The sequence below is a fragment of the Piscirickettsia litoralis genome (genome assembly GCF_001720395.1).
GTDB classification, from domain to species: domain Bacteria; phylum Pseudomonadota; class Gammaproteobacteria; order Piscirickettsiales; family Piscirickettsiaceae; genus Piscirickettsia; species Piscirickettsia litoralis.
On record NZ_MDTU01000003.1, the window covers coordinates 1 to 54478 of the forward strand.

General features: G+C 39.7%; 67 protein-coding genes (1 of these 67 cut by a window edge). 35 read left to right on the forward strand and 32 right to left on the reverse strand.

Annotated features, from left to right (window positions below):
• Positions 1-1083 (forward strand): IS1634 family transposase (locus tag BGC07_RS16270; RefSeq protein ID WP_077217008.1); only part of this gene is annotated, 1083 nt, incomplete at its 5' end.
• A 134-nt stretch (positions 1084-1217) separates the two neighbouring features.
• Here the strand turns inward: BGC07_RS16270 and BGC07_RS16275 are convergent.
• Positions 1218-2192, reverse strand: coding sequence for an IS30 family transposase (locus tag BGC07_RS16275; protein ID WP_069314123.1), 975 nt, complete (start codon positions 2190-2192; stop codon positions 1218-1220).
• 361 nt (positions 2193-2553) lie between these two features.
• Here BGC07_RS16275 and BGC07_RS16280 point away from each other — a divergent pair, with 361 nt between their 5' ends.
• Both BGC07_RS16280 and BGC07_RS16285 read left to right on the forward strand, forming a co-directional pair.
• Complete coding sequence (locus tag BGC07_RS16280; protein ID WP_139121809.1) at positions 2554-2910, forward strand: hypothetical protein; 357 nt, start codon at positions 2554-2556, stop codon at positions 2908-2910.
• Positions 2900-3301 carry a flagellar basal body-associated FliL family protein gene (locus BGC07_RS16285; RefSeq protein ID WP_069314125.1) on the forward strand — a complete coding sequence of 134 codons (402 nt, stop codon included), beginning with the start codon at positions 2900-2902 and terminating at the stop codon, positions 3299-3301. Before BGC07_RS16280 ends, BGC07_RS16285 begins: the two co-directional genes overlap by 11 nt.
• 165 nt (positions 3302-3466) lie before the next feature.
• Here the strand turns inward: BGC07_RS16285 and BGC07_RS16290 are convergent, their stop codons facing one another.
• Positions 3467-3817, reverse strand: a complete 351-nt coding sequence (locus BGC07_RS16290; protein WP_069314126.1) for a MerR family transcriptional regulator — start codon at positions 3815-3817, stop codon at positions 3467-3469.
• Between the two features lie 173 nt (positions 3818-3990).
• On the opposite strand from BGC07_RS16290, the gene BGC07_RS16295 reads away from it, so the two are divergent.
• On the forward strand, positions 3991-4290 hold the full coding sequence (locus BGC07_RS16295) for a DUF2274 domain-containing protein (RefSeq protein ID WP_069314127.1): 300 nt from the start codon (positions 3991-3993) through the stop codon (positions 4288-4290).
• A gap of 25 nt (positions 4291-4315) precedes the next feature.
• Here BGC07_RS16295 and BGC07_RS16300 read toward each other — a convergent pair whose 3' ends face one another.
• From BGC07_RS16300 to BGC07_RS16330, 6 genes are all read right to left on the reverse strand, one after another.
• Entirely contained in the window at positions 4316-5293 is a 978-nt protein-coding gene (locus tag BGC07_RS16300) for a ParB/RepB/Spo0J family partition protein (protein WP_069314128.1), read from the reverse strand.
• A gap of 11 nt (positions 5294-5304) precedes the next feature.
• Positions 5305-5697: a conjugative transfer protein MobI(A/C) gene (mobI, locus tag BGC07_RS16305; protein ID WP_268801728.1), complete on the reverse strand. Its 393-nt coding sequence runs from the start codon at positions 5695-5697 to the stop codon at positions 5305-5307.
• Between the two features lie 514 nt (positions 5698-6211).
• Positions 6212-6796, reverse strand: a complete 585-nt coding sequence (locus tag BGC07_RS16310) for a FlhC family transcriptional regulator (protein WP_069314130.1) — start codon at positions 6794-6796, stop codon at positions 6212-6214.
• 5 nt (positions 6797-6801) lie between these two features.
• Complete coding sequence (locus BGC07_RS16315; RefSeq protein ID WP_069314131.1) at positions 6802-7092, reverse strand: hypothetical protein; 291 nt, start codon at positions 7090-7092, stop codon at positions 6802-6804.
• A 422-nt stretch (positions 7093-7514) separates the two neighbouring features.
• Entirely contained in the window at positions 7515-7706 is a 192-nt protein-coding gene (locus BGC07_RS16325) for a hypothetical protein (protein ID WP_069314133.1), read from the reverse strand.
• Between the two features lie 20 nt (positions 7707-7726).
• Entirely contained in the window at positions 7727-9130 is a 1404-nt protein-coding gene (locus BGC07_RS16330; RefSeq protein WP_069314134.1) for a hypothetical protein, read from the reverse strand.
• Positions 9131-9635: 505 nt separating this feature from the next.
• Here BGC07_RS16330 and BGC07_RS16335 point away from each other — a divergent pair.
• The 9 genes from BGC07_RS16335 to BGC07_RS16375 all read left to right on the forward strand — a co-directional run bounded on the left by BGC07_RS16335 (position 9636) and on the right by BGC07_RS16375 (position 19582).
• The gene (locus BGC07_RS16335) at positions 9636-10322 is read left to right on the forward strand and encodes a hypothetical protein (protein ID WP_069314135.1); all 687 of its coding nucleotides are present in this window, start codon (positions 9636-9638) and stop codon (positions 10320-10322) included.
• Positions 10323-10326: 4 nt separating this feature from the next.
• Positions 10327-10932, forward strand: coding sequence for a hypothetical protein (locus BGC07_RS16340; protein WP_069314136.1), 606 nt, complete (start codon positions 10327-10329; stop codon positions 10930-10932).
• Complete coding sequence (locus BGC07_RS16345) at positions 10910-11317, forward strand: acyl-CoA thioesterase (RefSeq protein ID WP_069314137.1); 408 nt, start codon at positions 10910-10912, stop codon at positions 11315-11317. Before BGC07_RS16340 ends, BGC07_RS16345 begins: the two co-directional genes overlap by 23 nt.
• A gap of 427 nt (positions 11318-11744) precedes the next feature.
• A complete protein-coding gene (locus tag BGC07_RS24050) occupies positions 11745-11954 on the forward strand; it encodes a type II toxin-antitoxin system Phd/YefM family antitoxin (RefSeq protein ID WP_069314138.1) in 210 nt (69 codons plus the stop codon).
• Positions 11944-12804, forward strand: a complete 861-nt coding sequence (locus tag BGC07_RS16355) for a ParA family protein (protein WP_069314139.1) — start codon at positions 11944-11946, stop codon at positions 12802-12804. The genes BGC07_RS24050 and BGC07_RS16355 overlap by 11 nt, the downstream gene beginning before the upstream one ends.
• Positions 12801-13655: a ParB/RepB/Spo0J family partition protein gene (locus tag BGC07_RS16360; RefSeq protein WP_069314140.1), complete on the forward strand. Its 855-nt coding sequence runs from the start codon at positions 12801-12803 to the stop codon at positions 13653-13655. Before BGC07_RS16355 ends, BGC07_RS16360 begins: the two co-directional genes overlap by 4 nt.
• Positions 13656-13806: 151 nt before the next feature.
• Positions 13807-14811 (forward strand): conjugal transfer protein TraF, encoded by a 1005-nt coding sequence (gene traF, locus BGC07_RS16365; RefSeq protein WP_069314141.1) that lies wholly within the window; start codon positions 13807-13809, stop codon positions 14809-14811.
• A 3-nt stretch (positions 14812-14814) separates the two neighbouring features.
• Positions 14815-16212 (forward strand): conjugal transfer protein TraH, encoded by a 1398-nt coding sequence (locus tag BGC07_RS16370; RefSeq protein ID WP_069314142.1) that lies wholly within the window; start codon positions 14815-14817, stop codon positions 16210-16212.
• A gap of 4 nt (positions 16213-16216) precedes the next feature.
• Positions 16217-19582 carry a conjugal transfer protein TraG N-terminal domain-containing protein gene (locus BGC07_RS16375; RefSeq protein ID WP_069314143.1) on the forward strand — a complete coding sequence of 1122 codons (3366 nt, stop codon included), beginning with the start codon at positions 16217-16219 and terminating at the stop codon, positions 19580-19582.
• Between the two features lie 21 nt (positions 19583-19603).
• Here the strand turns inward: BGC07_RS16375 and BGC07_RS16380 are convergent, their stop codons facing one another.
• Positions 19604-19993 (reverse strand): hypothetical protein, encoded by a 390-nt coding sequence (locus BGC07_RS16380; protein WP_069314144.1) that lies wholly within the window; start codon positions 19991-19993, stop codon positions 19604-19606.
• Between the two features lie 254 nt (positions 19994-20247).
• On the opposite strand from BGC07_RS16380, the gene BGC07_RS16385 reads away from it, so the two are divergent.
• A complete protein-coding gene (locus BGC07_RS16385; RefSeq protein ID WP_069314145.1) occupies positions 20248-20589 on the forward strand; it encodes a hypothetical protein in 342 nt (113 codons plus the stop codon).
• A gap of 6 nt (positions 20590-20595) precedes the next feature.
• Here BGC07_RS16385 and BGC07_RS16390 read toward each other — a convergent pair whose 3' ends face one another.
• Positions 20596-21114, reverse strand: coding sequence for a hypothetical protein (locus BGC07_RS16390; protein ID WP_069314146.1), 519 nt, complete (start codon positions 21112-21114; stop codon positions 20596-20598).
• Between the two features lie 395 nt (positions 21115-21509).
• Between BGC07_RS16390 and BGC07_RS16395 the strand changes: the two genes are divergently transcribed.
• From BGC07_RS16395 to BGC07_RS16445, 11 genes are all read left to right on the forward strand, one after another.
• Positions 21510-21854 (forward strand): hypothetical protein, encoded by a 345-nt coding sequence (locus BGC07_RS16395; protein WP_069314147.1) that lies wholly within the window; start codon positions 21510-21512, stop codon positions 21852-21854.
• A 64-nt stretch (positions 21855-21918) separates the two neighbouring features.
• Positions 21919-22386 (forward strand): hypothetical protein, encoded by a 468-nt coding sequence (locus BGC07_RS21285; RefSeq protein ID WP_069314148.1) that lies wholly within the window; start codon positions 21919-21921, stop codon positions 22384-22386.
• 7 nt (positions 22387-22393) lie between these two features.
• Positions 22394-22666, forward strand: a complete 273-nt coding sequence (locus BGC07_RS16405; protein ID WP_069314149.1) for a hypothetical protein — start codon at positions 22394-22396, stop codon at positions 22664-22666.
• A 123-nt stretch (positions 22667-22789) separates the two neighbouring features.
• Entirely contained in the window at positions 22790-23740 is a 951-nt protein-coding gene (locus BGC07_RS16410; RefSeq protein ID WP_069314150.1) for a DUF2971 domain-containing protein, read from the forward strand.
• A gap of 36 nt (positions 23741-23776) precedes the next feature.
• Positions 23777-24340: a hypothetical protein gene (locus tag BGC07_RS16415; RefSeq protein ID WP_069314151.1), complete on the forward strand. Its 564-nt coding sequence runs from the start codon at positions 23777-23779 to the stop codon at positions 24338-24340.
• Positions 24341-24767: 427 nt separating this feature from the next.
• Entirely contained in the window at positions 24768-26159 is a 1392-nt protein-coding gene (locus tag BGC07_RS16420) for a DUF6880 family protein (RefSeq protein WP_069314152.1), read from the forward strand.
• 47 nt (positions 26160-26206) lie between these two features.
• Positions 26207-26887: a hypothetical protein gene (locus tag BGC07_RS16425; protein WP_139121810.1), complete on the forward strand. Its 681-nt coding sequence runs from the start codon at positions 26207-26209 to the stop codon at positions 26885-26887.
• Entirely contained in the window at positions 26884-27933 is a 1050-nt protein-coding gene (locus BGC07_RS16430) for a coiled-coil domain-containing protein (protein WP_069314154.1), read from the forward strand. Before BGC07_RS16425 ends, BGC07_RS16430 begins: the two co-directional genes overlap by 4 nt.
• 11 nt (positions 27934-27944) lie before the next feature.
• Positions 27945-28217 carry a hypothetical protein gene (locus BGC07_RS20270; RefSeq protein ID WP_069314155.1) on the forward strand — a complete coding sequence of 91 codons (273 nt, stop codon included), beginning with the start codon at positions 27945-27947 and terminating at the stop codon, positions 28215-28217.
• Between the two features lie 10 nt (positions 28218-28227).
• Complete coding sequence (locus tag BGC07_RS16440) at positions 28228-28908, forward strand: tyrosine-type recombinase/integrase (RefSeq protein WP_069314156.1); 681 nt, start codon at positions 28228-28230, stop codon at positions 28906-28908.
• 15 nt (positions 28909-28923) lie between these two features.
• A complete protein-coding gene (locus BGC07_RS16445; RefSeq protein ID WP_069314227.1) occupies positions 28924-30213 on the forward strand; it encodes a HEPN/Toprim-associated domain-containing protein in 1290 nt (429 codons plus the stop codon).
• Positions 30214-30360: 147 nt separating this feature from the next.
• On the opposite strand, the gene BGC07_RS16450 is transcribed toward BGC07_RS16445, so the two are convergent.
• A complete protein-coding gene (locus BGC07_RS16450) occupies positions 30361-31050 on the reverse strand; it encodes a replication protein P (protein ID WP_069314157.1) in 690 nt (229 codons plus the stop codon).
• An 85-nt stretch (positions 31051-31135) separates the two neighbouring features.
• Here BGC07_RS16450 and BGC07_RS16455 point away from each other — a divergent pair, with 85 nt between their 5' ends.
• Complete coding sequence (locus BGC07_RS16455; protein WP_069314158.1) at positions 31136-31369, forward strand: DUF6356 family protein; 234 nt, start codon at positions 31136-31138, stop codon at positions 31367-31369.
• Here BGC07_RS16455 and BGC07_RS16460 read toward each other — a convergent pair.
• From BGC07_RS16460 to BGC07_RS16515, 11 genes are all read right to left on the reverse strand, one after another.
• Positions 31366-31545, reverse strand: coding sequence for a hypothetical protein (locus BGC07_RS16460; RefSeq protein WP_069314159.1), 180 nt, complete (start codon positions 31543-31545; stop codon positions 31366-31368). The genes BGC07_RS16455 and BGC07_RS16460 overlap by 4 nt on opposite strands.
• Before the next feature lie 521 nt (positions 31546-32066).
• Positions 32067-32321: a hypothetical protein gene (locus BGC07_RS16470; protein ID WP_069314161.1), complete on the reverse strand. Its 255-nt coding sequence runs from the start codon at positions 32319-32321 to the stop codon at positions 32067-32069.
• A 67-nt stretch (positions 32322-32388) separates the two neighbouring features.
• A complete protein-coding gene (locus BGC07_RS16475; RefSeq protein ID WP_158006996.1) occupies positions 32389-33744 on the reverse strand; it encodes a DUF7146 domain-containing protein in 1356 nt (451 codons plus the stop codon).
• 124 nt (positions 33745-33868) lie between these two features.
• On the reverse strand, positions 33869-34162 hold the full coding sequence (locus BGC07_RS16480) for a hypothetical protein (RefSeq protein WP_139121811.1): 294 nt from the start codon (positions 34160-34162) through the stop codon (positions 33869-33871).
• 7 nt (positions 34163-34169) lie between these two features.
• The gene (locus tag BGC07_RS16485) at positions 34170-35801 is read right to left on the reverse strand and encodes a cobaltochelatase CobT-related protein (RefSeq protein WP_069314164.1); all 1632 of its coding nucleotides are present in this window, start codon (positions 35799-35801) and stop codon (positions 34170-34172) included.
• 72 nt (positions 35802-35873) lie between these two features.
• On the reverse strand, positions 35874-36821 hold the full coding sequence (locus BGC07_RS16490) for a DUF3150 domain-containing protein (protein ID WP_069314165.1): 948 nt from the start codon (positions 36819-36821) through the stop codon (positions 35874-35876).
• A gap of 66 nt (positions 36822-36887) precedes the next feature.
• Entirely contained in the window at positions 36888-37856 is a 969-nt protein-coding gene (locus BGC07_RS16495) for a YqaJ viral recombinase family nuclease (RefSeq protein ID WP_069314166.1), read from the reverse strand.
• Positions 37843-38823 carry a phage recombination protein Bet gene (bet, locus tag BGC07_RS16500; protein ID WP_069314167.1) on the reverse strand — a complete coding sequence of 327 codons (981 nt, stop codon included), beginning with the start codon at positions 38821-38823 and terminating at the stop codon, positions 37843-37845. The genes BGC07_RS16495 and bet overlap by 14 nt, the downstream gene beginning before the upstream one ends.
• 73 nt (positions 38824-38896) lie before the next feature.
• The gene (locus BGC07_RS16505; RefSeq protein WP_069314168.1) at positions 38897-39166 is read right to left on the reverse strand and encodes a hypothetical protein; all 270 of its coding nucleotides are present in this window, start codon (positions 39164-39166) and stop codon (positions 38897-38899) included.
• Complete coding sequence (locus BGC07_RS16510) at positions 39163-40140, reverse strand: AAA family ATPase (RefSeq protein WP_077217013.1); 978 nt, start codon at positions 40138-40140, stop codon at positions 39163-39165. The genes BGC07_RS16505 and BGC07_RS16510 overlap by 4 nt, the downstream gene beginning before the upstream one ends.
• Before the next feature lie 85 nt (positions 40141-40225).
• Positions 40226-40576, reverse strand: coding sequence for a hypothetical protein (locus BGC07_RS16515; protein WP_069314169.1), 351 nt, complete (start codon positions 40574-40576; stop codon positions 40226-40228).
• A gap of 452 nt (positions 40577-41028) precedes the next feature.
• Here BGC07_RS16515 and BGC07_RS16520 point away from each other — a divergent pair, with 452 nt between their 5' ends.
• The 4 genes from BGC07_RS16520 (at position 41029) to BGC07_RS16535 (ending at position 43723) form a co-directional block, all read left to right on the forward strand.
• Positions 41029-41634 carry a hypothetical protein gene (locus BGC07_RS16520; protein ID WP_069314170.1) on the forward strand — a complete coding sequence of 202 codons (606 nt, stop codon included), beginning with the start codon at positions 41029-41031 and terminating at the stop codon, positions 41632-41634.
• 11 nt (positions 41635-41645) lie between these two features.
• Entirely contained in the window at positions 41646-42680 is a 1035-nt protein-coding gene (locus BGC07_RS16525; protein WP_069314171.1) for a TraG/VirB4 family ATPase, read from the forward strand.
• 63 nt (positions 42681-42743) lie between these two features.
• A complete protein-coding gene (locus tag BGC07_RS16530) occupies positions 42744-42947 on the forward strand; it encodes a type II toxin-antitoxin system Phd/YefM family antitoxin (protein WP_077217014.1) in 204 nt (67 codons plus the stop codon).
• Between the two features lie 32 nt (positions 42948-42979).
• The gene (locus BGC07_RS16535; RefSeq protein ID WP_069314172.1) at positions 42980-43723 is read left to right on the forward strand and encodes a hypothetical protein; all 744 of its coding nucleotides are present in this window, start codon (positions 42980-42982) and stop codon (positions 43721-43723) included.
• 183 nt (positions 43724-43906) lie between these two features.
• On the opposite strand, the gene BGC07_RS16540 is transcribed toward BGC07_RS16535, so the two are convergent.
• The 6 genes from BGC07_RS16540 to BGC07_RS16565 form a co-directional block, all read right to left on the reverse strand.
• A complete protein-coding gene (locus BGC07_RS16540; protein WP_139121812.1) occupies positions 43907-44287 on the reverse strand; it encodes a hypothetical protein in 381 nt (126 codons plus the stop codon).
• A gap of 111 nt (positions 44288-44398) precedes the next feature.
• Positions 44399-44647, reverse strand: coding sequence for a hypothetical protein (locus BGC07_RS16545; RefSeq protein ID WP_069314174.1), 249 nt, complete (start codon positions 44645-44647; stop codon positions 44399-44401).
• Positions 44644-44871, reverse strand: coding sequence for a hypothetical protein (locus BGC07_RS16550; protein ID WP_069314175.1), 228 nt, complete (start codon positions 44869-44871; stop codon positions 44644-44646). Before BGC07_RS16550 ends, BGC07_RS16545 begins: the two co-directional genes overlap by 4 nt.
• On the reverse strand, positions 44864-45064 hold the full coding sequence (locus tag BGC07_RS16555; protein WP_069314176.1) for a hypothetical protein: 201 nt from the start codon (positions 45062-45064) through the stop codon (positions 44864-44866). The genes BGC07_RS16550 and BGC07_RS16555 overlap by 8 nt, the downstream gene beginning before the upstream one ends.
• Positions 45065-45072: 8 nt before the next feature.
• Positions 45073-45294 (reverse strand): hypothetical protein, encoded by a 222-nt coding sequence (locus BGC07_RS16560; RefSeq protein ID WP_069314177.1) that lies wholly within the window; start codon positions 45292-45294, stop codon positions 45073-45075.
• 27 nt (positions 45295-45321) lie between these two features.
• Positions 45322-45543: a hypothetical protein gene (locus BGC07_RS16565; RefSeq protein WP_069314178.1), complete on the reverse strand. Its 222-nt coding sequence runs from the start codon at positions 45541-45543 to the stop codon at positions 45322-45324.
• Between the two features lie 227 nt (positions 45544-45770).
• Here BGC07_RS16565 and BGC07_RS16570 point away from each other — a divergent pair, with 227 nt between their 5' ends.
• Both BGC07_RS16570 and trfA read left to right on the forward strand, forming a co-directional pair.
• Positions 45771-45962 (forward strand): helix-turn-helix domain-containing protein, encoded by a 192-nt coding sequence (locus BGC07_RS16570; protein WP_069314179.1) that lies wholly within the window; start codon positions 45771-45773, stop codon positions 45960-45962.
• The gene (trfA, locus tag BGC07_RS16575; protein WP_069314180.1) at positions 45955-46854 is read left to right on the forward strand and encodes a plasmid replication initiator TrfA; all 900 of its coding nucleotides are present in this window, start codon (positions 45955-45957) and stop codon (positions 46852-46854) included. The genes BGC07_RS16570 and trfA overlap by 8 nt, the downstream gene beginning before the upstream one ends.
• A gap of 638 nt (positions 46855-47492) precedes the next feature.
• Here trfA and BGC07_RS16580 read toward each other — a convergent pair.
• Complete coding sequence (locus BGC07_RS16580) at positions 47493-48269, reverse strand: Rha family transcriptional regulator (protein WP_069314181.1); 777 nt, start codon at positions 48267-48269, stop codon at positions 47493-47495.
• A gap of 126 nt (positions 48270-48395) precedes the next feature.
• Between BGC07_RS16580 and BGC07_RS16585 the strand changes: the two genes are divergently transcribed.
• The 3 genes from BGC07_RS16585 (at position 48396) to BGC07_RS16595 (ending at position 49900) form a co-directional block, all read left to right on the forward strand.
• The gene (locus BGC07_RS16585) at positions 48396-48593 is read left to right on the forward strand and encodes a hypothetical protein (RefSeq protein WP_069314230.1); all 198 of its coding nucleotides are present in this window, start codon (positions 48396-48398) and stop codon (positions 48591-48593) included.
• A gap of 6 nt (positions 48594-48599) precedes the next feature.
• On the forward strand, positions 48600-48971 hold the full coding sequence (locus tag BGC07_RS16590; RefSeq protein WP_069314182.1) for a hypothetical protein: 372 nt from the start codon (positions 48600-48602) through the stop codon (positions 48969-48971).
• A gap of 77 nt (positions 48972-49048) precedes the next feature.
• Complete coding sequence (locus tag BGC07_RS16595; protein WP_069314183.1) at positions 49049-49900, forward strand: hypothetical protein; 852 nt, start codon at positions 49049-49051, stop codon at positions 49898-49900.
• Between the two features lie 23 nt (positions 49901-49923).
• Here BGC07_RS16595 and traN read toward each other — a convergent pair whose 3' ends face one another.
• The 3 genes in view from traN to BGC07_RS16610 are tightly spaced (at most 9 nt apart) and all read right to left on the reverse strand, a layout consistent with a single transcriptional unit that may run on beyond the window.
• Positions 49924-52662, reverse strand: a complete 2739-nt coding sequence (gene traN / locus BGC07_RS16600; protein ID WP_069314184.1) for a conjugal transfer mating pair stabilization protein TraN — start codon at positions 52660-52662, stop codon at positions 49924-49926.
• 9 nt (positions 52663-52671) lie between these two features.
• The gene (locus BGC07_RS16605) at positions 52672-53676 is read right to left on the reverse strand and encodes a TraU family protein (protein ID WP_069314185.1); all 1005 of its coding nucleotides are present in this window, start codon (positions 53674-53676) and stop codon (positions 52672-52674) included.
• Positions 53669-54478, reverse strand: partial view of a TrbC family F-type conjugative pilus assembly protein gene (locus BGC07_RS16610; RefSeq protein WP_069314186.1) — the 3' portion only. Its footprint extends 426 nt past the window's final position; 810 of the gene's 1236 nt are visible here — the last part of the coding sequence; its start codon lies off the right edge, out of view — the gene reads right to left on this strand; the stop codon is at positions 53669-53671. The genes BGC07_RS16605 and BGC07_RS16610 overlap by 8 nt, the downstream gene beginning before the upstream one ends.

The window sequence follows — 54478 nt, forward strand, 5'->3', positions numbered from 1 at the left end:
ATCCTCACGCTAATGCAGCCATTGAGTGGCAACATCAATGATAGTAAAGGTTTCAGAGATACTATTGATGCCCACATTGAACAACTAAAGCAAGGTTCCGGGTTAGAATACCTGGTTGGTGATAGTTGCCTTTATTCCGCTGACACACTGAAGAGCATGGAGCACTTATATTGGATATCCAGAGTTCCAGAGACAATTAATTTGGCCAAAGAGGTCATTCACGAAGCAGCACCAACGCTTATGGAAAATCTAGAAGAAATGAAAATTCATAATCTGCGTACTCACTATGCAGATATTGAGCAACGTTGGTTAGTTGTTTTCTCTCCACAATCCTATCAGCGAGCATTACAGTCAGTGAATAAAGGTTTTCTAAAGCAAACTGAGTCAGAGCAAAAGGAACTTGAAAAGCTTTGTCGGCGTGAGTTTGCTTGCATCAAAGACGCTGAAAAAGCTTTAGCGCTGTTCAAAGGCACTCTCAAATGTACTGAAGTTAATTGGTCAGAGGTGACTGTTACAAACAAGTTTAATGGCAAAGGAAGACCATCAAAAAAACGTAAGGCAGACTACCAATGCTATAGAATAAGCGCAGGTCTATCCTCGTCTTTATCTAAGAGAAGCAGGCAATTAGAACGAAAAAGCTGTTTTGTGATAGCAACGAATCAGCTTGATTCAAGCGAACTAAATGACCAAGAAGTAATTGATGTTTACAAGAATCAACAAAAAGTTGAAAGAGGATTTCGTTTTATGAAAGACCCCATGTTCATGGCATCGACGCTGTTTCTAAAATCGCCAAAAAGAATCATGGCTCTAATGATGGTTATGACTTTGTGTTTGCTGGTATATGCTGCCTTAGAATACCGTATACGTGAATCTTTAGCTTTGTCAGGAGAAACTTTTCCTAGCCAAACAGGTAAAGAATCATCCACGCCGACCGCTCGTTGGGTATTTCAATACTTTTCGGGCATCCATGTCTTGATAATCAATCAACATCAAGAAGTGATACTAAATCTAAATTTACATCATCAATTATTGCTGCATTTACTGGGAAATAAGTATGAAAGCTTATATTCTGGAACGGGTTAGTTGGTATGCGGAATGTAGGCTATATGTTTAATGTGAGTGCGTGCGCGTGTGCACTCACATTGAAAGCCTCTTTTCTTTAGCCATTAGTTGGAGGCTTTCGCCCTCCGTCATATGAAGTGCAACACCACTCTACACTAAGCCGCCATTAAATTCTCTAAAAAAACACGATTAGGTGCGCGATAATCTAAACTCGCCCTTCTTCTCGCATTCAGTGTATGCTCTATTTTTGCTATTTCATCATCACTTATTTCATTAAAATCCGTTCCTTTAGGAAGAAAACGTCTTATCAAACCATTTGTGTGCTCATTTAGACCTCTGTCACAAGAACGATAAGGTCTAGCAAAGTAGAAATCAGCATCAGTAATCTTTGAAATATCCTCATGACCAGCGAATTCTGTCCCGTTATCTGAGGTAATCGTTTTAAAGTCAAAGAAAGTTGAGGCGACTATACTTCTGAAGGTCTCAACAACGGTTTCTGCACATTTGTTGGCCATTTTCCTTATACAACACATCTTATTGGCTTTATCAACAAGGGTTAACAAGTAAGACTTGTGATCTCGACCTACTATCGTATCAATTTCAAAATGACCAAATTCAGTCTTTTCGTCAGCAATAGCGGGCCTTTGCTCAATACCAACGCGGTTCGGTATTTTAGTTTTATCGCCACTTTTCATCTTCTTCTTATAAGCTTTTCCAGAGTGGGGCAGGCTTTTGTAAAGCTCTCCTCCTTTCTCTCGATCCTCATGAATATAACGGTAGATGGTGCTCTCGCTCACTTGGATATCATGCTCCTGTATAAGCTCTTTACTAATAACATCGGGTGACGTATGGGTGCTTAACCGTTCATGAATCAATACTTTTGCCTTCTCTGAAATTTGTTGAAAAGCCTGCCCTTGCTTAGCATTAGCCCGTTTTTCTTGTGCACAACGCGTGGCTAAACGATGGCAATAAAGACCGTTAAAATCGCTTGGGGTATGCCGTTTAGTCTCGCGACTGACTGTGCTAGGAGCAAAGCCAAGCTCTCTAGCAATTGATCTCATGGAGTCCCCTTCTGATAAACGTTGTTCGATATAAAAACGATCTTTTTCATTTAAGTGCCGATAAGCCATCTGTACCCTCTAAGTCAAAAAGGCGAACTAGAGAGTTTATCTTTATGGGAATGAACTCTCTACTGGGTGTTGCACTTCATATGATGGAGGGCGTTTCACCCCTAACTTAACTTTGGCATTAAAAATAAGTAGTTAACACACTTTATGTTTATGATCTATGCTGTGGGTAGGCAGGTACTTTACATATAACTGCCCTAAAAGTATAAAGCCCGCCCTCCTTGATATGGGGGAATGGGGGCTTTTCTTTTTTGGCATAAAAACTGCATTTCACTCAGTGAGTATTTTTAACTCAAGTAACACACATGGTAGTTCCCCGCTCTCTCCTAAGAAAGCGGGATTTTCCCCAAGCAGGCTTTAACAAGTGATGACGCAGGATGTAATTGACAAAATAATTAAGTGGCTGGATTCCAGTAACTACTTTCTTACTGTCGGATGCTATAAGCTAACAGAAAAAAATGTTACTATGCCTGCCTTAAAAGAGGATGGCCAAGAATATCAAGCGGCACTGCTAATCGAGGATACTAATAGAAAGATTAAAGCTTATGTGACACAAATAGCTATTGATGATGGGCTAACTAAGGGTAAGCCTGACCTGATTGCTGAAAGCTTAATACAAATAGCGACATTCTTGAGTAGTGCTAAAGGTGATTTCTCTGTATGGGGTGATGAGAAAAGACAAAATGGCATTCGCATAAAGTATTTTCGCCATGATAACTAAACGACAAAAGAAAGTGAATGCAATAAAATTACTGCTCTTGTTTGCCCTTTTATTGAGTCCACTCCTGGCACTTTCTACTGATTCCTATGTCCATCTTAGACCACAGTTTTTGACCAATTTACAAGGCTCAAAAAAATACCTTTATACAGAAGTTTCATTACTGATTGTCGATGACACCACAACAGAAAAAATAGTCAACACTCACTTACCACTAATACGAAGTAGTCTGGTTGATTTATTCAGCCGACAAAGCCTTAAAAACCTATCAATGAAGAGTGGCATTAATGGGCTGCAAAATGAGGCTGTAAAATTGATCAATAAGTTGCTTCAGGAACACGGTGAAACCGTTGAAGTGAAGCGTGTCTTGTTCACTAAATTTAATATCAGTTAAGCGACACTTTGAGCACTATTCCTGCCTGCGTTATTCATCACAGCCTGTCCTGCTTGAACAAAAGGCGATGTGAAGCTTGTGACGATGCTAGATTGCTCTCTAGGTGTAAATGAGCAGGAGCTGAGTATCAAAAAAAGGATGGTTGCTAAGGTGGCTTTAAAGCAACTAATCATACCGCCCCAAAAACTTCGCTACTTCTTCTGAAAAAAGCTGGTCTTCGTCGATAAGAACAAAACCTTTAGTTCGGATAGGTTTGATCAGCCCTGCTTTAAAAATTTCTCTGATTCTTTCTGGTGATACCCCTAATTTTTTTGATGCATTTCTTAATAGAAAGTAGTTAGCTTCTGCATCAAGGGAAATAATATTTTTTGGAACGCTTTCTACGGCAATAAATAGCGGTCTTCTGTAAGAACCAAAGTGTTTAGATTGAAGCTTATTCTGGTTAACAAGCTCATAGACTTCTGGTTCAGCCATTTTGTTAAGTTTTGCGTAGTCAGAGGCTAGTATATATTTCATATGATATTTCTCATTTAGCTAAAACAATAAGATGGTGATTAAATGCTCAATTTCAAGAACGGACTTTAAAGTATCAACTTTGTGTCACGATATGACATTGTCATATCGTTAATATTTTTATCAAATCAGGTATACTAGATATGTTTATAATTATGACTATCTAGGAGAGGAAAATGGGTAAAGCCGTCATTCAACCAATGTCACAGAAGGACGAGAGAATTACAGTACGAATCAAGCCTGAACTTCGTCAAAAATTGAATCAATATGTGACATTTTTAGAGGCTGATTCTGGAATTGAAAACCTTGAAAGAGACTATGTGATTAGTGAGTGCATTAATCACGTTCTGAATAAGGATAAAGAGTTCAAAAAATGGCTAAAAAATCCTGATAAAACTAGCGATAATATTGTCGATATAACTGAGGATAAAAAAGAAGAAAAAATTGACGATAAAGAAGAGCAAAAAACTGCTTAAAATAGGAGGGCTATTCAGCCCTTTTTTATAGCAAGTCAAGCTGTGACTTTTGAGGTATAGAAACTGACTTTTTCTTTGCAGGTTTTCTGACACGGACAATGGAAGAAGCTGTAACCTTAATCTGATTGCCTGACTCATCAAGCCCGTAAAATTCTGACGGGATATGAGGGACATATTTAACACGTCTGCCATCACTGAGTTCGACTTCTACAGTGTTAAGAGGAATCGTGTTTTTGTTTGGTGGAATCTCTTTTTTTAGCGATGGATAACTAGCCAATTCTTTTTTCAGGGGCTGTGCCTTAATGAGGGGCTGTTTCTCCATAGTTTTCTCTTTTTCAAGCTTCAATCCTTTGCAAAACAATTGCGCCTGATGGCGGCTAATTCCAGAGGTTGATTGTTCACATAAGCGTTGAGTTCTAGCTTCATCAATTTCATATGCACATAGCAATGAGTTAAGTGTAGATACGTCTTTTACAATTCCTCTGTCGTACAATGACATGATGCATTGTGGCATGTCTAATAATCGCAAGTGTTTTGTCACGTACTGACGGCTTTTTCCAATCTCTAAGCCGATCTCTTCGTGAGTCAGTCCATGAACATATAGCGCATCTAAAGCGTGAGCAATTTCTAAAGCCGTTAGCGGTTCTCTTTGAGTGTTTTCAACCAGCTCTGCAACCACCATTTCTGGCTCATTCACAACCGTTGAATCAACAATGACTGGGACGCGCTTTAAACCAATATGTTTTGCTGCTCGCCAGCGCCTCTCTCCACACTTAATTGTGAAACGGCCTCTGCCATCACAAGGGTAAACGATAATCGGCTGTTGTATCCCAAGCTTCTGAATTGAGGCAGCGAGTTCATCGATTTTTTCAAATGATTTTCTGACCTGTTTTTTTGTTAAAATATGATCAGTTTCTATCATCATCACAGTACGTGTATGACTCGGCGTTTTATCGAACAAAAACTCGTTTAAATCTATGTCGTCTTCGCTCAACTCTAGCATTAAAAAAACTCCTAGTTTTTGATCTGTTTGTAAGCACTGACTTGTCGTCTTATGCGTCCGAGCACTTCGATACGTTTTCTTAACTGGCCAAATTTCTCTTCCAAAACACCAACAGCATCACGCTCCCACTGCTGCATTTTTTTGAATTTATCTGGACTATACATGTACCCCTTCCCTTTCTGGATTTGCTTTGAGAACATCCGCTTTTTATTGCCTGTGCCGTACCACTTGTTCTCATACCAGACGATTTGAATAGAATTGCGTATACGGCGAACTCTAAGCCCTAATGAGCCGGAGAACTCGTTTGACTCGCGTTTAGACTTCACCTCCTCCCAAAAGACGTTTACAAGGGATTGTGCTTCGTTGCTGATCTCTTCAAGCTCCGCTTCGGTCGCTTGGTTAATTTGATCAAGCGCATTTTCGTTTTTTTACTCATGCTTATGCCAAATTAATATTTTTTTTGGTAATATAGTATGATGATACCAAATAAAGAAATGCAGTCAATGGTAATTATCCTATGGTGATACCAAATATTTTTACACTATTTTTTAGGTGCTACCACCCTGGCAATTACCCTATGGTTGCACCAAATATTTTTACACTATTTTGGAGGTGGCACCACCTTGGCAACTACCCTATGGTCGCACCAAATATTTTTACACTATTTTGGCAGTGCTACCAGGGTGGTATAACCACTATAGTTATACCAAATAATATATAAGAAATATCTGATTTTCTTCAATTAAAATAAACGAATAGGTCAAACCAAATATTATTTGTATTTTAACGTATAATATTTATCTAAAAAATCATTGTAAGCGGTAACTACAGATGGATATACCAAATATTGATTGGTTTTTATATACTGCCTATACCATTTATTTGTCATGACTATAGTGGTTATACCAAATAATATTGCTAGGACACATTGGAAAATTTAGAACGTTTCTTGTGATAGTGATGAATCGTAGGTGGCCGACAAAATGGGCAATCATCCGCAACAGCCGTTTGTGCCAAAGTGAGATAATAATTACATCCACAAACATGACAGGCTTGGAATATAGATTCCCCTAAATGCAATTCATTTAAGAGCACATAGGCTTGTTGAGCATTAATAATGCTCCATGTTTTTTCATTCATGCCACCTACAGAGTGACGTGCATTGACATAGAGTTTATATGCTTTTAAAAACGCTTCTAAATCGACCTCTCTTTTATCAAAATTTTCTGATACTTTTTTATAGAAATGAACGAGTAAAGATGCTTCAATCATTCGACCTCGTGAGCAGATAATAGACACACTTGTGGGTTCTGAACCACTCGCAAGTTGCTGTGAAAAGCCATATTTTCTGATAGTTTTACTAATTGATCTTACTCTAGAAGTAGCTACGCCATAGATGCCACTAATCCAACGACTTCTAAGGCCAAGCATCATTAAAAAAGCGACCTTATCTTCGTTTGAAACCAACGATGAATTGTAGGTTTTAGATTGCTTTTTTTCCATAACCACTACTCCTGAATAATCACTTTGATCAGAGATACAGTCTTTTCTATGCCTGACTTATTCAATACTTCAGTCATACTTTTTTCTTTAAAAGAAATTTTTGTTTTTGCTTGGCTTATTTTGGCAAATCTCTTAAGAACTAAATCACTTGATTTTGAGACTTGGCAAGCAAAATTTTCGCTACATTTGAAAGCGATAGCTGCCATTTTTAAATCTCGTTTTGCTAAAGCTTTTAACGATAGTAAGTAGAGAATTTTTAACTCTGATATGACCTTATCTGAATGGAAAATTGACACTATACACTCCCTACAATTTCATCAACTGACTCTAGCTTTGGCAGGTCAAGTTTATCTTCATCTTCTTGAAGTTTTTTAGCAAAATAGTTTCTTCTTCACTGAGGAAAAATTGACACTCTGAACTGCTTGCGATTGATTTAATAACGTCACTTTTCAGAAGGCTAATCTGGCGTGAAAATTTAGCACTACAACCTAAGACTGATGACACAAGCTGTCGATGCTTTAAACCTAAGTCTCTAATGCAGGAAAACATCAATAAGTTGCACTCATAAATCTCTTTAATGGGTGCTCCTGTGGTTATTCTTCCGACCTTATTTGCTAGGATTGGAATGATGGGATTTACATCCATTTTTTTCTCTCCTATCTCAATGATTTTTATTGTATTTTACCATAGTCGAATAAAGATGCTTTCCTGAGAAAAATTAGGCAGATTGTTTCAATTGAGAGCAATACTCTTGCTCAAGTTCGGCTACTTTTTCGATAAAAGTAATTGAGGAATCTTCCAATCCATCAACCACATCAGACTCAAGTATTTCACTCGCTGACATTCGACATAAATAATGGCCAACTTTGACTGAAAATAAGCACTCTGGTGTTATTGAATAGTTTTGCATTTTTCTTCTCCTTGAATGTGTTAATGGCTGTGAGTCGGCATATCTTTAGGCCGCGTAAAAACAGGTGCAATCTTGGTTAGAATTGCCATAACGTGATTAGTGGTATAGCCCTCCTCTGTGTATGAATTTTTAATAAACCAAAGCATTTCTTCTGGGTCGAGTCCGTGCTTGATTTGCAGCTTTTCAAGTTGAGTTTTATGACGGTTATTAAGCTGACGTTTTTGGGCGCAGACTTCTTGTTTGAAGAAGGACTGAGACAATGGATTTTTGACTTTACCGTGTGCTTTGCTGAAGTCTACTGGGTCTTGAATCAACGTATTGAATGATGTGGTTCTTTGAACTTTGTCTAATGTTTCAATGCTAGGCTCGGGTGTTGATATTTCACAACTAGAAATCTCTGTACCGCAGTGTTTTATGAAGTCTGGTTCTATCGGTTTTTGATTGCTTAAAACTGGGTTATCGAGTTCATTTTCTGCTTCTGGGGTGACAGAAGGATTGCTGGTGCCTATGATGCCAGCAGTGACATGAGCAGGCTCTGTTACTTGTTCTTCTGGTAAGTTAATCCCCTGGTCAGAAGATACTGCATCATCAACAACCTCCCTTCTTTCACTGGCTTTTTTCTTGATCAAGTCTAAGCACTCTTGGCCGTAGGTATCCATGATCACAGTAGTCAAGCCAGTAATGGTTTCTTGAAGCTCGGTAGCCTGCTTTAGCCATGCTTCTTTGCTTTCTGTTCGATTGAAGTTAGCCAGATGAATTTGTTCTTGTTGCTCTAGCTGGTTAAAAACTTCTGCATGATGATCAACAACAGATTGATCAAAGCCTAAAGTCTCTTCGTGAACAACAACAGTTGCTTCTCTGTTGTTGTTATTCTCTTTTCCCTCTTTTTCTTCTATCTCTTTATAGGAAACGCCCGTTTGGGAGTTTGGTAACTCCAATTTGGCACTTTCAAACTCCCGTTTGGGAGTTTCGATGTTCTGGTTAGGCGTTTCAACAATTACATGGCTTTTCTCCTCTGAAAAAGCAAGTTTACTGGTTTTATATAGTGGCGCTTTCTTAGGAGATATTACTGCTTTTTTCAGTGGGTAATCTGACTCGTAATTAGACGATAGTTCATTGAGTAATTCAGTGTTTATTTTGAACGGTTTTTGGCGACCTGAAGTATACTTTTTTGCCTCTAAAATGAGCTTGGCATCAAACAAAAATCGCATCGATTTTGATATTTTTTTGAGACTATAAACTCCAAAAAGGCAATCGAATATATCCTTCTGAGAAATGAAATGGGTGTCCCATTTTAGCTCATTATGACGATGTAAAGCCGTTGATAATATAGCTGCTGCACATTCATTGTTACTGCAAATTTTTAGTAGAAATGGGCGCACCACATACACTTTTTCTTGTGGCAAATTTATTTGAACGTTCACTTATATTTCCCTCACATTTATCCGCTTATTTTGAAAGTGAGAGACCTAAATTTATTACCAACCAGTTGACTTTATAATGAAATATAGAGTACTATTCGTATTGTGATATTTATACATTTTTATGTATGGTTGGTGGCCTTTTAGGTCACTTTTTTTGTGATAAGACTACTCTTTAGTTTTTCTATAACCATTTCAGTTTAATAACTACAACATATGCTAATTTCGTGGCAGTCCTAGAATTTTTCGACAATCTTTCTTTAATTCAAGTCGATCCGTGTCTTTATAGCATACTCGTTTAAGGCTTTGCACTTCTCTTTTTCCCTCAATTCATCAAATAGAGTTACCTAGAACCATTAAAAATGAAGATATACCAATGAAAAACAATAGTCAACAATATTGTTGATTTTTAACTTTATTTCAACCATATTGTTGTTTATAGATTTTTGATTAGTCCGCTGATAGAATAAGTAGTTACAACAAAGCAATACGATGTTTAAAAAATATAATGCATGAAAGCAAAGAAGAGCTGATTGAGAGAGGTATACGACTATCTTTTGCTATAAAAATGAGCAGGCTCAACCGTCAAGAGTTCTCCAAAGAGAGTAAAATACCTATAAATACTTTAAGAACATGGGAAAAACCAAATAGAGAAAATGTTGGATTAAAAAGTAAGTCGGCGGATAAAGTTATTGCTGCTCTATTTGATGTAGGTGTTATTTGCACAAAACAATGGCTTTTATATGGAATTGGAGTCACTCCCATGCTTACTAGCACAGCAAAATCTCTTATTGACTTACCTTTAAATAATACAATGCCTAAGGTAGTCGATGAGTCTCAAAATGATGAAGAAACAGAAATAATTAGAGAGATACAGTTTTTTAAACAAAATTCGAATGGTAATATTATCGTCATTATTCAAGATGACAGTATGCTCCCATTTTATTCCTCATTTGATTATGTTGGTGGTAAATTAAGAGAAAGCAATATTGATCAATATATAGGTAGAAACTGCATAATTAAAATTGAAGGCCAAGAATCATATATAATCAGTAGGTTTAAAAAACATGGCGACAAATACATACTATATAATACAAATGTTGATAGTGTAGCGTCAGTAAATATTTATAAAGATGTTAAAATAACAGCTTTAGCAGAAATAACGTTTCATCGAAAAAGGGAATTACAAGGATAAAAGAATGATTGAGGGCTTTACTAAAAATAAGTATAAGCAACGTTTTATTAATGTAGCCGAAAAGCTCAAGTTATTAGTTGGTGCTGAATATGTCTATTACCTTTTGGAAAAAAACGACCATGCTAATCGCGTAGCCTACTCTACTCATAATGTATGGCAAAATAAATACGTATCTGAATTTATTGACGACTGCCATTTATACAGCACTGGCATGGATGTCATATATAATAAAATGCTTACTTCGGTTTGCTTTCCTTGGTCATATCTTCAAATAATAAGAAAAAACCATAAAATTACTAACGACTGTCGAACTGATTATGGTATTCATAATGGTTTGAGTTATGTCAGTAATTTTTCTAACTTTATTGAGTGCTATAGCCTTGGGGGCCATATCGATAATGAAGGCTTTTTTCAGAGCGTCATACTTAATCAAAATATACTATATCCTTTTCGAGTTCTGTTACGCGAAATAGCCTTTTTAGAAATGATTGAACGAAAATGGGAGAAGGAAGAAATAATAAAAACATCAACTTTAAACAATAGCTATGTCAAAATTATAGGCGAATACCAATATAAAAGGATATACCATGATATACACAACATCACATAGAATACTTGAAAGCCAGATTGATTCAACAGGCCACTTAAGCAACGTTCAATATTATGCTTTTTTCAAAAGCGCTTTTTATGAATTTTTAAATGAGAATAATTTTGTAGATTTAGTATCGCCAAAAAACCTATGGCCAATTGTGTTTCATGAAAATTGTTCATTTAAAAAAGAACTTTACTTTAACGAAACAATAGAAATTAAGTTCTATTTCACTGACCTTTCGAGCAAACACAACAAATGGACTGCACAATTTATAATGTATGATGACAGCATGAACGAAGTTGCTATATATGAAAGCCATCATGGCATTTTAGATAAAGACACAAGAAAAATATCATCATTACCACAAGCTGCGATCGACTTGGTTAATCGATATATGAAATGATATGAATTTCTCCTAACCAGGCTCCTAAACAATTTAAAATCAAACAAACAGGCTGCAATAATAATAAAGTTTTTATGTGGCCTGCTGCTTCCATATATCTCAATAGAAAGTAAGTAAGTGTTCAGCCACCTCCAAGATCGTTGATATATCTAGCTTTAGATAATACCTCTTACGACAGAACAATGCCATAAACAAATGACGTATTATGGAAATTTGCTTGTATAAAATATACTTGGAATTTTAGGTCGCAATGTCACAATAGACTTCAAGTCTTATATCATGCGGCCTCAGAGGGGTATGAACACTTACAATAGAAAAGTATTAAGCGGTTATGTATAAAGTAGTCATATCATTATATGATCAAATTTGACCTGGGTCAAAGTTATCGTTATCTTTAAGTATATAAATTAATATAAGGCTAGATCAAATGAGAATAGTGTCAGCTACAGAAGCAAAAACTCTGTTTGGAAGAACCTCCTCGACAGCACTAAGTGAGCCAGTTATTATTGAAAAGCACAATAGGCCAGAGCTAGTCCTTATGTCTTACAATGAATTCATTTCTCTAAAGAGAATGGCTACGTTGTCTACTGTTGACACGTGTCAACAGTCTATAGCAGGAGATCAGTATGCCAAATAAAACTTTAAAAATTATATCTACAGCCAACCAAAAAGGTGGCGTAGGTAAAACAAATTTGAATTTTAACATAGGCTGCATGTTAGCTGAAAAAGGCAAAAGGGTTTTATTTATAGATAATGATGCTCAAGGCAACCTAACCGAATCATTGCTTGGCACTAAAGAGGATTTAACAGCAAATACAGTTGACCTATATCTAAATAACAATGTTGAGCCAACGTCGATTAGAAAAAACATAGATTTAATAGGAACGAACTCAAATCTTGCAGAAATACAGACATCAGATTTCGAGATAGTGTTTGCATTAGATCACGCGATCGAACCTTATAAAAAAAAATATGATTACATCTTTATTGACTGCGGCCCCGCGCTTGGACATTCATTGTTAGCGGCATTAATGGCATCAACACACTTATTAATACCTATTGAAATGGATGGATATAGTGCTTCGGGCATGGAAGAATTACTTCAGAATGTAAATGTAATAACAAGCAAACCAAGGTATAACCCTAGTTTAAAGATTGCTGGCATTCTAATAAATAAAAAGCCCTCCCCACAAACAAAGCTATCTAAACAAATGGAATCAATGATGCGAGAACTGTATGGTGATTTGGTGTTTAAACAAACAATATCTACATCCACTTCTATGAAAGAGTGTGCCATGCCAGGAATAGGACTACCAATAACTCAATATGTTGCAAAACACAAGAAAAACGATAAAGCAGCGAATAAAGTAGTAAGAGAAATGAATTGTGCTCTAAAAGAACTAAATAAACGATTAGGAATCGACAATAAAAAAGTTATACGTGCGAAAAGAACAGTGAAATCTCGCGCTAAAGGAGCTGCAGCATGAGTATATCTGATTTCACGAAAGGAGTCCGGAAAAATATAACACCAAAAACACAAAGCAGAGAAGTAAGAGATAACGAGTATGTTAAAATAAACCCAAATTTATGTAAAAACTGGAAATATGCAGATAGGCAAACATTTGAATTAGGTGAAATTGAAGCTCTTGCAAATGATATTAAAGAGAACGGGCAACATCAACCCATAGTAATTAGGCCAATCAAACATAAAAAGTATGCATATGAAGTAATCGCTGGCGAGAGGCGATGGAGAGCATGTAAACAACAAAAAATTGATGTCACAGCAATTTGTAGAGATTTATCTGATTTGGCAGCCTTTAAAGTACAGGCAGCAGAAAATGATAAACACAGTTTGTCAGATTACTCTAAAGCCATGCACTACCATAAAGTAATTAAGGATGGCGTCATTAGTCAAAATAAGCTAGCTGAATCTCTTGGGGTACATAAATCGACGTTAAGTCACCTCATGGCTTTTACGAAAGTTGATAGTGAAGTTTGGAATGAAGTGGGTGATATGTCAAAGGTATCGGGTAGAACGGCTGGTGCTATAAGGGCATTATGTTCCCGAGGTCAAGATTACTTAGACGCTGTTTTAATGTTAACTGATAAAATCAGAGATGGTATAGGTGCTAATGTACTGCAAAAATATGTCGAGGACTTAGTTAATCCCCCAAAAAAAGAGCCTAAAAAAATGGTGATAACATCAAAATCAGGCAAAGAGCTATTTACTATTTCTAAAAACAATCAGATTGTTATAAGCTCTAAAACTTTAAAAAATAGTGACGTGTCTAATGTTAAAAAGCAGCTTAAGCTACTCTTAGAAAAGATCGTTGACTAAAACGTGTTTACACGTGTAAACACCAACCTCTAGCGCGGACTAATCACTGTTACAAAGTTAGAGTCATGCAGTAATTCGGTCTTTCAGCCCAGATACCCTTCTAAAAGTTAAAGGTAGCATATCTTCAAAGAGCAATTTTTGAAGGTATGTTATGTTTTACTCACTAAAGAAAAGCTGTGGAATAACGCTATTAAGTTCATTCTGTTTGCTTACTTTTCTAAGTTTGCAAAGCTCTAAGGCTGAAAATAGCTTTTACTCCCAACAAGAACAAGGTTGGTTTTGGTATAAGTCAGAACCAAAAGAAGTTAAGCCAAAAAGGAAACAACATCCAAAGACAGTAAACAATACCAGCCTTAAGCAACCAACCCCAACAATAAAAACCAAATCAAGCTCCGAAGCGCCTCTCTCTAGCGCATGGCTGCGTAAAAATCTACCGAAGTACCTCGACGCAGCTCAAGATAATCCAACACTAGACAATGTAAAAACTTATTTTTATCTACAACGAATTGCGATGGATAAGGCAAACCGTTTTTCAGATATGGCTCAACTCGCAGTCGTAGGAAACCCGAACCTTGATGAGCTTAGTCGCCGCCCAACGGCCACTTTTGCTTCACAAGAAATCGATAAAGAAACTAAGAAGCGGCGAGAGCATATTTTAAACTTATTGAAGAAGCAAGTTGGTATTTTTTTCTTTTTCCGCTCAACCTGCCCTTATTGTGAAGCTGAATCAAAAATCATTAAGGTGATGCAGAACGAAGGCTTCAAGGTTATTCCTATATCGACAGATGGCAAACCTTTTCCAAACGGCTCATTCCCTAACTATAAAATTGATACTGGACAATCGAAAAATCTAGGCATTCAGCAAGTTCCAGCTTTATTTCTTGTTTCAGGCAAAGGAGAAGTTGCGCCACTTGGTCAAGGCTTAATGAGTTATGACCAAATCACGCAGAGAATGCTTATTTCAGCACGACAGAAGAACTGGATTAGCCAATCAGAGTTTGACTTAACGCGCCCTCTCCTACATATGAGCAACAATTTAGCAAACAAGCTTCAAGGACAAAGTGTGGGACTGAAAAAAGATGAATCAAAATCGAGCTTCATTCCTCCTGAAGAGTTATTGCACTACATCGAAAATCACCTGAAAGAAAGAGGTTAAACCATGTTTAGACGAACAAAAATCATATTGCTGATACTCGCCTGCAATATCCCACTGCTTAGTCATGGCGAGGGATTGCAAGATCAACTCAACAGTGTTTTTAATGGCATGTCAAATGTCAATCAGCCCGGTGCTTATGAAAGTGAAAGGCGCGGTGTAATTTTTGGTGGTCAGATAGAAGCTAAAACTAAAATTATGAACGCAGACCTAGTTTCTATGCTGCCTCCCTCGTTTAAAGGTGGTTGTGGAGGTGTCGATCTTTTTGGTGGCTCCCTTTCATATATCAATAAAGACCAACTTGTTCAGCTATTGAGAACTGTCGCGGCCAATGCAAAAGGCTATGCGTTTCAACTGGCACTCCAAAACGTTTGTCCATCATGCTCAACGTGGATAGAGAATTTTCAGAAAAAAATACAAGCCCTCAATCAGTATTTTGGTAATTCATGCCAACTTGCACAAGGCATCATGAATGATACTGCGGATGCAATGGGCATGAAACAACATAACAATGCTTCCCTTTCTAGCATGTTAGATGGTTTCAATAAGGACTTTTTTGACTCAAATACAAATGAACCAAAAGAGGTCATTAAGCAGAAAAAGCCTGACGAATATAAGAACATGATTGGCAATATTGTGTGGAAGCAACTAAAAGCAAACCATGTTGCAGGTTGGTTTGGTAAAAATAAAGACGACACATTACTTGAAACAATAATGTCGGTTACAGGTACAGTTATTATCGGTGATTTAAAAGATGGAGAAAAAGGTAAAGGAAAAACAAATCCAATTACAACCCTACCCGGCAATAAAGTAACTCTAGCAGACATGATTGATGGTAGTGGCTCCAAAAAGCTAACGATCTACTCTTGTGATTCTGATAAAGACGAATGCTTAAATGCAGGGACTAAAAGTGGTGGTTTGAAAGAAATTAAAATAAACAGCCTGCGTCATGAAATTATCAAAATGTTAGCAGGCGTGAATAATAATGACGGCATCATTTTCAAGCTTCATAACGAGATTAAACTTACTCAAATAGAAATGAATTTCATGTCCAACCTGCCTTCAGGGATTGGTGCCTTTATTCGTAATTTATCAATCCAAGCCCCTGATGCTGCCAATGTGTTTGCCATCGAGTCCGCTTCATCTATTGCGCTCGAACTTACTTATAGTTTGATGAGAGATTTACTGAAGGCTGGGCAAACAGCTTTAGCAAATAGCAAAAGTGAATACCTGAAAAAAGCACAGGAGGTTTTAGATCAGTCTTCTAAAAATCTTGAAAATGAATATCTAAATCTTAGTCGTCAATATGGTTCTCTAGTCACTCTCATCAAGGACTACAACCAAATCATTATTAACATTCAAAAAGTAAATTATCACCTTAGTGATTTAAAAAGTAGAGGATAAAAATATGGCTATAGAATTTACTGTTTACTCCATTGGCAATGTAAATTTTCTTGCAGAGGTAATGGGAGCGGTGAAAATGCTCACAGGTAATGGTGAGTTTAAAAAAATCATGATGATTGGGTTTCTACTATCTGCCTTATTCACCGGCATACAAGCGATTGCTAATGGAGGGAAGTTTGACTTTCCACAGCTTGTTTTAGGATGGGTTCTTTACTCTTGCGCCTTTTGGCCAACAGCAACAGTTCATATAGAAAGTACCTACAACGGTGCCGCAAGATCAGTTGATAACATGCCTGTAGGTATTGCTGCTCCTGCATCAATTATCTCATCCATCGGTTACAAAATAACAGAGCTTTTTGAAACCGCTTATTCACGGCCTACGAGCATCACTCAAAATACTTTCGCCGCACCACTTAGTATTTTAGTTGACGTTAGGCGCATGATGACCAGCCCACAAATTATTATGGCAATGAACACAGCTATCAGTAGCAAAGGAGGCTCTGATATAGAACGTTCTTGGAAAAACTATATTAGTGAATGTACTTTAAATAAAGTCGATCTGGGACAAGATACACTTCAACACATGTACTCTGAAACAGCTCTACAAGCTGCACACTATGACTCTTATAATTTAGGTACACGCTTATATCTTGACCCTAATGGCAAGCCTCAAGATGTTACTTGTGAGCAAGCCTATAAAATGCTTACGTCAGGTAATGCAAGTATCACCCGGTTAATGAATGATACGAATGTTAAAGGGGCACTCGCTTCAGTTGTCCATGACCCTAATGCATTTAACACATTAGATGAGGCTTTAAATACGATGACTTCAGGTGCTCAAAGTGCACAACAGTTCATGCTTGATTCTTTCATTGATTTAATGTGGGGGCCTGCCGCAATAAAACGCTACCAAGATTTTCAAGGCTTTAATCAAGCAGAAATGCTTCACCAATCACTCATGCAACGAGATACACAGTGGGCGGCGCAAAGCAACTTATTTGTATCTGCGATGCAACCACTGATGACTTTCTTTGAGGGATTAAGTTATGCAATCACACCCTTTGTCGCCTTTATGCTTGTTTTCGGTATGGCCGGATTACAATTTGCAAAACGGTACGTCCAAACTCTGATTTGGATACAGCTATGGATGCCTATTATGTCCATCATCAATTTATTCTTAGTGATGGTGTCTTCAGGAGAAATGTCATCTATACCCGTACTAACCTCTATGAGTGGTTTATCTTCTATGGATAGCATTTTATCTCACTGGATTTCAGTCGGCGGACTATTAATCAGTGCAACCCCTGCAATTAGTTTGAGTCTGGTTTATGGTGGCTCCGTTGCCGCAACTAACTTATCAGGAAAAATATCGGCTGGTGACACTATCAATGAAAAAATAATGACCCCTGATCTAATGCAGCCTCAAGCGGCAAATATTCCAGATGTTGCTTATCATCAAAATAGATATTCAGGCCCAAGCCTCTCAGGAGCACCGACAGCTTCGCTTGATATGAGTAAATCTTTTGGTGAGTCGGTTTCAAGGGCACAAACTCAATCAGCACAAGCAACAGAATCTTTTGGGCAGCAACTTAGCCGAGGTTTTCAGTCTGCATATCAGCATAATAATGCTAGTGCGTTTTCTGAGAGAGTTGGAAAAACAATCAGTGGTTCTCATTCTCACAGTGCTGGAGTCGCAAACTCAATAACAGACAGCGTAATGAAACAATTCAGTATAAACAAAAGCCATCGAAATGAAGTTGCTGGCGCTGTTGCTCTTGATTTATCTGGAAGCGCTGGAGCAAATCTTTTTAAAGCAATTGGTGCTAAAGCCTCCATTCACGGAAGTGGCTCAAAAAGTTCAACAGACACTGCCAACCAGATGGCCCAGTTTGTAAATGCAAAAGGGAAAGACCTTGGTTTTTCACAAAAAGACTCTGCTGAGCTTTTACAAAACATTGCTCATGGTACAGTACAGGATAAAAGTGACAGCTTCAGTAAATCGATGGGTTCGTCAGAGGCAAAATCTCTTCAAAGGTCAGCCCAAAAGGTTAATTCAAAAACTGATGCTCTTTCAAGAGCAAAAACTCAACAGAGTCAGTATGGTTCTTCATTTAAGGTCGATTTAGATCAAGCTGCTGGGTGGGTGCAGTCGCAAGGTAAGCAATATGAACTTGGTGAGTCTTATAGAGCACTAGTTGGTTCAGGTGATGTTCAAGAAGACGATAAAAGAAATGCTATGGCGACCTTTGCTCCTTACTATACAAGTCAAAGCCAACTACAAAATATGGCAGAAATGAGAGCAATGTCATATTCGCCTAAAGGTAGAGAAGCCCTTCAAAATATTCTTTTTGGTGGAAGTAAAAGTCTAGAGGTTGATACATCAAAACCACAACAAGAATTAAAGGGTATTAAGCCAAGCAAAGACTTAAGTGAAGCTGAAAACATAAAGGGTAATGTTGAGGATAATCTTAATAAGCCGATCAATGGTGATGCAGTTAAAGAACAATATGGGAAGTGGGAGAGTGGCGTTGAAAATTCATGGAAAAGTCAGCGAGCGGAGGCAGCAAAAGAGCGCCTCAAAGAAAATGCTCCGCAGCTATTAAGGAAGTCTTATGAGACACCCTCATTAGCTTCACGCCTGCTTTCTTCTGATGATAAAACCAGGGCAGGCCATAATTCCATTGCTAATAAACATAATGCTGAAAGAGATGCGTTGTTTGCAGGATTTCATGGGAATAAACAAGCCTTTGACAAGTTGATGACTGATGCTCAATCACCTGAAAAGCGCACAGCAATGATGGAACAAATAAAGAACGATGATCAGGCATTTACCGAAAAGTATGGAGTAATTGGCAGCATAGGAAAGGGAGTTGAAAATGCTGGCCGCACTATTGCTGGCGCAGCATTAAGTGGTTACGACTATGCCGAGAAATTTATCACAGGCCACCATTCTGATCTGGGTAAGGCGACACAAGGAATGTCTTGGCAAGAAAAAGGAGCATTTTTAACTGCCGCCGCTACCACCGTCAATAAGGCAGGAGGAGAAGCAGTACAACAATTTTGGAGTCAAAATGAAGGTGAGTATAAAGGAACAATTGCTCAAATGGCCCAAAATGAATATGGGTTAACAAAAGATCAGTCTACTATTTTTGCTGAGAATTATAGCTCAAATCCTAATCAAGCTAACATTAATACAGCAATGAATAATATGAAAAAGGATTATGACAACAAGGATTTCTTGCCTAATAACACAGCCGAGTCGTTAAAAAAAGTCATTTCTGATAGCAGTAAAATGGGAGATCAAGCTGGGGCTTGGCTCGCTGGTGTATCAACTTTTAATAGTGATTATAATGACACGAAAGAGCATTAAACGATGAGCACTTGGTGGGTATTAAAACCCACCATCATTTCTAGAAAGCTTGTTGTCATACATCATATCATATTTACCTGTTCCAATATCATAGCCATCATCTGTATACAAACCTGAAGAAGTACGTTCAGAATCGTAAGAAAAAACATCGTTATTACTTAATCTTGTTTGATATAGCTCTGTAGGCATGTTGTGACTTTCGTCTAAGTTACTTTTTTCCGAGATATTAGCTCTAGTGCTAGCACATTGATTATTTCTACCACCATACATAAATATCACATACACGAGCGTACTAAAAAAACCAACCTTCAACCCAAACAGCCCAACTAAAACGCCGAACACACAAAACAAGAACTGCCACTTTAACCACCACTTGTTGCGAAATACAAATTTCTTGGGCGCTTTTTTCATTGTCGACCTCCTTGTAAGTCAAAATTTCTTTCTGGCTCTATAATACCGCATTCCGCCCCAAATACACTCCATTAATTTTGTAGGTCTTGAACATCGGGGTATTTTTCGATAAAGTCAGTATCGGACAAGCAAAATCAACCGAGTCGGTTTGTCCAATCAACTGCAAACTCACTGTGAAAGAGCCAACAACGGTGGCTCTTTTTTTCTTTTTGCTGGTCTAATGTGATGATCATTAAATGGGCTGCCAGTAAAATATGATTGATTCCAAAGACTTTGATGAAATGCTCGCATGGGTGCAAAGCCCAGATAGGAGCACTAATCTTGTGGTTTGTCGCTACAAATTCTTTAGTTTGAAGCGTAGTTTGCCTAACATTGATGCTGAAATTGCAGTTACAATCAAAAACGCTGAAAACGATTCACACGCCTACTTCTCAGAAGACTCGTTTACTCAGTCATTCACTGACAATGAAGCTATTGTTGATAATCTGCATATAATATTGAAGAGACTCAGGAATCGTAGCAACGACTACTATGTTTCTGGCAATATGGAAATCGAAACTTTGCTTAAAAGGATTAAAAGTAAAATTAACCTATGACCAAAGTCAGTTATTTTTTACCACCTTTAGTTTTGGCTTTTTTGCAGGCTTTTCTCTAATATCTGTCGAAATTTTTCTACCCTTCTCTGTGTAATCTATTTTTAGTGATATGTCTGCTCTATTTCTTAATTTCTTAATATCAGACCACTTACCTCGGGCAATTATGTAAGGGTTAGGTTTGTAGACTCCGCGACCAGCAGATAGCAAAATCTGTTTCTTCTTCAGTGTCGCAATATAGTTATTTAAGGTTTGAACACGTTTAATGCCTAAAGTTTTAACAATTTGCTCTTTCCTTGGTGTAGTTAAGTGAATCTCATTTGTTTCAAAATCAATCAACTTAATTAACTCAAATAAAACATCACTTAAACCTTTAGGCATGCCAAACAAGAAAGCTAAATCATCAAAGTAAAGCTTTACGTAACTTGGTTCACCGGAGTTTACAGTATGCGATACTTCTGTACGTTGCACTAAAACGCCATCCTCAAAGTGCTCCTGAATATCTGATTTTATTGTCTTATTTGACATAAATCCTCTCTAATCAATGATCTTATATACTCTAAATCAGAGTATAACTAAATTAAGACTGTAAGCAAGTTATACTCTAATTTAGAGTATAAGTAGTCCATGACTCATGTATTACTTATACTTGATATGAGTATGTTTAATACATGAGTCATGGACTTCCTGAACTTTTAAATACCTCTTGAACAAAGCATCAATATTAGCTTTGAGGCACTTATCCACAAGGTGCATTTCCATATAGTATTATATAGGAGGCTCACCACCACGTTGCCTCCTCTCTCGCTGGCTCGATTCACCTCCACGCTCGTGCGTTGCGGCGAGTACGCCGGTCGCACCCTTTCTGAGAGCAAACTATACTTTTTAGTAGGTATGGCAAAGTTATCAGGAGATACGAATATATGAAATATAGCCACGCATGGACACAACTTGAATTTGCCATTCGGTGTGCCGTTTACGGAGTGGGGAGTCGCAAAGAGCGCCTAATGGAAGCCTATCAAAACCATTTATCTGCGATCATTCCAAAATACGATTTACCACTCGAAATGCGCCATAGTTTTGAAAGCTTCTTGCAAGCCTTTGCCACAGAGTCAGGCGAAATTATTATCGAGAACTTTAGCATTGACGATATTACTAAAATCAATAATCGTATTGTCTGCTTTCAAAAAGAGCTTCAAAAATTTCTTATAAAAAATGCTGAAAAAATACCGACATTATCAAAAAGCGTGGAAGCTGAAGAAGCCTAACTTCGCTATATGGTTAACCAAGTGCTACAATGACTTTATATCATTGTTTTAAGAGAATATTTTAATGAAAACAACACTCAACCTTGGCGAGCTGGCGGCACCTAAAAATGGCTTTTGTTTGAAAATTGATGGGTTAGGGGAGCTAAAGGTCACTGCAAGCGGCATCGGCCTTAAGAAAAAAGGCGCTAGTAAGGAGCAAAAAGTCACTTGGAAAAAACTTGCTGATTTACTGGATGATAAGCCAGCACCTAAAGCAGCAACCAAGAAAGCAAGTGCAGCCAAAAAGCCAGCAGCGAAGAAGAGTGCGGCTAAAAAGGCGACTAAAACGACCACGAAGAAACCTGCTGCAAAGAAAGCCACACCTAAAAAAGCAGCCGCTAAAGCAGCTACGAAGAAAACTGTCACGAAAAAATCCCCAGTGAAGAAAGCGACACCTAAAAAGGCCGCAGCTAAGAAAATTATCGCTAAAAAGGTAGTTAAGGCTAAAACGGCGGCGAAGAAGCCAGCAAAAAAGGCCACAAAGAAAAAATAGCCCGCACATGCTAGACCAGACAAAAAACTTAACACGGGCAGAGCGTAGAAAGCGAGAAGCCATGCTACGCTCTAAGCAGGTCTTACGCTGGCATGTCATCGCTGATTATGAGGTGGGTGAGGAGGTCACTGAGGTTGAGTTCATTATTAAAGCTGCGCCCAAAGATGCGATAACACTGGCGACTGCAAAGGTCGCTGAGCTGGTTCAAAGTGATTATGGTGCGGATAGGGTAGGGCCGGATAAGCTGAATGTGAAGCGATTTGTACCTTTATCACCTTGAATATACTATAAATTTAAAGAGCTTAATTTTTGGATTGAGGCCAAAGAAAGTATGTTAGCTTACAACCAATTTGATCACTATTATCAATAGCGCTCAATATCAATGCTACAAGGAAGTTGATATATGAAGGATTCTTATGAAAAATCACATAACCTTTATAAATATCTTGATGTTGAAGGGGCACGTAAAACGCTAATTGGTCAATCATTTTTATATAGTGTTCCAGAAGAGTTTAATGACCCTTTTGACTGTGATCTAAAAATTCCGATGACGGGTGAGGCAAATGACTTAAAGATATTTAGCAATCAAATTTCTAAATGGTTGTCAGGTCAATCATCCCCATTCAATAATCCATCCGATAGTGAAATGAAGACACACATTTGTAATGAATGGCAAAGACTGAGAAACCTAAACAGAAAAGAAAGATTAAAGGAGTTAAGCAGTAATAAAAAAACTGTTGAAGCTAAATGGATTAATTATTTAAAAAAGATGATTAGTTCACAATTAGAGCATTATCAGACTATGTCCAAGAGGGGAAGAGTTCTCTGCTTGTCATCCTGTAATGACAATATACTTATGTGGTCACACTACGCTGATCACCATAAAGGAATAGTAATAGAAGTTCAACCTACTTCTAAAGTTCCTAATCTTATATCATTAGCTCAAAGAGTCAGTTATGAAAATGAGTTTCCTAAGCCACTTTCGTACAAAAAATTTGCTGAAAGTTGGCTCACTTGGGATGAGAAAGTAATAGCCAAGAGCAGTGAGAATCTCTACAAGAGCTTTGTATTAACAAAGTCAAATGATTGGGGGTATGAGAACGAGTGGCGAATTATACATTCTTTACGCGAAGAAGACGATAGTAGGTGTGGCGCGGTTCTTATTCCATTTAAGTCAGAAGTTATTAAATCTGTATATTTTGGGTGTCGAACAAGCGATCTTGACAAGAAGAGTATAAAATTAATACTGAATCAAATGCACCCTCACGTAAAAATGTATGAAATGCAAAAAAGTGAAAGTAATTTTTCTCTTATACCAAAAATTGTTAACTGTACTGTTGCTGCGGTTGCTTGAATCATATATGGAATAAATTTTATAGAGAATTATTTTATGCCTGAAATATTACCAAGCAAAAGCGAAGTTAAAAAATACCTTAAAATATGGGATGAGGATGAAAAGTATGTTAACCAAGATAAAAGCTTGAAAAAATTATTTGGTCAAATTTACAGAAAGAATGACAAGCTCGAAAATGTTCTGATAAAGGTATCTGCGCTTAATGATTTTTATAGTACTAATATTTATGGCACTCACTCTATGGCAAAGCATATTGTGAGTTTAAATATTGATCAGCGTTTATTAAATCATGACCATACACTTGTAGATGAAATTGCTTCAGTCCCTTATGGGAATAAATACTTGTACTCTTTTGCTACTAAGTACTGCTGTCATCATGAGTCTAACCAATACCCTATTTATGATAGTTTTGTAGATAAAGTGCTCACACATCTTAAGAAAAAAGATAAATTTTGCAAATTTAGAAGAAGAGACTTAAAAGAATATCCAAAATTTATAGAAATATTAAAACAGTTTAAGGCTTATTATGGCTTAGAAGGCGTTAGCTTTAGGGAGCTGGATAGATATTTGTGGCTTACGGGCAAAAAGAATTTTAAATAAGTATCACACAAATAAGCTGTATGTTGGGCTGCTTACCTACATATCATTGCAACAGAATTTCTGTGCGTTCATAGGCCATTATACGAAATATTTCCTGGTTTAATTTTCCGGCAATATACGACAACCCAATCTAAAAAGTTAGTTAAATAACATGATTTGATATGAAGCCGTACCCTTGGGCGATTCAAAGGTGACGTTTCACAAATCAGTTCCACGCAGCGCTCATGCGACTTTAGCTTCTCTCAAAAAAAGATTTTACTTTAAAGGCCCCTTCTTGGGGTCTTTTCTACTGTTTAGAAGTATCTATTCTAACAAATCAAAATAATACGATAAATTAGATATTTATCTCGATATAGCGTATAATTAAATCAATAAAATATTTAAAATGTAAGCCAATAATGGTGGGAAACGGGAAGGATTTTAAAAAATGCCAGCACTCAATCGTGAACTCTGGACAAAGAAGCTAGAGAAAATCAGTCAAGAGAAACTGTTTGACTGCATTCTCTCGCATGCAGAAGAAGACAAACACTTTAAAAAGAAACTCGATTTACTCTTAGTCAGTCTCGACCCCAAGAAACTGGCGAAAAAATTAAAAACAGAAGTCACTGCACTCAAGCGTGCTAAAAAGTTTTTGGGTTGGCGCGAAGCTTCACAACTCTCACTACAAATAGACTCCTTGCTAGAAACTATTGAGAAAGACTTATTAGAAGCCGCCCCTCAAGAAGCGGCTGATTTACTACAAGCCTTAATCGAGACTGATCGTTATACCTTTGAGCGAGCTGACGATTCAAATGGTGATATTGGTGGCAGCTATCGAGAAATGGTTGAGCTTTGGGGCAAAGCCTGGGCTTGTGTTGAAAAAGTAGACCCAATCAAACTAGCTGAAACTGTGCTCACGGTTTATTTAAATAATAGTTATGGTGTGCGTGATGAAGTGATCAGCAGCTTTAAGCATGCACTTGTGCCCGAAGCGGTCAATCATCTAGAACTGCTTGTAAAAAAATTATTAAAGAGCAAAGGCAACTCTGACGATTCTTTTGCACTTAACAGCGCACTAGAAGATATCGCGGATTTACGTGATGATGTCGATGGATACATTGATCTAATTCGTCAAGGAAGCTCCGAGCTTCAGCCAAATGATATTATAGAAATTTCCTACCGACTGATCAAAGCATGGCGCTCTAAAGAAGCGATTGACTATCTTATAGGTTATAAAAACTGTGTTGACCCTATGCACTTCTATCAAGATGAGATTAATAAACTACTAACTGAGGCGTATGAGTTAGAAGGTTTAACCAAAGAAGCTCAAGCAGTACGCTGGCAAAATTTTGAACGCTTAGTTAATGCCAGCAGCTTTCAAAAGTATATTAAACATTGTTCAGCCACTGAAGTTATCGATGCAAAGAAAAAAGCTATAGAGTATGCGAAAGCGCAATCACTTAAACTGACTTTTAGCTTTCTAATGGAAATGGGAGAGGTTGCTCTTGTTGCAACCTGGGTGCGAGAGAACATCAATGACCTTGAGAATGTGCACTACTCTTCTTTACGCACACTCTCAAATCAATTAGCTCAGCAAGGTTATCCACTGGAAGGAGTCATTTGCCGCCGTACTCTTGTTGATGGTGTTCTCGTAAAAGTGCAATCCAAGTATTACAAGTATGCAGTCAATGATTTAAAACAGGCCATGAAATTTGCAGAAGATATTCAAGAGTGGGGAAACATCCCCTCACAAGCAGATTATCATGCAAAATTAAAAGAAGCGCATAAGCGTAAAGTGTCACTTTGGCAATTAGTTCAAGAGGCTGGCTTAAAAATATAATGCAGTTCAAACTCAATTTGCTCGATGAAAAAAAGGAGCCAGCATTTATGAATAGAGAATGGATAAGCTTAGAGAGTGAAGAGCGAACCACTTATCTGCAATGCTACAGCCTTCGTGATGCTCAGCTCGATATTGTGCAAATGCAGCAAATTGGCGATTCAAACACCATACTATCAACCGATGATCATTTGCACCCAAAAGCCAATTATTATGAGTTGCAGTTTGAGTTGGGAACACCTTGCGGTTATGTCGTAGCAAGCTTGGTATTTGACCACTATGATCTAAACCTAAGTCAGAAAAGTTTAGAGAGCTTTGTTCGTTTATTTAGAGTGCTAAATGAACTTCGCCTATTATCCAGTGAGCGTCTCTACCTTATAGAGCAGCAAGTTTTACATTTTATCGCTCCACTTAATCTAGTGGCCCAAGAAGAAAGCCCCTTTGACTTAAAACCTGTTTGGCCAGAGAGCATATTACTAACTTTAAAGAACCAAAAGGCCAGTTCACTGAAAACCAAGCAGCTTTATTTAGTGGAAGTGAACATTAATCAATATGGCCCAAAGTTTGAGCTAATCATTAACCAAAAATATCATTGCAACTATAACTTAGAAACCCAGCTTACCGAGTTTAAAACCTTCATTCAGCAACTCTACCGTTGTGATTTGCCCAGTGATTTAATTCAAAGTATGCAAGGCGCTCTTGATGCCTTTTATGAAGAGGTGGAAGTATGATCTCTATGGAAAAAAAGCAACATGGTAATGTGCGTCTTGATGATGCAACTTTACAGCAAGCCTGTTTTGCCATTCATCAACGCGGTGAGCGTGTCACCAACCAGCGAGTCAAAGATGAGCTGGGCGGTAAAGGCTCCGCTCGTCGCATTGGTGAAATAGTGCGTTGGTTTAATAGCAAAGGCATCCACCAAGTCAATCGCAGCCAGCAGGTAGAGCATGTTCTTACTCAAAATGATCAACCGAAAGTCATCGCTTCTTCTGGTGCTATTACTCAAATTGTTGCAGGCTTAGAATCAGCACTCACAGACCGCGAGCAACAGCTTGAAGGCGAATTTTCCGAGCGCCAGCAAGCATTGGAAGAAGAATATCAACAGCGTTTTGTTGAACTCGAAAAACAACAAGGGCAAGTGCAGTCAGAACGTGAGTTAATGAAAAATGAAATTGAGCATTTACGCCAAATGGACGCAGGTAAAAGTCGCGCCATTGAGGAGTATGTGAATCAGCTTAGAGTCTTAGAGCAAAAACGCACTCAGGCTGAAGCGCAGATGCACGCTTTGATAGAAAAACAAAATCAAAAAGAAGCCGATACAATTCAACTTGAAAATGATCTGGCAATGGAAAAACAGCGCCAGAGTCAATTAATGACCACCATTAGCGCCGCTTTAGATGAAAAATATGTCGATAAAATTGTATTGTTGGAATCGAATATTAAGCTTTTAGAAAAGCGGTTGGAAGATGCCAATGACTCCTATGAATCCGATACTGCCATGTGGATGAATAAATATGATGCTGCACGGACTGAGCGAGATACCCTCAAAGAAAAGCATGGTGTGCTGCGCGAAAAATACTTCAAGCTTGAAGATGAAATGCGATCAAATCGCAGCGCACTGACTGAACAGAGTTTAGATAACAAAGCCCTAAAACAAAACCAAGTGAAACAAGGCAAATTGTTGCAAGCACTAACAAGTAAAGATCAAAAACTCAAACAACTTATTAAAGCAAATAAGTTATTGCTGCGTAAAGTTAATCAATTAGCTACGAAATAACAGGGGACTATATGCAAGAACTCGTAGTAAACAACGCCTCCACGGAGTTGCTTGATTCCTTAAAAGAGCTGCAATCCTTCGTTGAAAATAACAGCGCTGCGCCTAACACAGAAATTGCCTATGCAAAACCTTGGAAGGATTTTGAGACGTATTGCTATAAGTTAGGGCTGACACCGCTACCTGCCGATGAAGGCGCAGTCGCGCTTTTTTTACATCACCTGTATAAAGCAAAAAAAGCGCAAGCGTACTACGATTCAAAAATCACTGGCCGCAATCAATGCTAAGCACGTCAAGATGGGCTTTAAGTCCTTCAGTGACTCCATGCAGGTTAAGGCTGTGTTGTTTTCCATCAAACGTCATGATAATTACCAGCCTAAGCAGGCTAAACCTTTATTAAAAGCAGAGTTTGAGCAATTGTTGTCAGTCATTGATACACAGTCACTGGCCGGAATACGCGATTTAGCCTTATTGTCATGGCTATGGTTTGGAGCTTTTAGAAAGTCCGAGATTGTTGCTGCAAAGGTGGAAGATTTAGAAAGTGTGGCAGGGAAGGGGATGTTGCTTAATTTAGGGCGCAATAAAGTGAATCAAACAGGTGAGAAACGCTTGCAGGTGCCAATGATACTGCAACCGGTCTATCCATATTGCCCGAGTACATTGATGCAGTTGTGGTTGGAGCGCAGCAAAATTAAAAAAGGCCCAGTGTTTAGAGCAATCAAAAAAGGGGAGCAATTACAAAGCAAGGCTCTATCCAGCAGTGCTGTTGACCATATCCTCAACAAATACCTCGATCTTGCAAACTTGACAGGCTATACGCCACACAGCTTTAGAGCAGGATTCTTGACGGAAGCTAAGCTTGCAGGTGCGCCTGATGAAAAGCTCAGGCAAGTCAGTCAACATAGTTCTGCGGCGTTGGAGCGGTATATCCGACCTGTGGAGTTACTTGATCATCCTGCGGCAGCATACATTATTTAATTGGAGAAAATGCAAGTGGGAACAGAGATTACACTGAGAATTGAAAATATAACTTTAACCTACAGCAAGAATGATATTGGTGATGACCATAGTTCTATCTTTCAAGAGAAAGACCACATGCCGGTAACATCAGACCAGATAAATTATGATTATTTTAAAGAAGCTGGAAAAAGCCCTGGCCACATGGAGGCAGCCCTTGTGCGCTCACTTAAAGAAATTAAACCAAGACTAAAATTATTAGGATTTAATCTTCAACATGCAGAAGATGAATATAATAAAAAGATTAAAGAAGCAGATGATAACCTAATATATGAGGAAATAGATTTTAATAAGAAAGAGCGGCCAACATTCACAGAGTTTTGTAAATTAATTACACAGCGCCCCGTCAGTAGTTTTAGTGATGAATACATAGATTATGAAGATCAAGAAAAGGAAATGTATAAAATCCGTGGGCGTTTAACTAACTGTAAATTTAAATCTTTACCTTCATTTGAGCGTGCTGAAGCGGACTCATATTCCGAATCAAGCTATTTTTCTTACTTAATCGGCTTCATAGACCCATATTCAATATTAATAATCTTAGCCGAAAACGAGGAAAATCTTGAAGCTAGAGTAATATGGCAATATGGGCCATTGGTGTATGCAGGGTGGGCTTCTAAAAGTGATTTTATATCTGGATCAAATCGCAATGAAAAATTCCTTCTTCTTACAGAAGGTAAGTCTGATACAAAAATAATTAAACATGCATTAGAAAACCTTTACCCAGAGATATACGATTTTTTTAATTTCATTGACTTAGACATTAACGGGATAAACCACCCTTTTTTTAAGGCGAGCGAACTAGCCAAGCTTGTCAAAAGTTTAGTCACAATGGACATCCAAAATAAAACGGTTGCAATATTTGACAATGATGCTGAAGGAAATGAGCAGTACGAAACAATTAATACAGATAAATTACCAGAAAATATTCAAATTATGCTTTTACCTAAGCTTAGCGAATTTAATAATTTTCCAACCATTGGCCCAGATGGTGAAAGTTATGGAGATATAAACGGAAAAGCGGTTGCTATTGAGTGTTTCCTCGATCTTGATAGTGGTGAAGAACCGAAGGCTAAAGTGCGCTGGAATTCATATAAAAAGAAGGTTGGCCTTTATCAAGGTGCATTAGATAGTAAAGAAACGTATTCAAATAAATTTTGTAAGCAAACGCGCGAGAGCTTAATGGATGGCTCGTATGATACCAGAAAAATTAAAATTTTAATCGATGCACTATTAGAAAAGTGCTATCTTATTTCAAAGCAGTAGGGGGTGTATACAATTTAATTAAAATCAAAAGAAAATAAACACACAACAAAAGACACTTTATAATTTAGAGCTTGCTATGCTGAATTTCTTGTTCATCTCAGAAGAGTCCAAATTGTTACAAAGTACCTGAAATGTTATTTATCAAATCTATGTTGCTAAAACTATTAGACTTCTTATTTTCTGTAGGCTAGAAGCAGCAACTTGGTTATTTTGCTCCGCTCTCCTTTTAAGAAAAGGTTTAACTAAAGGAGGTTGATCATAAACTTTACCTGCCAAAAATCGACGAATATGGCGCATATACACCCTCTTAAACAAAGAATACTCGCTATGCTGGTGTCCAACAGACAATCTGTCTTTATCATATAGCTCCATGCTTGCGGCAAAAATTAACGGATGACTCCATCGCTGACCTGAATATTTGTGCGCGTTCTTTGTATATTTATAGCACTCATCATAAGCAAAACGAAAGTTTGGAAAACCCAGCTCTTCGGGCTGCAAAGCTCTACAATAACCCAAAAATCGCTGTGCTGAGATAATATGCGGCAGCTCATCTTGTGGAAGTAAAGATAACTTGTTACAAACCGCCTCTAACTCTAGCTGACTGATTGGCTTGAGTGCTTCATTCCACTCCAAAACATAAGCATCACGCTCAAGATCATTTTTAAAGCCTTTACTCTCCCATAGCCGATCATAAATAATATCAAATTGCGCAAAGACAAACTGGGATTTATCGGAAGGCAACACTTTCTTTTTAGACGCACGAAACCGGCTTGGCAGATTGCTCTGGCCCTGCAAAGTACATTGGAGTTGCTTATTAACAGCTAAAACACTTTTCATATCTATATCATAACATATGCAGAGTATTTCTTATTGGAATATACCGTGTTATTCTTTTTTTAAGCACATTAATAAGGATATTGCAATGCGAAACATATTCACCCAACACCCTCATGATGTTAATGAAACCTATTTCCAACACTTTTGTTTTGCCGCTTCTCGTGGTTTGAAATCAATCTGTTGTGGATTTGGCTTGATCATCCATGCCGTCTTCCCTTTTTTATTCATACAAACAGGAAGTAACTTTGTTGGCAATATGCACAAAGAGATGCAGGAAAAACGTAAAATTTTAGCTGAAAAGAAAAAAGAGGCTGCTTAAGCTCTGAAGCGTTTGCCCTCCGACCACTCAGGGCGTTTCTGATGTTGGGCCATAGCCTGCTGATTTTGTTGCTTCACTTGCCCAAATTGATTGACATTAAAACCTTTCTCTCGCCACATCCCTGTATGGCTCATCAAAAAGACATAACCATATGGCAAGCCATCAATGGTGTTCATAATACACTAACCCCAATATTTAATTAATTTTCTAACGAAACGAAATGCTTTTTAAGCATACCCAGCAGAATTACACCCATCAAAAACAGTTCTATCGAATAGCGATAACTCTTTTTGAGTCCAAAAAAGCGTTCCTTTGTGCTTTCTTAGCTTTTCTAACAGGTCAGGTCTTGACTGGAAAAATTGAACGGCTCGCGCTTTAAATATTGCTAACTCTTCTGAGTCGAAAAACATAACACTCTCTTATAATCAATAGGATTTACTAATGTTGCATAGAAGCAAAGAAAAAACAATAGGATTTGTTACGGATTTTTTACAGCATGAAAATTAAAGTGAGCCGAAGCCCACCTTAATTTGTGAAAAAGATTAAGACTTAGCTCTCAGCCTCGTCTTTATCTTGTCATTTTTTTTGTCTAGCTGATGGCGACTCCAAAAGCCGTAAACAGCCATGAGTAGAAAGACCAGTGCAACAATAGAGAGAACAAAATTAAAACCCATAATTCACTCCAAAACAGCTCTCATTAATGATCATCCTTTTTGTTGGTTTTCGTCAAGAAAATACCAACGACCCACATGATTAGCCCTAAAAATACTAATTTCTCAGCATCTATCGTGCTAATGCCGCCTTGGTGTAAGAACATACCAACAATACCACCACCAATGGCTGCTAAACCTGCCTTACGCAAGTCTTCAGCAAGGGCTTCAGTACGTTTGATGTCTGACTGGGCCAGCTTTTTAATCCACTTTATCACACTTCTTTTGATTTTCTTTGCCATGAATCCTCCGTTTCAGATGCGGAGGAACCCCAAGTGGAGTTTCCCCCACTTGGGTTGGTTGTTTAAATTAAGCGGCGATGGTTTGGTTGAGTTTGCCTAAAATGCATTGCACCTCTTGAGCGAACGGGCCTCGAATCACCAACTTCACTTTCTTTTGTAATTTTGCTGTCACCAGCATGCGTTGATAAAACATCACATCACGATACCGCTCACGCATAAGCATGAGGTAATCGTCAGGATTGCCTTGCCAACCGTGAGGCGGACAAAAAGCACACTCGCCACTTTTGCCAGCCTCTGTGTCAATAACGGACATATTGATCTGTGCCATGCGTTGTTTCTCCTGAAAGTAGTGCTGTTGCAATGATTTTTTTGTGGGAAAGCCTGCATGTTGGTGCTGGCACCACACATCATTCCAATCCACACTTTTTCGATCACCTAACAGACACTGATCAGGCAGCATAACCAGCACAGTGATGCCTTGTTGCTGTAGCCGCTCTTTTAAAATCAAAGCAGCTTCTTCACCTGCACAAGAGCGATCTTGATCAGCCCAAATAATGACCGTGCGAATACTTTTAGGCGGCTGTACGCTTTTTAAAAGTGTTGCAGTCATCGCTGACCATGTAGGAATACCGGTGGCAAGGTAGACAGACAACGCTGTCTCTATACCTTCAGCGATTCCTAAGATGCTCCCCTGCGGCCCCACTAAACGAATTGCGTTACCGGCAACCGCAAGGTTGTCAGGAATGCTCATCATTTTTTTCACTTTCTCAACAGGCGCTTTGTGACCCTCGTTCGTTAAATACGTTCGATGCAAAGTCACGATCTGACCGGCTGCATTTTGAACTGAACACACCATCGCAGGAAATTCACCCACACGATGCCCTTCTTCATCGAAGTAAGGCAAAGCCGGATGAAAACGCACACAGTCACTTACATGAGAAGTAAAACAGCGGCGTTGTTGCAGATAACGCTTCACCGCATCGTCACCGAGCGGTTGAGCTTGATTCCACACCTGAGTAATCCAAAATGCGGCTTGTTCAGATTGCTTTTTCTGCTGAGTCAGTTGCTGTTGAGCATGTTGTAGCCAAGGTTGCTGCTTGTGTGAGTCCACTTGATTATGCAAGCTCGTCACCCCTAAAAAGGCGGCGACCTGCTCAAGCGTCTCACGAAAACTCCAACCATTGAGCCATTTTAATAATTCAAAGCCATCGGATTTTGCGCCACAGCTATTGCAAATGCCCCCACCAGTTTCATTCACATCTTTAAATAAACGAAACCCGTCTTGGCCGTGATGCACGGGGCAGGACACATGTCGTCCAGGCTTTTTTAATGCGCTTTCTAATTGCGGTGCCAGTCCAGACAAGACACATAACCATTGGTTCTGAGCCTTTTCTCGTACTTGCTTTGCATTAATGTAGTTCATAATTGCCTCCTGAAATAACCTGACATCGAGGTTTCTCAAAGCCCCTGTATCAGAGGATTTAAGAAACCCCGACACAGAGGATGGAGGCACCCCATAGGGAGTTGCCTCCCCTTGGGGTGAATGGTTATGCTGCATATTGCTGCTGTTCGAGGATGAGATCACGAAGTTCATCGGCACAAAAGCCGAGCATTTCCGCGCAAACACAAAAACTAAATGGATGCTTCTCTGTTGAGAGTACCCACGCTAAAGCTTCTTTAACAGACTGCCTAGCAGTGCGATGATCAGCGAGTGCTGATAACGCGCCATAGAGCATTCCTTCTCGAAGCTTAAACACGTCTTCGTCTGTCCACTCAATTGCCTCTTCCAACGGCAATACCAGTTGATATTCTTCAAAGTAACGTTGTGCCAAACTCATCATGCCCTCCCTATGCCACCAAAACCGCATGAGCAAGAGCGAATAATGATTGCTTGAGTTCACTGACATCGTTGATCACGACTGATGAAGTAAAATAATGTTTGACCTCATCATATTTGATTCCGATGCCAATCAACTCAATGCCACTGTCTCGACATCGCTGAATCATCGCTTTCGCATGATCTGGTCGTGTCGGTTGGCCATCGGTGAGCACAAAAATAATTTTGCGCTCTGTTCGTTGGCCGACAATAGCAAGCACTGCATTCAGCAGGGCTTGAGCTAAAGGAGTATTCCCTTTAAAGCCACACTTAAAGCGTCCTGCTTGTTGAGCCACTCGTTCACTTTGATTTAATACGGTGTAATGCTTTGAGCCAGTAAAACAACTGGCACTCACATGTACCCCTTTAATGGTTTCTAAACCCAGTGCTAAACACAGAGCTGCTTGTAGCGCCACATCACCCATCGCTTGATTTTGAGGAGTGCGTACCGCCATTGATGCGGAGCAATCGATTAAAAAGTGCACCGCCGTATTCGGCATCACTTTATCCACCGACTTGACGAACACTTTGTTGCACCCAGTTGCAACTCGATGAAGCTGTGTTCGTGCTAAACGTCTGCCTTGGTCACTGTAACGAACTGATACACGTTGGTTGGCCTGGACTAATCCCATGAGTTGAGCACGGAGCATCATTGATGCCTGTGCAGCGTCATGAAGCAAGTCACATCCTGACCCACTATCGTGCATAGTGTGTGTTGGCAAAGGTTGAATTTCATTCTCGACTTCATCGTCACGAAAGGACTGTAGAATGTGAGACTGAAGATCACCCATCACCTCATCATCGGTCGCATTCAATAAAGAATCGAGTACCTGTTGCGTGCTCGGGATAGAAGAAGATGGCGCTTTCTCTGGTGAGTTTTCAGAGTTAAAACTATCCAAAGAATCTGAGTCTAGCTCCTTGCTATCATCACCTGCTGAAGGTTGCTCCTGACTCTCATCATTTGCATTTTCAGAAGACTCGTCGGATTGCTCATCGCTCTGAGATTCTGATTGAAGTAAATCAATCACGGCTTGCGCCAAAGCCACCGCCTCTTTTGTAGAGGTTAGCGACTTAGATTGTTGCAGCAATAAATCAACTTGGTTGAGCATGGGCAACTGTGAAATCAAACACTGACGGTAAGCGATTAAATGTTCATTCACCGCTTGAGTCAGTCCATGACAACGTACCCAAAACAAGCAATAGCCTGTGAGTAATTGTGCAACATGTGCTTTGGCATCGGGCATTTCAAACAAGCCATTCGCCTTACAGTACTCGACTGTAGCGTTCAGCGTAGTGATCGTGCCCGGATACAATCGCATCATTTGCTTTTCAATGCGCCCGTCCTCAAAAATGTTGCTCAGCGATTGGTGCAGTGGACTGCTAAATCCACAGTAATCTGCAAATTGAGTCAATCGCACATGCGCCGCTTCATGGGCTAAATAGCCCCATAAAGCATCTAAGTTTGGATAGTCTTCAGGCAGCGCAGGCAATTGAATGGTTTGACCATCCGTATATGCCTCCTGTCCGCCAATTTTAACTTTCACGCCGAACTTTTCAGCATAGGCATTCGCAACAATAGGAAGTGCTTTAAAAATTGTTTTCATGGTGTTTCTCCACGTAAAAAAGAGAGACACCTCCCCAGTGGAAGGTATCTCCCACTGGGGTTTAGATGTAATTTAGAAGTAACTAGACTCAGCTTGAAAATTTTCGCTGGTGGATTGAGCTGCAAAAAATGCATCCATATCGTCCAGTTGAGTTTTCGGTTGAGTCGGTAAGGGGGTAGAGAATGCCTGAGCAGACACTTCACCACGCGCAAATTGCTCGATGCGGTGACGGTCGCTCAGCAGCAACAACAGACTCATCAATTTATGAAAAGTGTTGCCCATGATCTTGTGGCCATCCAAACATTCCACTTCACGTAGAACATCACGCATGAGTGAGACAATCGGTAAGATTGCGCCATGCAAAAAGGATAACCCATCAATCTTGTCGCACAGAACAGCAAGCTTATTGCTCATCCGAGTGTGACATTCATCTTTACCCACTAAATTTTGATAGAGGTCATCGGCTTCTCGAATCACTTCACTGATTAAATCATCACCCAACTGATCGACACCTTGCTCTAATCGTTTAGAGCTGGCATCACTGCTGGGTTGGATTTTAAAAAGCTGATAACCAGAAAATAACCGTTTAGCGACTTGTTCTTTCGGCATAATGCTCGATTGAATCGCCGCCGCATAGTTCTGATTTTCATGTATCCAGGCTTCCAGTGAAGCGTCATAGTCCGACAAGAATAACTGCTTATTGTCCTCAAACTCATCGCAAATCACGTCGAGTTCTTGGGCAAGCTGATCTTCTTTGGCGGTTGGAACAGCATAACCATTCAAAAAGTTCAGACCATATTTTTCACACGTTCTAATGGCACGGCGTTTTAGACTGTTGAAGTGTTTTAGCAAGTCAGGATTACAAATACGTTTGCGTCCTAAAAGTGCTAACCGCTCAGGAGGAATGTCGCCGCCTTCACCCAGCTTTAAGTCGCTGATTGAAAGCTTAGTCATGCCACTCCAAATGGTAAAGTCCAACTGAAATACGCTCAGTGCTTCTAAAATTTGTGCTTGTTTCATGGTGTTATCCTCAAAAAATAAACACCATGCGCCCAGGGGCGCAATGGTGCGCCCGAAGAGGCTTAATTAAAAATAGGCAGAAAAAGGTTCATTAAAGTGAGGGCGACTCTGAACCAGAGCGGCCTTATTTACTTTAGGTAGAAGCTTTTCTGACCCTAATTTACGGTACTGGTTTAACTGATCATCACTCAATTGTGGCAATAAAGTTTCGACGATTTTTTTATAATCAATCGCTCCTTTTGCCATTGAGCGCGTCAGTGTTAGACCACCGAAGTCGGCAATTTTGTTGTTCCCCATCCCTTTTTCAAGTTCAGTAAGACACCCTTTTTGTGCCAACTCGTAGGCTTTGACCGTTTTTTTCAATGCAGCGAGTTTTTCTGCGTAAAAGCAATACTCAGACACATACTCAGACTGCACGCCGTGTAATAAAGCAATATCACGCTCAGGGTCACGTTCTGGTGCAACATCGGTTTGCACCGCCTGCCAAAACGCCGAGGCTTTTTTGACCAATTGCGAAATGAGTTCTTCATCACGCCGAATCAAAAAGACCTTAATCTGACCCTCATGGTAAAAACACAAATAACCTTGCTGCGCTTCTGCCACGTAGATTTGATACTGCACTTGATAAAAATACAGTTGGTAAGCCTTGCTGTGCTCTTTTTGCTCAATCACATCCTGCCACGTTTTAGGTGAGGGGACTTTCAATTCAACAGGAAACCCCTGTGAACTTAAGCCATCAAACGAAGCACGAATCACTGAATGTTCAGAGCTTTCAGCACAGAGAGGAATGAGTAAATCATCCAACAGTGCTTCCATCTTTGCGCGTGCCGCAGGTTCCAGTGCATGTCCTCTTTTGACAAAGAAGTTATCACTCAAATCAGGCGGCTCCACACGTTGCGTTTTTTCAGCCCACAAGCGCCAAGGCGTTTTGTAAGGCGAAGTATTCATAAACACCGCAGCATCCGAAGCACTCACGCCGAGCTTGCGCCAAGCGTGCCATTGATCAGAGCCTTGAATCAGGTCAACGACTTTCATCGGCATTTCCTCCGAAATAGAAGTTAGCTTGATTTATTGTCTCTTGAGCTGGTGCCTCAAACTCTGCTTCCTCAACAGGTGTTTCAGGCGTTGGGGTAGGCTGAAATTCAGCTTGCGCTTCACTCAGTCGTTGCAATGCATAGTCTTTGTCAGCCCCTTGCAGTTTTGACTCGACATAGCTTTTTGCAGTATCCCAACATCCAGAGGGTTTTGCTCGCTCAATTAACTGATTTAAAGTTACATCAAGTGAGCTACGTGCTTCCTGTTCCAATCCCGGTGTCGCTGTAGACAGAGGCACCACATTGGTCGGCTGTTTGGTTGGGGTAATATCGACTTCTTGGCGATTCATCTCACAAATGCGCTCAGCTTCATCGAGATCATAAATCCCAGCAAAACCAATCGCAACTCGTGCCGCTTGAATCAGTGCCTTATGGCCCAACATCCGTTTTGGGTGTGATTGCCAAGGCCCATCAATCGTGTAATTACCGTAATCCCCTTTTTTCTCAATCGCAGGACGATAGACTTCATCAAAGTACTCACGAACACAGACAGGGTGTGAGCGATCTTTACGATAAATCACACACTCTATCCATTCGTGACATGACTTATGCTTATCATCGAGGTTCACTTTATTATCGGCATAGCGAAATTCCATCCCATCGTAAAATTGGTTTTCGTTGATGATACGTGACCATCCATCCACACTCACGACAGGAACAATTCCACCTTTTTTATCAGGAAACGCCCAAATCTCTTTTAAAAAGGGGTTGAGGTTGAACTGATCTGCGACCAACAACAAAGCCACCATTTGCTCAGTTGAAATGTCGGGGGCAGCCCAATGGCCGCTCTTATCTTTTCTGGCCGGTTGCTTAAATGCAGTGGCTTTTAAAGTATTTAAAAGCTTATCCGCATCAAGGTTAAACCGCTCTGCAAAACGAATGACCAGTGAGTTATTTGCATTTATCATGGTGTATCTCCTAAATAAGAAGGGATACACCTCACCCAACCGGGGAAAGCATATCCCCATTGGGTTTGATCTGTTACAGCAAATTAAAACAAGCGTTGCCTTTAGCATTAAACTCTTCACCAGGAACGTACCCGGCATCAAGTTTTTTGCAAATCGACAAACGCTCTAATGCTTGAACAGCACTTGGTATATCAGAGGTTTTAAAAGCTTCAAGATAAGTCATCTTGTGTCGAGCGCCTTTACGCTGACTCACTTCTAACAACACGGTTGAGTTTTGTAATTGACGATAGCCTATGGCCCAATATTCGTTTTCTTTCCAGAAGAGCTGGCACTGAATACTCATGCGGCTTGCTCCTCTTCTCGCCAGGATGACCCGAAAACATCTTTACTAATGCGTAAAATAGCTTCGCGTTCTTCATAGCTTGCTCGGAAAGTTAACGCTTGATCTAAGGCATAACCAATCGCATTAGGTGCACCCTTAAACGTTTGAGTAAGCCGCGCCCATCGAACCAAAGTTCGTGTAGACATGGTGATACTCAATGTTCCAGCGTGACCTTGTTCACCTAGGAATAACCGGCGTATCTCGTTAGCGACTTTAATCATCGACGAACGAATGGTATCCGGTAGACTCGGTATTGCTTTATCTAAAATAGACGACTCTTCTTGCTCAGAAGCGTATCCCACACGCATAAACCGATAGCGATCTAATGCAGCTAAGTTCTGCATTTGAATCCCTTGGTAAAGCCCACTGGAATCACCTGAACCTGTCGAGTTCCCCGTGACAATCACACGAAACATTTCATGAGGCTGAATCACCTCACCTTCGTTTTGTGGAATCACCAACGGTCGTCCTTCTAAGACATCGTTGAGTCCGGCCAATTCCGCCGGGTCAGCTAAATCCACTTCGTTGATTAAAAGAATATGTCCTTCTTTCATTGCACGTGCCAATGGCCCATGCACGAATGTGGTTTTAGTGCCGCCCAACCGGTCAGCAACCAACTGAATAGAACCCACCAGATCGGAAAGCTCCATGCGCCCATGGGCGCATAATTGCTGGGCAGGCCAATTTAATCGAGCTGCGACTTCAGTCACGCCCGAGGTTTTACCTGAACCTGTCGGCCCGGAGATATAAAGCGCATCAGAGCACGGTTGTGCTAAAAACGCTAAAATGTCTCGCAAGAACTCACGACGAAACAGGTAATTGTCATCTTTTTTGGGAATGCAGGGATGCGTCTCATCGAGATAACCCAAGACACGCAAGTCAACATCAAACCCAAAACGTTCTTTCACCGTAAAAACGGTCATTGAATGATTCATGGTGTACTCCTGTAGATCGCTGAGTACACACGCTCCCCACGATTGGGTAAAAAGTGCATACCCAATCGAGGTGTTAATTTAGAAATTAAAGTGCGCCAATCACTTGTGGGTGACAGTTGACACTGATTTCTTGATTTGAAACCGCAGTGATTGCAGAACAATCATTGAGGATGTTAATAGGCACAACCACACGTTTGCTTAAACAGTGATGCGGTTGGTCTTGATTGCGCAAATAAGCAGGCTCGTCATATTGCGCCCAGTTTTGAGTTAACACTGGACTCATAGCAAGTCGTCTTACTCGTTGAGGTTGAGCGTGTGACGCAGGAAAGAGCGCCCGTATTATTGAAGTCAACAGAGGTACAATAAGTTGCTTTAGGCCGTTTAAAGCGAGAGCAAGTAAACCCAGTGTGACAATAATAACGATGAAATGGCTCATGTGTTTCTCCTAAAAATAATCAGGAGCAAACACAATTTTCCCAGTGGGAGAATACGTTGCTCCCAGAGGGTGTAAAATAGCAAATCGACCTTAAATAAATAAGGTGGTGCTTGGAATAATCCAACCTAGCGTTTAGGTGGCGTAATAAACTTAACCGAGAAAAGGGTTAAGCCGAAAACCTTTACAGGTTATGGTGTGTTTCAATCAAACTTAATCGATTAAAACAGAGTGCCTCTTTCGAGGATATTGTCTGGTGGTTTAGCGAACTCCAGATTAGCTCGTCGATGTATCGCGCGAAGCGATAACAAGTAGTCTCATCCTAACAAAGATATTTTTTTATGTAAACCGAGAGTGCTGCACAAAAGTGGTCATTTAGCCCCAATGGTTGCCTTCTACTCCCTTTTAAACTGTGTTCTAGCGGCATTGAAATATCAAGAAACTAGGAGAGGAATATGGCCGATAAGCGAAAAGCGCTCCAATCAAAACCTGTACTTAAACGCCCCATTAAGCTCAATACCTTACAAGCACAACGCATTTATCATGACCGTTTTCGTTTTGTCTCAAATTCATTGTTTAGCCTAAGCGTCATATTGCGTGTTATTGGCCAAGAAGATGATATTGACACATTAGAAGATATGATCTTGGGCTACTTTAATAAAGCAGAAACAGAATTAAAAGACTCGATTAATCGTTATAAAGAATTAATTAAATCTCAAGGTATTCAAGAAATACCCACTTATAGCGAACCGTTGGAGGCCACCATCGAGGTGAACTCACCACTGGTCTTTCGTTTGATTAATACCTTTCAAACAATGGACGTAACCATCCAGCTCATAGACGCTTTGTGGTTTTCTGGTGCTTTACGAGACAAGCAGCACTGCGCGGCACATGGCGAATGTATTTCTCATATGAATAAATTTTTAGGTCGTGTCACCAATATCGAAAAACGCGCCCGCAATGCCGCACGACAAAAAGGCAAATCAGAAGAAGTAAGCGAAGAAGCTCCGAAAGTTGAAAGTCAACCTCAAGAGCAAGAATCTAATCAAAAAGTTGCATAAGGAAAAAGATCATGACAAGTAAAACAATCATTATCGACGAACAATGGAACGAAAATAGCCCAAAAACTGAGAGCATGCTCAAAAATCACAACAAAAATAAAGATGCTCCGGCTATCATAGCCAGCTCGCCCCCAATGGACTTCAACCTTACCAATCTATTCAATAAAGAAGATAAAACTGCTTCAAATATGTTGATTACAGGAGAATCTGGCGCAGGTAAAACTTTTGAGCTTAAGACTCTAATAAAAAAGCTAAGCTCTCAAGGTGCAAAAGTCTTAATTCTTGATGTGGGTCACTCTTTTGCAGAGCTAGTTGCAAAACTTGGCGGACAAACGATTCAACATCCTTTTACATCAAATTTTGACAGCTACTGCCACCCTGTTTTTACCAGTTTGTTAGAAGAAACAAACAATGCTGACGAATTTGAACAGCATTCAACACTCATTGCTGAACTTGTTTATTATATCGCAGGCGGTAATTTAGCTTTGCAAGGAAGTTTTGAAAATTATAAAAATACGCTGGTTTCAATTGTGAAAAGTGCATTTGAGCAATACCGGGAACCCAACTTCATTTCTAACCTGATTTTCGCCTGTGAAGAAATGAGCTATGGGAATAAGCAAGCATCGACGCTCTTTGAGCGACTTTCAGAAGCAGAAGCAAACTATCAAAAAATTTACAGTAACAAAAGAAAGATTGACTTTAGTCAAGATATTATCCATATCGGCGATAATCACTATTTTTCAGAGTTATCAAAAAAGAAAAACCAATTCGCTGTGTTTCTCTGCTTTTTAGCCTTACGCTACCGCCTCGCCAACCCTCAAACCCCGATTGTAATTTGTATTGACGAGATTATTCGATTTGATGCAATTACTCACTTACTCCCCTTAATTAACACTTATCAGGTCAGTGTTGTTGCAACATCGCAGCCACATGACGACTTAGAGAAGTACAAAAAAGAGTTTCAGTGCCAAGTTGAAGTTACTGCTCCTAACGGTAAGGCTCCATCGAATAGGCAGCATTTGCAAGTTATCCGTACAAGTGCATAAACCAAACGATTAAAGGTTAATGGGCTGTGTCAATACAGCCCCAAGATATAAGGGAAGAATAGAATGAATACAGCAATGTGCCAAGCCTATCAACATGCCAAACGCCAGCAGGCCAAAGTGACAAACAAAGCAGGTGAAGTGCTTCTGACCATTAGTGTTTCAGAGCTTCAAAAAAACCTGAAGCAAATCGTTAACATGCTAGATCGAGGGGTCTTTATTGAAATTCAAAAACGCAACCGAAAAATAGCAATGCTTGTTCCTTATTAAACAATAAATTTATACATCAAAAGGGGGAAACCATGAAAACCTTTACAAAGTACTTAATCACATTGAGCACAATTATTATTGTAGCAGCATCATCTCACGCTGCCTCAATAAGCAATGAACCACAGCTAATCAAAGATGAAGCTCTTCAAACTGCTATGGATAATGCCAACAAAAAAACTATCAACAGATATGTTGAAGGCTTAATTAGGCAAATTATCAATGAAAAATACAATAATAACTTTGCCTTATCTGAAAACCAAAAAATTGCTAACCAAACAAATAGTAATGATGAGATTGCACTGGCTCACCAGTTTAAATCGATTCAGGCGAATGATAAATTCTACGCCTTAAGTAGAGCAATGCAAGTTGTAGACCCTGAAGGCTATCGCATAATCACTAACGAGCAACTCTTAAGACTAGCAATGGATAGGAAAAATGCACTCAACAAACAAACACACTTGCTTGAAAAAATAGAGCGCAATCAGGAAATTTTAATCAATGCCCTGAAAAACAGAAAAGCTAATTTTTTGAAGACAGGTTCCTTTGCGACAAGCTCTATCGCATCTCCAAGCACAGCGAATCCTTGTGGTGGCATTGAGTTGTTCGCTGGTGGTGCTCAACAACAATCTGCAACAGACCACCTTAAGCATATTGTCAGTGAGATTGAACAATATGATGAAACGAGTGACTCAGGCAAAATGAATATTTCTCATCCCTCCCAAGGCTTGAATAATGGCATTACTTATTTTTTTTCCAGGCAGCATAGAAGACCTTAAACAGTAGCCATCAACTAGCCCTTTTGAAAAGGGCTTTTCTATCCTTTGATATAAGTAAATCTCCTTGTGATATATTTTAATGTACCTTTTGTATGCATGCAGATAAGAAACATCAAAGTGAAAGTCCATTTATTTAAGTTTAAGTCTTCCCAAGCGCTATATCTGAAAATATAGCGCCTACCCTTACTTTTCAGTTACCACCACGTGCGCTGTTCTTTTTTTCACTGTGAAAATGCAATACGCCGCATTAATAATCACAACCAACGAAAACATCAAATAAACAAATCGCTCCCAAATTGGCGGCGACACGACTGTATTGTCATAAACGATCACACCAGCATAAGCAACTAAGCAGATAAACGACAATACCATTGCCACGCATTTAATCGGCTTGCTATGCATCGCGATTGCCATCATAGATAGCAACGATGCTGCAATAATACAAACATCACTACCGAGGAAAAATATTCGTGCAGGAATGCTCAAACCATCAATGTTAAATAAATTAACCACCAGCCAAAAAGTAAAGGCGATACATACAAACGACTGAGAGATCAAAAACATAATAAACCCTATCATTATCCATCACTGCGACAAAAGCAGTGCCTCCCTGATATTAAAAGATAACTTTTATCCGATCAATGAAAAACAAGCCCATACTTTAAGGGGCATATTTTAAAAGAAAAGTGCCTTAGCTTCTACAGCATCAACGCCATAACGATCACACAACTCTTGACGAGCACGTTCTCTTTCGGATTCTTTCGTCCCAAGAAAGTCATGTATGGTCGCCAGCGCATTGTACTGAAACTTGAAGTCCAATTGTGACAAATACCGTGCAGTTTGTCGTTCCTTATTCTGGCGATTACGCTCAAAAATCTCAGCAATAAAAGCATCCATTTCATCACCTTTTCTGATTGTTTTCATGACCGCGCCTCCTGTCCGTGTCGCTCATGCGGTATAAAAAATCGACCGCGCTCGCTCAATGCTTCACTAATCTCAAAAAGCAAGTTGCCTGAGAACTCAATATCCTCGTACTCGCCTTCTTTAGCCGCCATTTTGACGAACTCAATTTCACCACAGACACGGAACAGCAACTCCTGTACGTTCTTGACATAGGCACGATAGCCTTCGGCAGTCGTTTTACGCATGACTCAACCCTCCATCATAATCTTCTAACGTTCCTGTGATGTTGGCTTGCATCATCGCTTTAAAAAAAATATTGCAAAGCCGATCAAGATCACTGTTATTCACCGTATCTTTATCTTTGGCCAACCCCAGATAGGCAGTCACATAAATTGCATCGCGTGGATTGAGATTTATAGCAACAGTTTTGGTGCTCATAACCCCCCCTAACAACGACTTTTGTTGATCTGATTAAGTTCATAGGCTGCTTGGTCAAAGTCAGCCGCAATCAGGTGCAAAATACATTGATCTGAAGCTTCCAAGTTGAGTCGCTTAATGCCTCCTTCAATTTTTCTAAGCAGCGCACATGTGCGCGTCAGGTCAGCAGCAGAAAATTCCATACGAGCGACAGCCTGACCTTGATTATTTTTAGCAATAAATCCAGACATGATAGTCCCCTTGATCTTGATGATGAGTTAACGTATTTCAGCACTGCATAAGCCCGTTACAATCACCTGCTTTGAGTGATTGTCAGGTTGTGACAATAAAGCTGGGGAATCTAACTGTTTCAAAATTCGCTGAGCTACTGGAATAGGTTGTTTCGCTCTGCTTTGAAGAAAATGCAGCATCGCACCAAGATCGCGGATGTCCGTTTTTGACAGTTGAAGAGATAAAGAGGGTTCGGTAGAATTACTCATGATGATCTCCTTAATCTTGAGTCTAAGGGATTGTCAAAGCCCCTTCAGTGTTGGTAGCGCGGAGGGGCTTTTTTTTTGCAAGAAAGTAAACTTTCTCTATATGAGGCATTAAATCATAAGCTTACTTAAAAGTAAATAACTTTTTCTTTTAATTGTATTTTTTTTTACTTTTAGGTAATCTTTATGCTAAAGTTATAGGCATGATAATAAAGAGAAGAGAGTAAACTATGGACTATACCCTGAAAGAAGCTGCCGATATTGCTGGAGTAACGCCAACTAATTTAAGGATACTCTGCAAGAAAGGTACAATACCGGCAAAAAAAAGAGGCAATGTTTGGTTCATAAGTGAAACATCTCTAAATGGCTACCAACAGTTTATACGCAGAAATAAAACCTCTAAGGAACAGGACAATGGCTAAAGAAGTTTCATCATCATCGATTGCAGAGATAATAAAAAACATCGAACAGAAGGGTAAACACTCAAGTTTGAAAAAAAAGACTGTGTTTAATGATGATACAGCTCAAAAGCTAATGGCAATGAAACAGCCTTGCGATGTTATACCCTTTCCAGTACAGCCAAGTAATGACAAATCAATATTACCATATCACATATTAAGAAGCGCGTTATTTGGAATAGTAAAACGTGGTGCTCGTAAAGAGTTTAGAGTTAGTCCTGAGTCAATGAAGGGAGAAGAAATAGCCGCTTATGGCAGTGTCAAAATCAGGTACAGCGGCTATCAACTAGATCAAGCAGACCTGGATACCTGGATGTGCTGTTTGGAGTTAATTAAATCTCATGGGTTCGGTGCAACTGTTCATGTAACTCCATATGAAATGCTTACAACTATCGGAAGGCGCACAAACAATGAATCATATAAATGGCTTGATAAGAGTGTTAGAAGGTTAAATCAGGGAACAGTGGAAATAGAAGCTGGGAAACAGTCTTACTGTGGCCATTTAATAGACACTTTCATTTATGACTCTGACCGTAAAAAATTTATCTTAAAAATTGACACAAAAATTTCACAACTATTTTCGAATAAGTCCTATACATTCCTTGAACGAGAAAAAAGAAAGAAGCTAAAGGGCGATTTAGCTAAATGGTTGTACGGTTATATTTTATCCCATGATACAAAAAACAATGTCCATTGTATCTCGTTAGAAAAAATTCGTAAGCTATGCGGCAGCCAATCACCAATGAGAAACTTTAAAATATCGTTACAGAATGCCATCAAGCAACTCGAAAAAGAAGGAAATGAAATTGCAAAAGGCTATATTGAAGATGGAAAGTTATACATAACTAGACTGTAGGCACACTTTTGAAACAATTTAGATATTATCTAGCTTTTGTTGGTTTATCTCAATTCTTGCAGTATCGACATATCAAATGCAGGACTTAATCATCATCATAAACTTTTATTTAATCAAAGTAGTAGCTATTGCTTTTCTACTGGGCAGGTTCTTCGCATACAAAGCTATCGACATATCAAATGCAAAACAAAAAACAATATGTATATCAATAGGTAAGGCCACATTGTCCTTTGAAACTATCGACATATCAAATGCAAACTAAATATAATCAGCTCATAAACTACTTTTATATTCATATAGATAGCAACATTTCTACCAAATTATCGACATATCAAGTGCAAAACTATCGACATATCAAATGCAACTATCGACATATCAGATGCAGAATGTGTCGACATATCAAATGCATCTATCGACATATCAAGTGCAAATCTATCGACATATCAAATGCACTATCGACATATCAAATGCAAATCTATCGACATATCAAATGCAAAATTATCGACATATCAAATGCAAATCTTTTATTGAAATCAAGCATAACCCTATAATTATCAACATGTTTAAGACGATCAATTTTCTCTATAAGCTCTTATAAGCTTTTATAAAAATAGAATAGGAGAAAGAATGCCTTCGCCCTACTCCACTGTCACTAAAATTTCAGCCATCAATTCTTTAAAACGAGAGTCGTACCAATGAGGCTGAACTTCACTTGGTGACTGAGGGTGCTGTTTATTTTCTCCGTACTTCAATCCTTTGTCAGTAATGGACTTGAAGGTTTTTTCTTTACCGCTTTTTCCTGTACGCTTATTCGTTTGCAAAAAGCCATGCTCTAATAACAGCTTATTGATTTTTTGTGCTGAATAATTGAGTTGATGTTTTTTGATGAGGTCAGACAGCGCATAAGAGACTTGAGCTTCGACATATTCTGGAAGCATGGTTGTCGTAATTCCATTGCTTTCACACAACTTCTGCGCCATTAACAACTTTCCAGAGTCAGAGACATTGAGAAAACCTGCCAAAGTTTGCATTGCCGCCGCATCTCGTTTGAATTTTAGCTCTTGCTCTAGAGATTGCAGTCGCAATTGCTCTTCAGGTACAGGGGGTGATGTAGGCTTGCTTTCCATCTCATTAAAGGCTTGAATATAGCGTTCACGAAATTGCATTGCTTTTTCGTTGTTATATCCCATTGCAAGCATAGTGAAACCATCTTTGGTGATCTGGTAAATAGGTTTGTTTTCAACTTCAAAAAAACGCTTGAAGTTGTCCTCTTTAAAATTTTGGCTGCACTGCAAGGTGTCAATGTCATGAATAACGTTATCGTGGTCTAACTCAAAGACTTTTGCAACTTTGTGTGATGTCGTAACTGCATGTCCGTCATGGACTTCGACCAAATCTGTAATGAGATTGAGCATCTTTTGGCCTCACTTTTTCACTTATCTTTAATATTAACATTTTTAGCGATAAATAGAGAAATAGCCTGCTTTGCTCAAGGCTGCTATAATGCGCTTTCAATATTAACCGCGATTCGAGGTGTAAATATGCGGAAAATAGCAGTAATTTTTCCTATTATTTTGATGTTGGGTTCTAGTTGGGCTTCTGATAGCACCACAACTAGTAAGTTTAAACAATGGGCAGGCAAAGCTGAAACAGCAACGAGCCATGCTTGGCAAAGTACCAAAAGTGGTACAAAAAAGCTGTGGGATAAGATGCATTCTAAGAAAAAATCAGACTCGTGAGGCTGTATGGCGAAAAATGATGATATGAGGCGACTAGCCGAATGGTTGGTGAAAATTGCTGCTAAAGACCCTCTGGGCCAGCATGTGAAGTTGCTTGGTGTGGGCTTTGGCGTGTTTCTGGTGATACTATGGATTTACACTTTGTTGAAGAGTGGTTTTGGCCCGAGCTTTAATTTGGCCGTAGTTTTTTCTTTAGGCTTATTTTTCCTGACGAAGCGTTATGGTACGCGGCTATTAAGAGCTAAAGAAGGAAAGCTACAACCGGATTTCAACGATTCACGCCTTTATTTCATTGCTGGACGTGCACTTAAGCTTTTTACTTTGAGTATGATTTCTTCTTATGCAGCAATGCTTGTAGTATCCGTATTTTCTTCATAGAGTGTGCCCACCGAGCATCTTTGTCGGCTTCCTGTATAATGGCCTTCATAAAACATTAATCTTAACAAGGAGTTACGATGTTTAAGAAGGCTGTTACAATTGCTGCTTTGGCAGCATCTTATGCGCTTTTGAATGGCTGTGCCTCTATGCAAAGCGCGGCAAAATATGATTCAGATCATTCTCGTGCATATAACTTGTCTACTGCGGCAGGCTTAGAGCAAGGTATCCGTGATTACGATAAACCTAAAACTGGCACAGGCAGCTTGGCTAACTCTGGCGAATATGGGGCAGCGTTTACAGCAACTGGATTTTATATACCTTATTCTGGTTTGTCAGGCTTAGCTAGTGGTGGTTTAAACTTAATTAGTTGGCTTGTACAACCAGAAGATCAATATAAGCATAATAACTTCTTTGCTTGGATGCCTAAAGGTATGGCAACTAGCGAAGAAGACTCTTTGCTGAAAATGAAAAAAATTATTAGAGCTGCATTAAAGAAAACATTCAAAGATATGGGAGTGGATTATCATAAACGTTATGAGGATGAAGATGTTTATGAGTATTATATTTACAGTAAAAAATATAACTGCCCAACAATGGAGCATCAGCTTCTTAAAAACATGTGTATCGTTGGCGTTAGAGTTTACGAACCTTATATTCAGAAAGCTCCTTTATTTTTAAAGACAAGTAATAAAGGTAAAAAATCTTATAAATATTCCGTAGCAAGAAATAATTCCTACAATAATATTGGTTTTAAAAGAGGAGATATGGGAAAAATATCAGAGGTAGAATTTTTTGAAGCTTTGAGCAAAAATTTGCCAAAATGGGCTTTTATGTACATTGCACCCAACCAATTTCACTTGCCAAGTGGGAAAGTAGTTAAAGCTCCATATTTATTGGAGCATGGGAAGCCCCTTTTTTATGTGATTTGAACAAGGGGGCAACGCCCCCGATTTTATTGTGTAGGTTCGCCAATATCAGGAATAATATTTTTAGTCATTTTTCGCCTCAGCTTATCTATATCAAGACCATCTATTCTTTGCTTCGTGCGCTCAATGGCATTTTTTCTGTCACCATTGATGTTAAGAGTGCTTCCTTTGCCTGTAAGTTTATCTATATTAAGATCACTTGCATCTTTAGGATAGTGACCTGTGACTTTTAATATGGCCTGCCACTCAGAAAGGTCTACTTTTGACCAGTCAATTTCATTAAGTCGATTTAACGGAATACCATCACAGGAAGGGTGCTCGGCAGCTCCAAAACTCATTCCAAGTTGGGGCCGTACTTGCTCTTGAATAATTCGAGAGAGCGGCGAGTTGTAGCAACAATAAGCTTTAATCGTTTTGATGCAGCCTAAACCTGGTACTTTTTTGCCACAATAAGAGCCAATGTAGTGACAATTTTTCAGTTCCCTTTGTGCGTTCATTTGATATTCATCTTTCGTGCAAGCACCAATGATAAACTGCTTGTAGATCAGCATAGTGATGACATAAATCTGATAAATGGTCATGGCAGTTGCTAACCATGTTGCAGCACCAGTCGCCATGCTTTTTGCTGCTGTACCAGAAGCCTCTGATGCACCTGCTTGTGCTCCTGCTTCGGTAGCCTGCTTTTTAAACATGTCATAAAAGATTTGTTTAAGTTTATCTTCAAACTCCTTCATGATTTCTTTTACAAAATCTTCAATAGGTTGAGTTAGTTTTTCATAAGCGCCAGAGATATTGTCAACGAAGTTAGAAAAAGGCTTTACCGCTTCCGTCCAGCTATTCACTATAGGGTTTCTTAGTGCTGAGTAAGCACTTTTAATTATGTTTGTGTCTCCAAGGCTCATAATCCCAGTATCAAGCTTTGGAGCGGCCATAATCAATGTAATATAGTCTGATAGTGAAATTCCTTCTGGTGCTTCGCAACAATCCTGTGCAGCCTTGCCTGAATGACAGCTTCCAGCCTTCCCAGAGAACACTTTACAAGTCACATCTTGCGTTGCATCGGGCTTCACGCATTTCATGTCTTGAGTCATAAATTCTGCAACATGTAAGAGCGCAGCAGCTTTCGCAAAATCTTGCGACTTGCCTGCGGTGTTATCGACACATTCACCGCCTAAGCATTCCACAGCCCCCGGACATTTATAAACGAATTTTTTCTTCTTATTTTCAACTTCAACATCTTTGCCACAGTCGTAGGTGTCTGTGAACATATAACACAGCCCTGACTTCCCTTTGGAGCCATCGACACACTTAGAATTAATAAAGCCGCATTTATCCTTGTATTGATCACAGGAGTCGTAGGCATATATTGATTTGAGCGCGTCTACGCTATTTTGTTTGTAGTCCGCATCCACTTGTACTTTGGTACATAAGGGCGGAATGCCTTTGAGTGGTGGTGTTTTAAAATAAGGGTTACATACTTTCAGTCCATTCATGACGGTGCAGCCATCTTTATCCGCAGGGTTTTGAATACATTTCACTGTGCCTTTCGCAAAGCCATCATAAATCCCTTGAGCCGCATCGACACAGCTCTCAGGAGTCCACTCATCGCGCTGTACGACCTTTTTCGGGTCAAAGTGAATGCGGATACGTGCATAGCCCTCACCGCCGCCTGTGACGGAGACACGGACTTTAAAGTTAACAATCTCACCAGGGTCAACGTTTTTTTTGAAAGCGTCAGTCACATCCACATTCAAGCCTCGCTCCCAACTGGTGCTTAACTCACATGCGCCGGGAGTTTCAGGAGGAAAGTTATCATTAGGGCCATTCCATACTTTATTTTCCATGCCATCTTTGCCGACCCACACTTGCATATAGTCATCCCACTTGGCGTATTCGAGTGTGGCACTGGTAATAGCATCGGGATTAGTGACGCGGACTTTGGTTTCTTCTTGGTAGATCGAGCAATTACCACCCCAATAGTTATCACCAACACGACCAATCCAAAGCAACATACAACCTTTACCACAAGGACTGTAGTTGAAGGGGCCATTGTAGTGCTCAATAATACTGGCACTGTAGGTATGATTAACAACACAACTACCAGAGCGGTCATTAATTTGAGTACACTGCTTATAATCTGGCAAGTGTTTTTTCTCTTTGATCTTGATGATTTCCGTGTCTTTTTTGCAATCGGTAAATCCTGCGTCAATGAGGTCGATATTATCGAAAATGTTTTTTTGTTGCTGAAACATCGGGTCTTTGCTTAAGTCAGGACGTGACTTATCACTGAAGGTTTTTTCAGCCACATCATACACCTGCCCCATCATTGACGGATGACCACTTTTAGAGTCGCCATAAAGCGAAGTTTTGGCTTGTTTGCCGAGTTCATCCATCGCACTGCTGGAATTGGCGGCATTTTGCATGGCATTCACATCGGGGGCTTTACCATCGGGAAAATAATAATCCATGTCTTCTTTTGACACATGGCTGGTGCCGGGGAAGAGGTCTTTGATGTTAATTTTCATTTGGTTCTTCTGGTCGCCCCAAACAATCTCGCCATTATTATTGGTGGACTTTTGCTGTTGAGCGCCGAGTTGTTTGCCCCACTGATGACCAAGGTCTTGTGCCTCTTTTGCAGTTTTTTCAAAATCAGAGTTGTCCCCCTTGAGTGTAAAATTAGCAAAGGCACTGTTGATGGAAAACACGCTCATTGAAACAACCAGAGTGGAGGCAATGATCTTTTTTATTCGCTTTTCAAAAAACATGAGAGTCTCCTAGTTGTTGCAACAATCTACCCAGCGCCATACCAGATACACGGGGTCTTCACCGATTCCAGGCAAGGTACGTCCAACCCCCCAAACCAATGTCGATTGGCCGATGACGTGATCTGAATCGGTTTCAGCAACGGGATAAAACATGGTGAATTTATATTGCGCTTTGGGGAGGACAGGATTAATAAAGCCACGACACAGCGCCCTATCGCCCATTGTTTGCCACGCTAAACCTCGACGATGTAATGCAGCAAGAACACGCACAGAAAGTAAGCTGGTGTCTTCTAACACCCCTTGATTACCTGCTTGGTTGCCAGAGAACGGGTAAATGTTGCCCCAACTTCCTGCACACCAGAACATTGATGAAATGGGATGACCTGTGCTGGCGGCAATCGCATCGGCAGAACACGCAGCAGTCGCAATTGGATTGGAAACGGCGGCGGCTTCTGGATTAGCAAAGAAAGCAAGTTCATCATTATTCCAGGTAGGGTCAAGCTCTGACATATACATGATGTCCAAGTCCATATAACCATCGGCATTACAGTTACGCTTGATAAATAAATCCAAGATGGATAGCAAGGGAAAGGCATAATAGTGAAAGTGATAAAAGGAACTGTCTCCCCCATCTTTATCACCCGTGCCGTTGGTGCCCTGAAATAAGCGATCAAAAGGAAAGGTAATGCCATTAAGCACAGAGGAGCAGCCAGGAACGTGCTCAAACTCGACAAGACGCGCAGGCTCCCACATTGAGGTAGTAATCCCCGGACGGGGCAAACCGGCATCATCGCTACAAATGCATAAGGGGTTGTCGGCGGCTCCCGATGGAACACGCCCACCTTTGCCACTGATGGGGACTCCCATGACTTTGATTGGAAAGAGGCACGACCAGCAGACATCGGTGAGGAGTTTGCCACTGATCACATCGGCATTGGGGCACCCCACCGTAGAGGCATGTGTAGTTATTGAAAATAGACAACTGACCGCAAGAAAACAAAGGGCTTTAAACATTTGGGCCTCCTTTAATCGCTAGCTCTTGGACGATAAAGTGATCACCTTCTGCCGTAACGATGGAGGGTGTGCGCTCAAGCTGAAAGCGGTTTTTAATGTCTGGGCTAAGCAAGAAGATGGGGGCTTCAAATAGATTTGTGACCTGCTTGTAGTCTTTCCAGCCTTGTGTCCGGTTGAGTTGTGTTGTGATTAAAATGACCTTCTTAATTGCTGGGTCGTACCTGAGTCGTTGCACGGCTTGCTGAACACAAGCTAATTCTTTCTGGTCAGTTGCATTAAAAACGACGAGGGCTTCATCAAAAGGCCGCATGTGCAGTGGATTAATTGAACTGCCTGCTGGCACGATAATTTGACCATTCGGTGCTTGAATATTGCGTGTGACTGTAATTGTTGGGTCGATAATGCGTGTTTTGTCTTTATGAGCTTCAGGTAAAGCGGTGAAAATCTGTTTTTGCCAAAAGCGTTTAATCGCGGCTTCTTTTTTCTGTTTCCAGTCAATTTTCATGACACGTTCTTTCATGACATCGATCAGGTCAGGTTCAGAAATCGCCACTGTTTCTCCTGCTTGGCCAAAGTCTTTTGCATGTCTGTCTTTGACTTGGTTAATCAGCCAGTGTGGATTAGATAGACCTTCAACTCTGGCCAGCGGTTTATAAACAGGTCGTGTAGCTTCTGGGTTAATAACCTGATCACTCAAGTAAATCATCGTTGGAGCTACAGTGACGTGATAGGTTTTGAATAAGGTGGGGTCTAGCATGATATTGGGAACAGGTTTTAACTGAGCACCGAGGGATTGAATTTT

What these genes read in the sequence shown, in the direction of transcription:
- BGC07_RS16275 (WP_069314123.1), bottom strand. Translation starts at nt 2,192, where the DNA reads ATGGCTTATCGGCACTTAAATGAAAAAGATCGTTTTTATATCGAACAA.
- BGC07_RS16285 (WP_069314125.1), top strand. Translation starts at nt 2,900, where the DNA reads ATGATAACTAAACGACAAAAGAAAGTGAATGCAATAAAATTACTGCTC.
- BGC07_RS16290 (WP_069314126.1), bottom strand. Translation starts at nt 3,817, where the DNA reads ATGAAATATATACTAGCCTCTGACTACGCAAAACTTAACAAAATGGCT.
- BGC07_RS16295 (WP_069314127.1), top strand. Translation starts at nt 3,991, where the DNA reads ATGGGTAAAGCCGTCATTCAACCAATGTCACAGAAGGACGAGAGAATT.
- BGC07_RS16300 (WP_069314128.1), bottom strand. Translation starts at nt 5,293, where the DNA reads ATGCTAGAGTTGAGCGAAGACGACATAGATTTAAACGAGTTTTTGTTC.
- BGC07_RS16310 (WP_069314130.1), bottom strand. Translation starts at nt 6,796, where the DNA reads ATGGAAAAAAAGCAATCTAAAACCTACAATTCATCGTTGGTTTCAAAC.
- BGC07_RS16325 (WP_069314133.1), bottom strand. Translation starts at nt 7,706, where the DNA reads ATGCAAAACTATTCAATAACACCAGAGTGCTTATTTTCAGTCAAAGTT.
- BGC07_RS16335 (WP_069314135.1), top strand. Translation starts at nt 9,636, where the DNA reads ATGCATGAAAGCAAAGAAGAGCTGATTGAGAGAGGTATACGACTATCT.
- BGC07_RS16340 (WP_069314136.1), top strand. Translation starts at nt 10,327, where the DNA reads ATGATTGAGGGCTTTACTAAAAATAAGTATAAGCAACGTTTTATTAAT.
- BGC07_RS16345 (WP_069314137.1), top strand. Translation starts at nt 10,910, where the DNA reads ATGATATACACAACATCACATAGAATACTTGAAAGCCAGATTGATTCA.
- BGC07_RS24050 (WP_069314138.1), top strand. Translation starts at nt 11,745, where the DNA reads ATGAGAATAGTGTCAGCTACAGAAGCAAAAACTCTGTTTGGAAGAACC.
- BGC07_RS16355 (WP_069314139.1), top strand. Translation starts at nt 11,944, where the DNA reads ATGCCAAATAAAACTTTAAAAATTATATCTACAGCCAACCAAAAAGGT.
- BGC07_RS16360 (WP_069314140.1), top strand. Translation starts at nt 12,801, where the DNA reads ATGAGTATATCTGATTTCACGAAAGGAGTCCGGAAAAATATAACACCA.
- traF (WP_069314141.1), top strand. Translation starts at nt 13,807, where the DNA reads ATGTTTTACTCACTAAAGAAAAGCTGTGGAATAACGCTATTAAGTTCA.
- BGC07_RS16370 (WP_069314142.1), top strand. Translation starts at nt 14,815, where the DNA reads ATGTTTAGACGAACAAAAATCATATTGCTGATACTCGCCTGCAATATC.
- BGC07_RS16375 (WP_069314143.1), top strand. Translation starts at nt 16,217, where the DNA reads ATGGCTATAGAATTTACTGTTTACTCCATTGGCAATGTAAATTTTCTT.
- BGC07_RS16380 (WP_069314144.1), bottom strand. Translation starts at nt 19,993, where the DNA reads ATGAAAAAAGCGCCCAAGAAATTTGTATTTCGCAACAAGTGGTGGTTA.
- BGC07_RS16385 (WP_069314145.1), top strand. Translation starts at nt 20,248, where the DNA reads ATGATTGATTCCAAAGACTTTGATGAAATGCTCGCATGGGTGCAAAGC.
- BGC07_RS16390 (WP_069314146.1), bottom strand. Translation starts at nt 21,114, where the DNA reads ATGTCAAATAAGACAATAAAATCAGATATTCAGGAGCACTTTGAGGAT.
- BGC07_RS16395 (WP_069314147.1), top strand. Translation starts at nt 21,510, where the DNA reads ATGAAATATAGCCACGCATGGACACAACTTGAATTTGCCATTCGGTGT.
- BGC07_RS21285 (WP_069314148.1), top strand. Translation starts at nt 21,919, where the DNA reads ATGAAAACAACACTCAACCTTGGCGAGCTGGCGGCACCTAAAAATGGC.
- BGC07_RS16405 (WP_069314149.1), top strand. Translation starts at nt 22,394, where the DNA reads ATGCTAGACCAGACAAAAAACTTAACACGGGCAGAGCGTAGAAAGCGA.
- BGC07_RS16410 (WP_069314150.1), top strand. Translation starts at nt 22,790, where the DNA reads ATGAAGGATTCTTATGAAAAATCACATAACCTTTATAAATATCTTGAT.
- BGC07_RS16415 (WP_069314151.1), top strand. Translation starts at nt 23,777, where the DNA reads ATGCCTGAAATATTACCAAGCAAAAGCGAAGTTAAAAAATACCTTAAA.
- BGC07_RS16420 (WP_069314152.1), top strand. Translation starts at nt 24,768, where the DNA reads ATGCCAGCACTCAATCGTGAACTCTGGACAAAGAAGCTAGAGAAAATC.
- BGC07_RS16425 (WP_139121810.1), top strand. Translation starts at nt 26,207, where the DNA reads ATGAATAGAGAATGGATAAGCTTAGAGAGTGAAGAGCGAACCACTTAT.
- BGC07_RS16430 (WP_069314154.1), top strand. Translation starts at nt 26,884, where the DNA reads ATGATCTCTATGGAAAAAAAGCAACATGGTAATGTGCGTCTTGATGAT.
- BGC07_RS20270 (WP_069314155.1), top strand. Translation starts at nt 27,945, where the DNA reads ATGCAAGAACTCGTAGTAAACAACGCCTCCACGGAGTTGCTTGATTCC.
- BGC07_RS16440 (WP_069314156.1), top strand. Translation starts at nt 28,228, where the DNA reads ATGGGCTTTAAGTCCTTCAGTGACTCCATGCAGGTTAAGGCTGTGTTG.
- BGC07_RS16450 (WP_069314157.1), bottom strand. Translation starts at nt 31,050, where the DNA reads ATGAAAAGTGTTTTAGCTGTTAATAAGCAACTCCAATGTACTTTGCAG.
- BGC07_RS16455 (WP_069314158.1), top strand. Translation starts at nt 31,136, where the DNA reads ATGCGAAACATATTCACCCAACACCCTCATGATGTTAATGAAACCTAT.
- BGC07_RS16460 (WP_069314159.1), bottom strand. Translation starts at nt 31,545, where the DNA reads ATGAACACCATTGATGGCTTGCCATATGGTTATGTCTTTTTGATGAGC.
- BGC07_RS16470 (WP_069314161.1), bottom strand. Translation starts at nt 32,321, where the DNA reads ATGGCAAAGAAAATCAAAAGAAGTGTGATAAAGTGGATTAAAAAGCTG.
- BGC07_RS16475 (WP_158006996.1), bottom strand. Translation starts at nt 33,744, where the DNA reads ATGAACTACATTAATGCAAAGCAAGTACGAGAAAAGGCTCAGAACCAA.
- BGC07_RS16480 (WP_139121811.1), bottom strand. Translation starts at nt 34,162, where the DNA reads ATGATGAGTTTGGCACAACGTTACTTTGAAGAATATCAACTGGTATTG.
- BGC07_RS16485 (WP_069314164.1), bottom strand. Translation starts at nt 35,801, where the DNA reads ATGAAAACAATTTTTAAAGCACTTCCTATTGTTGCGAATGCCTATGCT.
- BGC07_RS16490 (WP_069314165.1), bottom strand. Translation starts at nt 36,821, where the DNA reads ATGAAACAAGCACAAATTTTAGAAGCACTGAGCGTATTTCAGTTGGAC.
- BGC07_RS16495 (WP_069314166.1), bottom strand. Translation starts at nt 37,856, where the DNA reads ATGAAAGTCGTTGACCTGATTCAAGGCTCTGATCAATGGCACGCTTGG.
- bet (WP_069314167.1), bottom strand. Translation starts at nt 38,823, where the DNA reads ATGATAAATGCAAATAACTCACTGGTCATTCGTTTTGCAGAGCGGTTT.
- BGC07_RS16505 (WP_069314168.1), bottom strand. Translation starts at nt 39,166, where the DNA reads ATGAGTATTCAGTGCCAGCTCTTCTGGAAAGAAAACGAATATTGGGCC.
- BGC07_RS16510 (WP_077217013.1), bottom strand. Translation starts at nt 40,140, where the DNA reads ATGAATCATTCAATGACCGTTTTTACGGTGAAAGAACGTTTTGGGTTT.
- BGC07_RS16515 (WP_069314169.1), bottom strand. Translation starts at nt 40,576, where the DNA reads ATGAGCCATTTCATCGTTATTATTGTCACACTGGGTTTACTTGCTCTC.
- BGC07_RS16520 (WP_069314170.1), top strand. Translation starts at nt 41,029, where the DNA reads ATGGCCGATAAGCGAAAAGCGCTCCAATCAAAACCTGTACTTAAACGC.
- BGC07_RS16525 (WP_069314171.1), top strand. Translation starts at nt 41,646, where the DNA reads ATGACAAGTAAAACAATCATTATCGACGAACAATGGAACGAAAATAGC.
- BGC07_RS16530 (WP_077217014.1), top strand. Translation starts at nt 42,744, where the DNA reads ATGAATACAGCAATGTGCCAAGCCTATCAACATGCCAAACGCCAGCAG.
- BGC07_RS16535 (WP_069314172.1), top strand. Translation starts at nt 42,980, where the DNA reads ATGAAAACCTTTACAAAGTACTTAATCACATTGAGCACAATTATTATT.
- BGC07_RS16540 (WP_139121812.1), bottom strand. Translation starts at nt 44,287, where the DNA reads ATGTTTTTGATCTCTCAGTCGTTTGTATGTATCGCCTTTACTTTTTGG.
- BGC07_RS16545 (WP_069314174.1), bottom strand. Translation starts at nt 44,647, where the DNA reads ATGAAAACAATCAGAAAAGGTGATGAAATGGATGCTTTTATTGCTGAG.
- BGC07_RS16550 (WP_069314175.1), bottom strand. Translation starts at nt 44,871, where the DNA reads ATGCGTAAAACGACTGCCGAAGGCTATCGTGCCTATGTCAAGAACGTA.
- BGC07_RS16555 (WP_069314176.1), bottom strand. Translation starts at nt 45,064, where the DNA reads ATGAGCACCAAAACTGTTGCTATAAATCTCAATCCACGCGATGCAATT.
- BGC07_RS16560 (WP_069314177.1), bottom strand. Translation starts at nt 45,294, where the DNA reads ATGTCTGGATTTATTGCTAAAAATAATCAAGGTCAGGCTGTCGCTCGT.
- BGC07_RS16565 (WP_069314178.1), bottom strand. Translation starts at nt 45,543, where the DNA reads ATGAGTAATTCTACCGAACCCTCTTTATCTCTTCAACTGTCAAAAACG.
- BGC07_RS16570 (WP_069314179.1), top strand. Translation starts at nt 45,771, where the DNA reads ATGGACTATACCCTGAAAGAAGCTGCCGATATTGCTGGAGTAACGCCA.
- trfA (WP_069314180.1), top strand. Translation starts at nt 45,955, where the DNA reads ATGGCTAAAGAAGTTTCATCATCATCGATTGCAGAGATAATAAAAAAC.
- BGC07_RS16580 (WP_069314181.1), bottom strand. Translation starts at nt 48,269, where the DNA reads ATGCTCAATCTCATTACAGATTTGGTCGAAGTCCATGACGGACATGCA.
- BGC07_RS16585 (WP_069314230.1), top strand. Translation starts at nt 48,396, where the DNA reads ATGCGGAAAATAGCAGTAATTTTTCCTATTATTTTGATGTTGGGTTCT.
- BGC07_RS16590 (WP_069314182.1), top strand. Translation starts at nt 48,600, where the DNA reads ATGGCGAAAAATGATGATATGAGGCGACTAGCCGAATGGTTGGTGAAA.
- BGC07_RS16595 (WP_069314183.1), top strand. Translation starts at nt 49,049, where the DNA reads ATGTTTAAGAAGGCTGTTACAATTGCTGCTTTGGCAGCATCTTATGCG.
- traN (WP_069314184.1), bottom strand. Translation starts at nt 52,662, where the DNA reads ATGTTTTTTGAAAAGCGAATAAAAAAGATCATTGCCTCCACTCTGGTT.
- BGC07_RS16605 (WP_069314185.1), bottom strand. Translation starts at nt 53,676, where the DNA reads ATGTTTAAAGCCCTTTGTTTTCTTGCGGTCAGTTGTCTATTTTCAATA.